This is a genomic window from Rhodococcus indonesiensis (genome assembly GCF_047782815.1).
GTDB lineage: Bacteria > Actinomycetota > Actinomycetes > Mycobacteriales > Mycobacteriaceae > Rhodococcus > Rhodococcus indonesiensis.
On record NZ_CP180630.1, the window covers coordinates 1,924,866 to 1,982,536 of the forward strand.

Genomic DNA, 57,671 nt, shown 5'->3' on the forward strand with positions numbered 1-57,671 from the left:
CGGCATCGACACCCCGCACCCCCGGATGCCGAGACCGCGGATCCCCGCCACGGCCGACGGCAGGTCGGTGGTGGTGAACGCCTTGTACACGTAGTCGAGACCGAGCTCGTCGTAGAGGTAGTTGTGGAAGCGGGTGCCGATGTTGCTCGGCCGTCCCGACAGCGAGATGCACAGGCGGGTGTCCTTGGTGATGCGCGAGACCATGCGTGCCACGCTAGTTCCCGTCGCGAGAAGGCGGGGCACGGCGCCCTCAGCACGTGGCGATCGTCGACGCCAGCGCCTCCCGGTCGGCCGCCGTGATCGGCAGCCCGTACCGCACCGCCACCGACAGGTACTTGCCCGCGAACCAGCACCGGTACGCCGCCGCCGGCGGCAGCCACTCGGACGGGGTGTGATCGCGCTTGTCCTGATTTGCCGGCCCGTCCACGGCGATCAGGTTGAAGGCGACGTCGTTGGCGAACTGCCGGCGCAACTCGGCCGGCCACGCCGCCGCGCCGAGGTCCCACGCCGCCGCCAGGGGATAGATGTGGTCGATCTGGACGGCCCGGCCCTCGGAGCGACGGAACTCGAGCCGCGCACCGGTGTACGGGTCGGACAGCGTGCCGGACAGCACGATGCAGTCGCCGGTGCCGGGCCGGAACGCCACGTCGCGCAGGTCCCGGGCGAGCACGTTGTTGCGGGTGTCGCACCCGTCGCGCCCGCCTGGGCCCGGATGATCGTCGGACCACGCCTGCCCGAACACGCAGCCCTCGCCCGGACCGCACCCCCGCTCGTACCCGGGCACCTGCGGCCGGTGCGGCACCACCGCCGCCCGCGCCAGCAGCTGCTCGAGCGCGCCGCGTCCGGGGCTGCCCGGCGCCGGCGGCGCGTGCGATTCGATCCGGTCCCACCCCCCACGACACGGCGATCGCGACCGCCACCACCAGCCCCCAGAAGACCGCGCCCCCTCGCACGCGGACATTCTCACCGATCGCCCCGACAGCAGAGGCGCCTGTGCCCTCTCAGCCGTCGGTCGTCAACGGAAACCGGGTCGCACGGATGGACTCGATAGTGCGGCCGTCGTGCCCGACGATCCACGACCCGCCGTGCTGCTTGCACTCGGCGACCCGGTCGAACACGGTCAGCAGGAAGAACACCGCCTGCTCCGCGGTCGTGGTGGCGGCGAGCCGATGGGACTCACCGTGTTTCGTTCCGTCGAGCCACACGCCGCACTGTCCGTCGAGCCGCATCGCGGTGACGTGCTGGGAATCGACGAACGCGTACTTGACCTGCTCCCAAGGGGTGTGGGCGCTGTAGGTCTGCTCGAGGACCTGGATCATGATCGACATCGCAGTCTCCTGGTGGGTGCACCTGCAGCCCAGTCTCCTCCGGGGGCCCGGTCCGATCCAGAGCCGATCGTCCCCGCGCACGCCCGCTACCCGGCCTGCGCCGGCCGTGTCGGGCGCGACTGGCACCATGGTGGGCATGCTGCACGGGTTGTGGTCACCGGGGGCGGGCCTGATGGTGTGGCGCGACGACGACGACCCGGCCGGCGACGCACCGGCTGTCCTGCGCCGATGGATCGACCGGCCGTTCCGGCACCGGGTCGAACTGCGACTGCCCGGCGACGACGCACCGCGTCCGCTCCCTGCGGTGGCGATCGCGCCGGCCGACGCCGCCGAGCTGCTGCTGGCGCTGCCCCGGCACGCCGAGACGGTGGCCGGGGACCTGCGGTATCTCGCGCACGTCGCCCGCGGGATCGAGCGCTGGGCGCAGGCCGGCCGGGTGGCCCCGGAACTGCACCGCGCCGACGGGCAGTGGTGGGCGCGGTGGCGCCTGCTCGGCGGCGACCGGATCCGAGCCTGGACGGCCGAGCTGTCCGCCGCGATGCCGCCCGTGCAGCGGCAGGCCGGGCGGCCCGCGGCGCTGCTCGACGACCTCGTCACCGAACTCACCGATCCGATCACCCGGTCGCTGATCGGCAACGTCGGTACCTCCCTGCACCCGTTGATCGCGGCTCTGGCCGAGGGGCAACCGCACCACAGCGGCACCCAGCGCATGGCCGACGCGCTGGACGAATGGCGGGCCTCGCTCGCCGGAAACGAACCCGACCTGGTGCTGCGGCTCGTCGAACCGGACGACGACGAGGACGAGGCCATCGGCGCCGACACTCTGTGGCGGCTCGAGGTGTGCCTGCGGTCGGAGGGGCAGGCACCGATTCCGGTGCCGGTGGACGGCTCCGACGCGCAGCTGCTGCAGATCGGGATTCGCAAGCTCGGCGCGGCCCTGAAGGCGTATCCGCGGTTGCAGGACGTGCCGCGCGACCCGGACAGCCTCGACCTGCTGCTGCCGACCGGGGTGGTGACCGACCTCGTCGAGCACGGCGGCCGTGCGCTGGCGGACGCCGGCATCGCGCTGTTGCTGCCGCGCGCGTGGGCGCGGCTCGAGCCGTCGCTGCGGCTGCAGGTGACCTCGCCGGTGGCGCCCGTCGCGGCCGAGGACGACACCGTCGGCATGAACGCGCTCGTCTCGTTCGAGTGGCAGCTCGCCGTGGGCGACATGCTGCTCACCCCCGCCGAGATGGAACGGCTGATCGCGGCCAACAGCGACCTGGTCAAACTGCGCGGCAAGTGGGTGCAGGCCGATCCGGCCGCCCTCGCCCGGGCCGCCCGCTACGTCGCCGGCCAGGGCGCCGCCGATGCGACGCTGGCGACGCTGTTCGGCCGGTTCACCGGCGACGAGCCGCCGCCGGTGGAGGTCACCGACGTCGCCGCGACCGGCTGGGTCGCGACGCTGCTCGACGGGCAGGCCCGCCCTGTCCCGGTGCCGCCCCCACCCGGCCTGCACGCGACCCTGCGCCCGTACCAGCAGCGCGGCCTCGAGTGGCTGGCCTTCATGAGCGGTGTCGGGCTCGGCGCGGTGCTGGCCGACGACATGGGTCTCGGCAAGACCGTGCAGGTGCTCGCGCTGCTCGCCCACGAACGGGCGGGCGACGTCGCCACCGATCCGACGCTGCTGGTGTGCCCGATGTCGGTGGTGGGCAACTGGCAGCGCGAGGCCCAGCGATTCGTGCCGGGCCTGCGCGTGCACGTCCACCACGGCCCGGCGCGGCTGCGCGACGCCGCCCTGGCCGCGACGGTCGCCGACAGCGACCTGGTGATCACGACGTACGCGCTCGTCGCGCGGGACGTGGCGCAGCTGCGGTCGCTGCGCTGGGGCCGGGTGGTGCTCGACGAGGCCCAGCATGTGAAGAACGCCGCGACCGCGCAGTCCCGCGCGACGCGCGCGGTCCCCGCGCGGCACCGCATCGCGCTCACCGGCACCCCCGTGGAGAACCGGCTCGAGGAACTGCGTGCGATCCTCGACTTCGCCAATCCCCGCCTGCTCGGTTCGCCGGCGACGTTCCGCGCCCGGTTCGCCGTCCCGATCGAACGGGAACGCGACGCGGCGGCCGCCGCGCGGTTGCGGGCGCTCACGTCGCCGTTCGTGCTGCGCCGCGTCAAGACCGACCCGTCCGTGATCTCGGATCTGCCGGAGAAGTTCGAGCAGACGGTGCGGGCCAATCTCACCGCCGAGCAGGCAGCGCTGTACCGGGCGGTGGTCGACGAGATGATGCGGAAGATCCGGGACAAGGAGGGAATGGCCCGCAAGGGCGCGGTGCTCGCCGCGTTGACCCGTCTGAAACAGGTGTGCAACCATCCGGCGCACTACCTGGGCGACGGCTCCGGGGTGCTGCGCCGGGGCCGGCACCGGTCGGGCAAGCTCGGGCTGGTGGAGGACATCGTCGAGTCGATCCTCGCCGACGGCGAGAAGGCCCTGCTGTTCACTCAGTTCCGGGAGTTCGGCGACCTGATCGCCCCGTATCTGGCCGAGCGGTTCGACACCACGGTGCCGTTCCTGCACGGCGGTGTGTCCAAGGGACGGCGCGACGCGATGGTCGCCGCGTTCCAGGGCGACGACGGTCCGCCGATGATGCTGCTCTCGCTCAAGGCCGGCGGCACCGGCCTGAATCTGACGGCCGCGAATCATGTGGTGCACCTGGATCGTTGGTGGAATCCGGCGGTGGAGAACCAGGCCACCGACCGGGCGTTCCGCATCGGCCAGCGCCGCGACGTGCAGGTCCGCAAGCTCGTGTGCGTCGGTACCCTGGAGGAACGGATCGACGAAATGATCTCGGGGAAGCAGGAATTGGCGGAGCTCGCTGTGGGAGCCGGCGAGAACTGGATCACCGAGCTGTCCACCGAGCAACTGCATTCGCTGCTGTCCCTGGGCGACGAGGCGGTGGGCGAATGAGCCCGGCGGGCGGGTTCGACCGCTACGGCAAGCGCAGGCAGGTCGTCGGCGGCATCGAGGCGCGGACCAAGCGCGGCTCGATCGGCCGCACCTGGTGGTCGAAGGAGCTGGTCGCGGCGATGGAGCAGGTCGCCGACAAGGGCCGGCTCGCGCGGGGCCGGACCTATGCCCGGTCGGGGCAAGTGGTCTCGATGCGGCTCGAGCCCGGCGCGGCGGTGGGGGAGGTGCAGGGCAGCCAGCTGCGCCCGTTCACCTCGACGGTCACCATCCGCACCCTCGACGAGGAGGCGGTCGCGGACCTGATCGACCGGGTGCGTTCCGCTCCGGGCATGCTGGTCCGGCTCGCAGGGGGCGCGCTGCCGGAGGAGCTGGGACCGCTGCTGCTCCCGCGGCGTGCCGGTGAGCTGGACTTCGACTGCACCTGCCCGGACGACGGGTGGCCGTGCAAGCACGCGGCGGCGGTGGCCTACCTGCTGGCCGAGCACGTCGACGAGCAGCCGCTGGCGGTGCTCACCCTGCGCGGGGTCGACCTGAGCACGGTGATCGGTGGGGTGGACGGGGCGGAGGCCGACGACGAGGACTTCTACGGGAACGAGATCCGGTTGCCGGATCTGCCGGCCGAGCCGTACCGGCCCGCGCCCGAGGATCTCGATCCGATGCTGCTGCGCCGGGCGCTGCGGGCGGGCGGCACGGACGAGTCGGTCGTCCTCCGCGGCACGTCGGACCTCGAGGAGATGTACCGGCGCCTCCGGTAGGCCGCTCCGCGGCCGGTGCGTCCTTTGGGCGGCGGGGACAGCCCAAAGGACGCACCGGCGGCGAAGCCGGCTATGGACATACATGGACTTCCAACTATAGGATGAGCACACATTGCTGGGGGTGCCGCCCGCTGCCCCCGATCATCCCACCGAAACACGAGAATTCGACCAGTTAGGACGGATCCGGACATGAGCGTTCGAGAACTCACCCACTTCGTCGGAGGCAAGCACATCCCCGGTGCCTCCGACCGGTTCGCCGACGTCTTCGACCCCAACACCGGTGCGGTGCAGGCCCGGGTTCCGCTCGCCGACGTCGCCGAGACCGAGGCCGTGATCGCGAACGCCGTCGAGGCGCAGAAGGAATGGGCGGCGTTCAACCCGCAGAAGCGCGCCCGCGTGCTGATGAAGTTCCTGCAGCTTGTGCAGGACGACATGGAGAACCTGGCCCGGCTGCTGTCCTCCGAGCACGGCAAGACCGTCGCCGACGCCAAGGGCGACATCCAGCGCGGCCTCGAGGTGATCGAGTTCGCCACCGGGATCCCGCACCTGCTCAAGGGCGAGTTCACCGACTCGGCCGGCACCGGCATCGACGTGTACTCGATGCGCCAGCCGCTCGGCGTCGTCGCCGGCATCACCCCGTTCAACTTCCCCGCGATGATCCCGCTGTGGAAGGCCGGCCCGGCCATCGCGTGCGGAAATGCGTTCGTGCTCAAGCCTTCCGAGCGCGACCCGTCGGTGCCGCTGCGCCTGGCCGAGCTGTTCATCGAGGCCGGGCTGCCCGCCGGCGTGTTCAACGTCGTCAACGGCGACAAGACCGTCGTCGACGTGCTGCTCACCGACGAGCGCATCAAGGCCGTCGGCTTCGTCGGCTCCACCCCGATCGCCCAGTACATCTACGAGACCGCCGCCGCCCACGGCAAGCGCGCCCAGTGCTTCGGCGGCGCCAAGAACCACGCGATCGTCATGCCCGACGCCGACATGGACCAGGTGGCCGACGCCCTCGTCGGCGCCGGCTACGGCTCCGCCGGTGAGCGCTGCATGGCGATCTCCGTCGCCGTGCCGGTCGGCGAGGAGGCCGCCGAGGCGCTCGTCGCCAAGCTGAAGGAGCGGGTCGCCGGCCTGAAGGTCGGCCGCAGCGACGACCCGAACGCCGACTTCGGTCCGCTGGTCACCGCCGAGGCCCGTCAGCGGGTGCACGACTACATCCAGAAGGGCATCGACGAGGGCGCCGAGCTCGCCGTCGACGGGCGCGACTTCGTGCTCGAGGGCCACGAGAACGGCTTCTTCTCCGGCCCCACCCTGTTCGACCGGGTCACCCCGGAGATGACGATCTACCGCGAGGAGATCTTCGGCCCCGTGGTGGTCGTCGTCCGCGCCCACGACTACGAGGAAGCGCTGCGGCTGCCGTCGGAGCACGAATACGGCAACGGCGTGGCGATCTTCACCCGCGACGGCGACACCGCCCGTGACTTCACCAACCGCGTCAACGTCGGCATGGTCGGCGTGAACGTGCCCATCCCGGTGCCGATCGCGTACCACACCTTCGGCGGCTGGAAGCGGTCCGGCTTCGGCGACCTCAACCAGCACGGCCCGGACTCGGTGCGCTTCTACACCAAGACCAAGACGGTCACCCAGCGCTGGTTCTCCGGCGTCAAGGAGCACGCGGAGGCAAACCACTTCGTCATCCCGACGATGGACTAGGGCGAGGTAGCAGATGTTCACCCTCACCGACGACGACCGGGCGATCCGCGACACCGCCCGCGACTTCGCCGCCGAGTTCCTCGCCCCGAACGCGGTCGAATGGGACCAGACCAAGCACTTCCCGGTCGACGTCCTGCGCAAGGCCGCGGCGCTCGGCATGGGCGGCATCTACGTCCGCGAGGACGTCGGCGGGTCGGGCCTGCGCCGTCTCGACTCCGTCCGGATCTTCGAGGAACTCGCCAAGGGCTGCCCGTCGATCGCCGCCTACATCTCCATCCACAACATGGTCACGTGGATGATCGACCGGTTCGGCAACGACGAGCAGCGCCGACGCTGGGTCCCCGGACTCTGCACGATGGACCAGCTCGCCAGCTACTGCCTGACCGAGCCCGGCGCCGGCTCCGACGCGGCGGCCCTGAGCACCAGGGCCGTCCGCGACGGCGACGAGTACGTCCTGACCGGCGGCAAGCAGTTCATCTCCGGCGCTGGCACGTCGGACGTGTACGTGGTGATGGCCCGCACCGGTGAACCCGGCCCGCGGGGCATCTCGGCGATCATCGTCCCGAAGGACACCCCCGGGCTGTCCTTCGGCGCCAACGAGAAGAAGATGGGCTGGAACGCCCAGCCCACCCGTCAGGTGATCTTCGACGGTGCCCGCGTGCCCGCCGAGAACCTCCTCGGCGAGGAGGGCAGCGGCTTCCGGATCGCCATGCACGGGCTCAACGGCGGCCGGCTCAACATCGCCGCGTGCTCGGTCGGCGGCGCCCAGGCCGCGCTCGACAAGACCGTCGGGTATCTCGCCGAGCGCAAGGCGTTCGGCGAGCGGCTGCTCGACTCGCAGGCCCTGCAGTTCCGGCTCGCCGACATGCGCACCGGCATCGAGGCCTCGCGCACCCTGCTCTGGCGCGCCGCCGACGCCCTCGACCGCGGTGCCGACGACGTTGTCGAGCTGTGCGCCATGGCGAAGCGGTTCGCCACCGACGCCTGCTTCGACGCCGCCAACGACGCGCTGCAACTGCACGGCGGTTACGGCTATCTTGCCGAGTACGGACTCGAGAAGATCGTGCGGGATCTGCGGGTACACCAGATCCTCGAAGGAACCAACGAGATCATGCGGGTGGTCGTCGCGCGCAGCGTGGTGGCCGCGGCGCAGAACGGAGCGAAATGACCGAGACGGAAGACGTCCTCGTCCGGGTCTCCGGCGGTATCGGCCGGATCACCCTCAATCGACCGAAGGCCATCAACGCCCTGAACTACGACATGGTGAAGGTGATGGCCGCCGCGCTCGACGAGTGGGCGAAGGACGACTCGGTCCGCGCGGTCGTCGTGGACGGGGCGGGGGAGCGCGGCCTGTGCGCCGGCGGCGACATCGTCTCGATCTACCACGACGTCCGCGACGGCGGCACCGGCTCGCAGGACTTCTGGCGCGACGAGTACATCCTCAACGCCGCCATCGGCCGCTACCCGAAGCCGTACGTGGCGATCATGGACGGCATCGTCATGGGCGGCGGCGTCGGAATTTCCGCCCACGGCAACGTCCGGATCGTGACCGAACGCTCCACGATCGCGATGCCCGAGGTCGGTATCGGCTTCGTTCCCGACGTGGGCGGCACCTGGCTGCTCTCGCGTGCACCGGGCGACCTCGGCACCCACCTCGCGCTGACGACCGGCCGGATGAAGGCCGGTGACGCGATCGCGCTCGGATTCGCCGACCACTTCGTCCCGTCCGAGGCGCTCGACAAGTTCGTCGCCGCCCTCGAATCCGGCACGGTCGACGAGGCCCTGGCCGAATTCGCCCAGCCGGCACCGGAAGCGCCGCTGCTCGCGCAGCGGGCGTGGATCGACGCCGCCTACTCGGCGCCGACCGTCGAAGAGATCGTCGCCCGCCTGCAGGCCGCAGAAGAGCCCGAGGCCCACGCGGCCGCCGAGCAGATCCTCGGCAAGTCGCCCGTCGCGCTGAAGGTGACCCTGCGCTCGGTGCGGCACGCCCGCGAACTCGGCAACCTCGAAGAGGTGCTGAACGAGGAGTACCGGGTCTCGCTGGCGTCGCTGCGCTCGCACGATCTCGTCGAGGGCATCCGCGCCCAGGTGGTCGACAAGGACCGCAACCCGGCATGGTCGCCGGCGACCCTCGCCGACGTCACCGACGCCGACGTCGACGCGTACTTCCAGCCCCTCGGCGAGCTCGAACTCGGGCTCGCCGCACCCGAGAAGGAAACCGCCTGACATGAGCACACTGCCGAACGTCGCCTTCCTCGGTCTCGGTCACATGGGCGGACCGATGGCCGCGAACCTGGTCAAGGCCGGTTACCCGGTCACCGGCTTCGATCCGGTGCCCGCGGCCCAGGAACAGGGCCGCGCCGACGGCCTGACGATTGCCGAGTCCGCGACCGACGCCGTCCGCGACGCCGACGTCGTGATCACCATGCTGCCCAACGGTGGCCTCGTGCTGAAGCTCTACGACGAGGTCCTGGCGGCCGCCCGGCCGAACACCCTGTTCGTCGACAGTTCCACCATCGACGTCGCCGACGCCCGCGCCGCCCACGAGAAGGCTGTGCAGGCCGGGCACCGCGCGATCGATGCGCCCGTCTCCGGCGGCGTCGCGGGCGCCGCTGCCGGCACGCTGGCCTTCATGGTCGGCGGGTCGGAAGAGGACTTCGAGGCTGCGAAGCCGCTGCTCGAGGTCATGGGCCGCAAGGTCGTGCACTGCGGCGGTTCCGGCGTCGGCCAGGCCGCCAAGATCTGCAACAACATGATCCTCGGTGTGTCGATGATCGCGATCAGCGAGGCCTTCGTCCTCGGTGAGAAGCTCGGCCTGACCAACCAGGCCCTGTTCGACGTCGCGTCCAACGCCTCCGGCCAGTGCTGGGCGCTGACCAGCAACTGCCCGGTGCCCGGCCCGGTGCCCACCACTCCCGCCAACAACGACTACCAGCCCGGATTCGCCGCCGCGCTCATGGACAAGGACCTCGGGCTGGCCGCGAACGCGTTGCGCGCCAACGGCGTCGACGCCGAGCTGGGGCTGCGGGCGGCGGAGATCTACCACCGGTTCAACACCTCGGGTGGCGGCGGACTGGACTTCTCGGCCATCATCACCGAGATCCGCAACCGCTCGACAGAACAGGAAAACCAGTGACGGACTTCGAGACGATCCTGCTCGACCGCAAGGACCGCGTCGGCATCATCACGCTCAACCGGCCCAAGGCGCTCAACGCCCTCAACAGCCAGCTGATGCGCGAGGTGGTGGCGGCCGTCGAGGAACTCGAGGCCGACACCGGCATCGGTGCCATCCTGCTCACCGGCTCCGAGAAGGCGTTCGCCGCGGGTGCCGACATCAAAGAGATGGCGCCCAAGACGTTCTCCGAGGTGTACGCGGAAGACCTGTTCTCCCAGTGGGATCGGCTCTCCGCGGCCCGCAAGCCGATCGTCGCCGCCGTCTCCGGGTACGCGCTCGGCGGCGGCTGCGAGCTGGCGATGCTGTGCGACTTCATCATCGCCTCGGACACCGCCAAGTTCGGCCAGCCCGAGATCAAGCTGGGTGTCATCCCCGGCATCGGCGGCTCGCAGCGGCTCACCCGCGCCGTGGGCAAGGCCAAGGCGATGGACATGTGCCTGACCGGGCGGAACATGGACGCCGAGGAGGCCGAGCGTGCGGGCCTGGTCTCGCGCGTCGTGCCGGCCGCGGACCTGTTCGACGTGGCGCTCGAGGCGGCGACCACGATCGCGTCGATGTCGCTGCCCGTCGCGATGATGGCCAAGGAAGCGGTGAACCGGTCCTTCGAGACCACCCTCGCCGAGGGCGTGAAGTTCGAGCGGCGGGTGTTCCACTCGACGTTCGCCACCGCCGACCAGAAGGAAGGCATGGCCGCGTTCGTCGAGAAGCGCGCGCCGAAGTTCGAGCACGCTTGATCGTGGTGAAACACTCCGGGCCGTTCCGCACGAGTGCGGAACGGCCCCGGAGTGTTTCACCAGCGGGTGGGCTCGCCTCCGGTGTCGAAGTCGCCGGCATCGTGGCGCAGGCCCGCCAGGATGCGCAGCAGCGTCTCGAGCTGATCATCGGGCACGCCGGGGCGGGCGAACACCTCGGCGTTGAGCTTCTCGGTGGTCGCGACGGCCAGCGCTCGTCCCTCGTCGGTCAGTTCCACCAACGTCGCGCGACGGTCGCTCGGGTGCGGGGTGCGGCGCACCAGACCGGCGGCCTCGAGCCGGTCCACGGCGTTCGTGACGCTGGTCGGGTGGACCTGCAGGCGGGCGCTGGCCTTCGCCATCGGCAGCGCCCCCGTCCGGGTGAAATGCAGCAGCGTCAGCAGTTCGTATCGGGCGAATGTGAGCCCGAACGGTTTGAGGACCTCCTCGACCCGCGCCATCATGATCTGCTGCGCGCGCATCACCGAGGTCACCGCGGCCATGCCGTCCGCGACCTCGCCCCAGCCGTGGGCCGTCCACTGGCGATGGGCCTCGGCGATCGGATCGAGCGGTAGGGGTGCGGGCATACGTCGATCATCCCACGTGGTGCCGCGTCGAGGTGACGCGGACACAGCTTCCGTCCCCTGCGGGACCGGGCGCCGGGGTGAACGACACGCAACGGCCGGGACAACGTCACGTGAACCCGCGACGACATCCAAATGTGTCTGCCCGCCGCTCGATTCGCGACGGCTACAGTGCGCGCGTGCACATCCTGTTCGTCTGCAGCGGCAACGTCTGCCGGTCCGTGATCGCGGAGCGGCTGACGCGGGCGTACGCGTGCGAGTCCGGGTGGGCCGACCTGACCGCCGAGAGCGCGGGTACCCGGGCGCTCGTCGGATATCCCGTCGAACCCCGGGCGGCCGCGGTCATCGCCGGACTCGGCGCGGATGCGAGCGATTTCCGCGCCCGCCGGGTGACCGCGGCGATGGTCGACGGCGCCGACCTGGTCCTGACCATGAGCGAGGAACAGCGCGACCGCGTATCCGGTCTGGTCGCCGGGGCCGCGGCGAAGTCGTTCACCCTCACCGAGGCGCACCGCATCGCGACTGTCACCGGCGCGGCGACGGTCGCCCGGCTCGATGCCTGCCGAGATCCGAGCGGCGCGGCCCGGACCCCGAACATCCCCGACCCGATCGGCCTGTCCGCGCAGGTGTTCGTCGAGACCGGGGATCTCGTGGCCGCCGCGCTGTTCCCGTTGCTCGACGTCCTCGCCGGCGCGGCGGTCGCCGCGGGTCAGCGGTGGGCGTAGTCCCCGAATCGCTCGTCCACCTCGGCGGCGCTCAGCCCGAAGTCCTCGAGCCGGTAGCGGTGCGCCGGCCGGCGATCCCCGCTGCGGCTCTCGGCGTGCAGCGCGGCCATCGCCTCTTCGGCGGCGGTCGTGAGCCGGATGCCGAACCGGTCGTAGACCGCGCCCACCGTGCCGAGGGGATCGGCGACGAAGTCGCGGTAGTCCACGTCGACGAACCGGTCCGGGTCGTGCCGGCGCCGGGCCGCCTCGAAGGTGTCGAACCCGCGCGCCCACAGCTCGAGCTGGCTGCGCCCGATGTTCTCGCCGCGGAAGGTGTGCGACCAGCCGTCGGTGGCGTGCGCGGCCAGGCTGCACACCGACGGGATCACGGTGCGCGGGTCGCGGTGGGTGACGACGATCAGCGCGTCCGGGTAGACCGTGAGCAGTTCGTCGAGGGCGAACAGGTGGCTCGGGTTCTTCAGGGCCCAGCGCTTGCCGGTGTCCGGCAGCCCGATCAGCTGCAGGTTCCTGCGGTGCCGGGCGTACGCGCCGGTCCAGTCCTGCTGTGCGAGCCACTGCGAGTAGGTAGGCAGATGCGCGAGGCATTCGTACGACACCGACCGGAAGGACTGCCGCAGCAGCTGCCAGCACTCCTCGACCTCGCCCGCGGACATGTAGTGCACGCCCATGAACTCGGGGTGCTCGATGTGGTGCCGGGCGAAGCCCGCCTCGAGCGCGGCGAACGCCGGGTTCTGCGGCCACGTCTCGCGCGGCGGCCGGGGCTGCGGCATCTCCGTCAGCCACATCTCGAGTCCCTGGTGGGCGGGGTCGGCGGTGAGCAGGCGGTGCAGTGCGGTGGTGCCGGTGCGGGGCAGTCCGGTCACGAAGATCGGGCGTTCGATCGTCACGTCGGCGTGCTCGGGGTGCTCACGCCAGGCCGCCTCGCTCAGCAGTCGGGCGACGAGGGCGCCGCGCAGGAACACCCGCGACATCTTGCTGCCCAGCGGGGTGAGCTGCTCGTCGCGCGCGTACGAGTCGAGCAGGACACCGAGGGCCTCGGTGTAGTCGTCGTCGCCGAAGTCGGTCAGGCCGGTCAGCCGGGACGCGGAGGCGTGCAGGTCCTCGACGGTGCCGACGCTGGTGCGTTCGGTCATGGATCTCCGATCCCCGTGCCTGGTTTCGGTAGCAGTGGCTACCGAAACCACGCACGGCTGTTCAGTGGTGGTATTCGCCGCAGTTGACGTCCAGGCACTGGCCGGTGACGGCCCGGGCCAGTGGGGAGGCGAGGAAGATCACGGTGTCGGCCACCTCCTCGGTGGTGGGCAGGCGCTTGAGATCGGTGCCGGCCGCGGTGTGCTGGTAGATCTGCTCGACGGTGGTGCCGTACTTGTCCGCCTGGTGCTCGAAGTACCCCTTCAGGGTCTCGCCCCAGATGTAGCCGGGGGCAACGGAATTGACGCGGATGCCCTGGGGGCCCAGTTCGGTGGCGAGGGACTGCGACACCGCCAGCAGGGCCGACTTGGCCAGCTTGTAGCTGCCGTAGCGTTCCTGCGAATGCCGCAGCACCATCGAATTGATGTTCACCACCGAGCCCTTCGTCGCGGTCAGGGCTTCGGTGAACAACTGCGTCAGGCGCAGTGCGCCGAGGACGGTCAATTCCACGCTGTCGCGGATCTGCTGGAAGTCGGTGCGCGCCAACGGTTTCATCGAGGGCACCGAGAACGCGTTGTTGACCAGGGTGTCGACCCGGCCGAACTCGCGGAGGGCCGCCTCGACGAGCCGGGATGCGGAGTCGGTATCGGTGATGTCGGTCGGGACCGGAACCGCGCGCCGGCCTCGGGCGGTGACCTCGGCCGCGACGTCCTCGAGGCGGGCGGCGGTGCGGGCGGCGAGCACGACGTCGGCGCCGTGCTCGGCACACCGCAGGGCGAGGGTGCGGCCGAGCCCTGGCCCGACACCGCTGACCACGACGACCTGTCCGGTGAGCAGGGGGCTCGGGGTGGTCACGGCGCTCACCCGAGCATCCGGTCGGCGATCGCGGTCTGACGGGCGGCGATCCGCGTGGCCCACTGCTCGGGCGTGACGCGGTTGCGGTCGAGGAACGGAAGTGCCGCGGGCACGTCGTCGAACGGGAGCACCTCGGCGGTCGGGCCGTCCGCGACCGTGAGTTCGCGGGCGAGCCGCTGCCAGCGGAACTGCAGGAAGCCGTGGCTGCGGCCCAGGGTCTCGACCCAGTTGGCGATGCCGGGATCGCGGGCAGAGACGACCATGCGGATCATCCCGTCCGGATCCACCTGGGCCTGTGCATTGTTCAGCGAGGTCTGGTGGTGGACGTAGTCGAGGGAGATATACCAGAGGCTGCCCAGCTGGAAGCCCTGGTAGGGCGCATCGGAGGCGGGCACGGTGAGGATCATCGCCTCGTCGTCGCCCAGTTCGAAGTGCCCGACGGACGAGTACTGCGTGGCCAGGCCGCCGGGCGTCGGCCGCGGAGCGGTGACCGTGTTGACCGGCAGGTCGAGGTAGAACCACTGCGGGAACTGCAGCCACGTCTGCACCCGCGACACCAGCGCTTTCCCGGCGCGCCGGTAGCGGGCGGCGGCATCGTCGTGGGTCGGTTCCGGGGGCGGGGTTCCGAGCGCATCGAGCCGGTCGATGCGCAGGGTGCCGCGCCGCTGGGACCAGTCGCTGTAGACCTCCCGGACGACGAGCTGCGACGAACCGGGGGTGAGGGTGAAGTAGTTGTTCCCGGGGTCTGCGGGTCCGGGGCCGAACCGGACCTCGAAGGTGCCGTCGTCGGCGACGTGCAGCTCGCGGTCGTCGAACGCGGTGACATTGCCGGGCACCTGGGCGTCGGTGTAGTTGCCGGCGAGCACCTGGAAGCTCAGGTCGCACGTCGTGCCGCGGCGACCGGTGACGACGTACTCGGCGTCGTCGCGGATACGCGCACCCCAGTAGAGGGTGTCGGGGTTGTCGAGCCCCATCTTCGTGTAGGGGCCGGTGCCGGTGACGAACGTGGGATGGGGCGCTTCGACCGCCCACGCGGCGTGCACGCAGGCGGCGATCCCGCCGGCGAGGTAGCGGTACCCCTCGATCAGGTCCTGCTCGGTGCGGATGTGCGGCGCCGTCGCGACGAGCTTCTCGGCCTCGGTGATGGCGGACGTGAGCGGATCGGTGAGCACACGATCTCCTTGCGGTTCAAATATGTACCGGTGCGGTAGGCTCCTGGTGCAGCGACGATAGAACGTGTTCCAAGGAGGCGTCAATGACCGAGGCCGCCGCGCCGTCGTCCGCTCGGCGTTCGCCACCGACCGAGCGGGTCGTGCAGGTCCTCGACCACCTGGTCGCACACCCGGAGGCCCGGTTCGGGCTCTCCGAGCTGGCGCGCCGGCTGGGCATGAGCAAACCGACGTGCCTGGGAATCTTGACCGCGCTGACCGACGCCGGCTACCTGATGCGTCATCCCGCCGACCGGTCGTACGGGCTCGGTCCCGCGCTGATCGTCGCGGGCCGGGCCGCGCAGCGCGGCTTCGCCGTCGGCCCTGTCACCCACCGGCACCTGGCCGCGCTCGGCGCCGAGTTCGGCGCCACCTGCGCCGCGTCGGCCGTCGTGGGCGACCGCATCGCGGTCCTCGACGTCGCCGGGCCCGATCCGGCCGGCGCCGGGGCGAGGGTGGGGGAGGTGTACCCGTTCGCGCCGCCGGTGGGGCTGATGTACGTGCTGTGGGACTCCGACGAGCGGCTCGAGCAGTGGCTGGCGCGCGAGCCGACGCTGCCGGTGCGGCTGGACCGGGAACGCCTGCGCGACGTGGTCGCCGAGTGCCGCGCCGCGGGGTACCTTGTCGAGTCGCTCACCGCCGGGGGGCGGCGGTTGCATGCGCTGATGGCGGGGGTGGCAGCGCACGACCTCCCGGCGGAGCTGCGCGAACTGCTGGGGGAGATGGTCTCCAGCCTGGGGGAGCGCGTGTTGCTCACCGGCGCGGAACCGGACGACGCCGAGCACCCGGTGAACCTGCTCGCCGCGCCCGTCCACGACGCGGACGGGCGCCAATCGGTCGTGCTCACGCTCCACGTGGGCGCGACGCTGGCCAATCGGGAGATCGCACGGCGCGGGGCCGCGCTCGTGGCCACCGCCGAAGCCGTCACGCGCGAGCTCGGCGGGCGTCGCCCGAGCCGATGACGGCCGAGCCCTGCGCCGCATAGCCGCCGGGCGGGGGCGTTGACCCGGAACTGAAACTCGTTCTATCGTTCGGGGCGAACCTTTCGACCGAGTCGGTACATATTTGGACCGACGCTCGTGAGCTGGAGCCGCGATGACCCTCACGCCGTCGTACGAACTGCCCCTGCAGCGCGCCCTCGAGGCCGAGTCCGTGCACATCTTCCGGGAGGTGGCGGCCACGTTCGAGCGTCCCGTGCTGCTCTTCTCCGGCGGCAAGGACTCCGCGGTCATGCTGCACCTGGCAGCCAAGGCATTCTGGCCGGCGCCGATCCCGTTCCCGGTGCTGCACATCGACACCGGCCACAACTTCCCCGAGGTCCTCGCCTACCGCGACGCCGAGGTGGCCCGCCGCAGGGTGCGGCTGCTGGTCGCGTCGGTGCAGGACGACATCGACGCCGGCCGGGTCGTCGAGGACGTCGGTCCGCATGCGAGCCGCAACCGGCTGCAGACCCGGACGCTGCTGCGTGCCCTCCGCGAAGGCGGTTTCGACGCGGTGTTCGGCGGTGCCCGGCGCGACGAGGAGAAGGCCCGCGCCAAGGAGCGCGTGTTCTCCTTCCGCGACGAGTTCGGTCAGTGGGACCCGAAGGCGCAGCGCCCCGAACTGTGGCAGCTGTACAACGGCCGGCACCGCCGCGGCGAGCACATCCGCGTGTTCCCGCTGTCCAACTGGACCGAGCTCGATATCTGGAACTACGTCCGCGACGAACACGTCGAGCTGCCGCCGCTCTACTACGCCCATCGACGGCCCGTCGTCGAGCGCGACGGAATGCTGCTGGCGCTCAACGAGTTCCTCACGCTCCTGCCGGGCGACGAGCCGCGCGAGGCGATGGTGCGGTTCCGCACGGTCGGCGACGCGACGTGCACGGGCTGCGTCGAATCCACCGCCGCCACCCCCGACGAGGTGGTCGCCGAGGTCGCGGTCAGCCGCGTCACCGAGCGCGGCGCCACCCGCGCCGACGACCGGATCTCCGAGGCCGGGATGGAAGACCGCAAGAAGGAGGGCTACTTCTGATGACCCGGTTGCTGCGCATCGCCACCGCCGGCAGCGTCGACGACGGCAAGTCCACACTGATCGGCCGGCTGCTCCACGACTGCAAGGCCGTGCCCGAGGATCAGCTCGACGCCGTCGCCCGCACCAGCCGCGAGCGCGGCATGGACACCCCCGACCTGGCGCTGCTCACCGACGGGCTGCGGGCGGAGCGGGAACAGGGCATCACCATCGACGTCGCCCACCGCTACTTCTGCACCCCGCACCGCGCCTTCGTCGTCGCCGACACTCCCGGCCACGAGCAGTACACCCGGAACATGGTCACCGGCGCCTCGACCGCCGACCTCGCCCTCATCCTCGTCGACGCCCGCAAGGGCGTCGTCGAGCAGACCCGCAGGCACGCGTTCCTCGCCAGCCTGCTCGGCGTCCCCCATCTCGTGCTGTGCGTCAACAAGATGGACCTGGTCGACTGGTCGCAGCAGCGCTTCGACGAGATCTGCGCCGAATTCTCCACGTTCGCAGCCAAACTCGACATCCACGACCTGACGTTCGTGCCGGTCTCGGCGCTGCTCGGCGACAACGTCGTCGACCGCACCACCGCCATGACCTGGTACGAGGGTGCCTCGCTGCTGCACCGTCTCGAGCAGGTGCACGTCGACTCCGACCGCAACCTCATCGACGCGCGCTTTCCCGTCCAGTACGTGATCCGTCCCGGGCACGGCGAGCACCGCGACTTCCGCGGTTACGCGGGCACCGTCGCGAGCGGGGTCTTCGCTCCTGGCGACGAGGTGCTGGTGCTGCCGTCGGGCTACGGCACGCGGGTGCGCGCCGTCCACGGCCCGGGCGGCGACCCGGTGCCGAGTGCCTTCGCGGGCAGCGCCGTGTGCCTCGAGCTCGAGGACGACCTCGACGTGGGACGCGGCGACATGCTGTGCCGCCCCGGGAACCGGCCGCTCGTCGGGCACGAGCTGGACGCGATGGTGTGCTGGCTCGCCGAGGGCCCGGGTCTCGCGCCCGACGCCACCTACACCCTGCTGCACACCACCAACGCCACCGCCGCGCAGGTGGTCCGGCTCGACTACCGGCTCGACGTGACCACCCTGCACCGCGACGGGGCGGCACGGTCGTTGACCCTCAACGAGATCGGGCGAGTGCAGCTGCGGACCCGCCGTCCCGTGCTGTTCGACCCCTACCGGCGCAACCGGACCACCGGCAGCTTCGTGCTCGTCGACGACGCGACCGGCAGCACCGTCGCCGCCGGGATGATCACCGGCCCCACCCTCGCCGCCGCCCCCGTCGTGTGGCACGCGGCGGAGGCGACCCGCGCCGAACGCCTCTCGAGGGGAGCGACGGTGTGGCTGACCGGCCTGTCGGCGTCGGGCAAGTCCAGCGTCGCCGCGGCGCTCGAGCGGCGTCTGCTCGCGGCCGGCGTGCCGGCCTACCGGCTCGACGGGGACAACCTGCGGCACGGCCTCAACTCCGACCTCGGTTTCGGGCCGCAGGACCGCGCGGAGAACGTCCGTCGTGTGGGTGCGGTGGCGCAGCTGATGGCCGACGCGGGGCTGGTGACGATCTGCGCGCTCATCAGCCCGTACCGGTCCGACCGGGACCGGATCCGCGAACAGCACCGGCAGGCCGGGCTGCCGTTCCTCGAGGTGTTCGTCGACACCCCGCTCGCCGACTGCGAGGCCCGCGATCCGAAGGGCATGTATGCGCGGGCCCGAGCCGGGGAGATCTCCGGATTCACCGGCATCGACGACCCCTACGAGCCACCCACCGGTCCCGAACTGGTGCTGCGGCCCCAGTACGGCGATCCGGTCGCGCAGGCCGGACTGATCATGGAATTGTTGGCCCCATGACCGATGACGCCGCCCTCGCCGCCGAGATCGCCACCGCTGCAGGAGAACTGTTGCTGACCGTCCGCGCGGCCGAGGCCGACGCGCTCACCGGTCGCGAACTCGGCCGCCACGGCGACCGCGCCGCCGACGCCTTCATCCTCGGGCGGCTCGCCGCCGAACGCCCTGCCGACGCGGTGCTCTCGGAGGAATCCGCCGACGACCCGGCGCGGGTGCACGCGAAGCGGGTGTGGATCGTCGACCCGCTCGACGGATCCAAGGAGTACGGCATGCCGGACCACGAGGACTGGGCCGTGCACATCGCCCTGTGGGAGGCCGGCCGCGGTATCACCGCCGCCGCGGTCGCGCAGCCGGCCGTGGGCGCCGTCTACGGCACCGCGGACGTCGGGCGTGCCGAACTGCGGCCACTGGCCGGCCGACGGCCCCGCATCGTCGTCAGCGGGAGCCGGCCGCCAGTGTTCGTCGCGGACGTCGCCCGCGCCCTCGGCGCCGACGTGGTGCGGATGGGTTCCGCCGGGGCCAAGGCCATGGCCGTGGTGCGCGGCGACGTCGACGCGTACGTGCACGCCGGCGGGCAGTGGGAGTGGGACTCCGCGGCGCCGGTGGGGGTCGCGCAGGCGGCGGGGCTGTACTGCGCCCGCATCGACGGCAGCGAACTCGAGTACAACCGCCCCCACCCCTACCTGCCGGATCTGGTGATCTGCCGACCGGACTGGGCCCCGGCCCTGATGGCCGCGATCGCCGAGCATGCCGGCGCCCCCACCGACAGCGCCCGCGTCGCGATGGCCCGCTCCTACATCCGTTCCCTCGTCAGTCACGACGCGTCGCATGTCCGGCTCGCGGCCGACGCGTGGCGGGTCGAGAACGGGGTGCGCACCGGGGACACCGGCGTCGAGATCCGGGACCGGCTCGAGCACGGCCCCGAGTACCGCCCGATCCGGCGGGTGCGGGAGCTGACATTCCGCGAATGGGACGAGAACGTCGTCGCGCGGTTCCTGCTCGACCTCGACGCCGGGGACACCGTCCTCACCGTGGCGGTCACCGAGCACTTCGCCATCCCCGCAGGCGAGATCTGCTCGATCGTGGCGATCATCGAGCCGCACGAGCCCAAATAGTTTACTGTTTGTGTTCATAGACGAGCTAACGATCTAGTGCCTGGAGGACCCATGGACCACGCCTGCGACATGGGCGACGGCATCTTCCGCATCCCTGTCCCGGTCGGCGACCTGCCGGTCGGCGACACCCAGGTGTACGCGATGGAGTCGCCGCGCGGACTGGTCCTCGTCGACGTCGGCTGGAACGACGACACATCCTGGACCGCGCTGCAGGACGGCCTCGCTTCCGTCGGTGCCTCAGTCGCGGACGTCGAGGGAGTGGTCGTCACGCACTTCCATCCCGACCACGTGGGCCTGACCGGCCGGATCCGGGAGGCGTCGGGCTGCTGGGTCGGCATGCACGAGGACGACTTCGGTCAGCTCGAGCTCATGACCTCCGGCGACGGCAACGCCGAGTGGGAGGCCGAGCAGTGGCGCCGCGCCGGGGCTCCCGACGACCAGATCGCCGTCTATCTCGAGCGGGCGAGTGGGGAACGCGCGACCGGCAAGCCGGACGTTCATCCCGACCGCAAGCTCGCCACCGACGAGCGGATCGCGCTCACCGGCCGCACCCTGCGCACGGTGTTCACCCCCGGGCACACGCCCGGCCACGCCTGCTTCTACCTGGAGGAACACGACATCCTCTTCAGCGGCGACCACGTCCTGGCCACCACGACCCCACACGTGGGCGACTTCGACTTCCCGCTCGCCGAACGCGACGCCCTCGGCGAGTTCATCGACTCGCTGCGTGCCGTCGGCACGCTCCCGGCCCGGCGCACCCTGCCCGCGCACCGGCAGCCGATCGACGACCTCGCGGCCCGCACCGGTGCCCTTGTCGAGCATCACGAACGACGCCTCGACGATCTGTACGCCGCATTCGGCGACGAGGAGCTGACCCTGTGGCAGGCTGCCGAGCGGATGACGTGGTACCGCCCCTGGGACCAGACTCCGCCCACGGGCAAGCAGATGGCGCTGTCCGAGGCCTCGGCGCATGTGCGGCACCTCATCGAGAGAGGCCGCGCGCGCCGGGTCCCGGGCACCGACCCGGCGCGCTTCGCCCGGGCCTGACGGAAGGAACCGCATGACCCCCGACGAGCTCGTTACCGAATTCTGCCGCCGCTGGGCCGATCCCGACCCGGCCGTGCTTGCGTCCTACTTCACCGACGACGCCGTCTACCACAACATTCCGATGGAACCGGTGCGTGGGCGCGCGGCGATCGAGGAGTTCATCGCCGGGTTCGTCGCCTCGTTCGGCGGCATCGATTTCCGCATCCGGCACCAGGCCGTTCACGGCGGCGTGGTGCTCAACGAGCGGGTCGACGTGTTCACGCTCGGGGGACGGACCGTCGAACTGCCGGTGATGGGGGCTTTCGAGGTCGTCGACGGCAGGATCGCCGGCTGGCGCGACTATTTCGACATGGCGCCGATCACCGCGGCCGCCCAGCAGGATCCGGCGGACTGACACCCGGTCTCGCGGTTGTCGGCCGCAGGTGACCGAGTTGATCCGGCCGTGGGAGGGTCGGTGCATGCACGCAGTGAGTGTCGATGCTCCCGAGAGTCGGGCCGAGGTCCGTGACGTAGCCGGGCCCACGGCATGAGGGGGAATTCATGACGCTCTCCCCAGGCGGGCGGATCGGCCTGGCCGGAGCTGCGGTGGTCGGAGTCGCCTTCGGCATGGCCCGCTACGCCTACGGCCTGACACTGCCCGACATCCGGGAAGACCTGCGGCTCTCCGAGCTGGTGCTCGGCCTCGTCGCCAGCGCAACGTTTGCGGGCTACCTGGCCGGCCTGTTGCTTGCCGGACGGCTCGCCGCTCGCCATGGGTCGCGCGCGCCGACGACAGTGGGCGGGGCCTGCGGCGCCGCGGGGGCGGTGATCGTTACTTTCGCGCAGTCCCCGGGGCTGCTCGCCGTCGGTGTCGTCCTGGCCGGCAGCGCCGGTGGCTGGGTCTGGGCGCCCTACTCCGACATCGTGACCCGATCGGTGCCCTCGCGGCAGCAGCCCCGAGCGTTGGCGATCATCACCACCGGCACCAGCGGCGGACTGGTACTGCTGGGCGCGCTGGCCGTCCTGGCCGCGGTGGGCTCGTGGCGCCTGGTCTGGGCCGGAATCGCCCTCGCCGCCGTGGCCGCCGCACTCGTGAACCTGCGCCTGGTGCCGCGGACCAGGCCGGCCCCGCACCCGGAGGCACGACCCGGAGCCTCCTCGCTGGTGGCAGCGCTGCGGGCCCCGGCAGCCTACTCAGTTGTCTACTTCGCGGTCGTGGTCGTCTACTTCACCTATGCCGCCGACGTCCTGGACAGCGGCACCCTCCCGGCGGCGGCCGTCCCGGCTCTCTACGCGGCCGTCGGTCTCACCGGCATGGTGGGGGTGGCGACCGGAACCCTCGCGCAGCGACTGGGAAGCGTCCGGGTCGCCGCGCTGTGCCTCGCAACGGTCGGTGCGGCGCTGGGGCTGCTCGGGCTGTCCAGTGGCTCCGTGGCCGCGACCGCAGCCTCGGCGTGCATCTTCGGCATGGGGTACATGACAGGATCCGCGGTGCTCGCGGTCTGGACCGCCGAGCTGGTACCCGAGCGCGCCGGTGCGGCGTTCACAGCCTGCCTGGTCGTGGGAGCCCTCAGCTCGGTCGCAGCACCGGCTCTCGCCGGTGCCGCGATACCCGCCCTCGGCCTGGGGTCGCTGCTCGTCGTCACCGCGGCGGTGTCACTGCTCGGCGCGGTGGCGCTGATGCTGTACGGGTTCTCACAAGGGGTGGCAGTCGGTGACATCGGACGATGAACACAGAATCCCTGGGCGTGGCCGATGCGCACATCCTGCTTCGTGACGAGTCCGCGTTTCACAACACCTGGTCTCAACGTCCTGCGCCAGGTTCGGGCCGCAGAACGGGAACGGCCCCGCGTCGCACTGCGACGCGGGGCCGTTCCCGTGGTGCCCTCGGCAGGATTCGAACCTGCGACTTCTTGCTCCGGAGGCAAGCGCTCTATCCCCTGAGCTACGAGGGCGTTCCGGACTCCACCGGTTGCTCGGTGGGGCGGGAGTTAGCGTAGCGCATTGTCGGCGATACGCCACATCGCCTGGTCGGAGGGGGTTTCTCCGGCGCTCCTGGGGTATCCGGCAGGCACGGATGCGCCGTCCGGGAGGAACTCTTCGGCGAGTGTTTCCCGGAACGGCCGGCGTGGGCCACCCGCGCGGGGCAGGCTCGAACACGAAACCGGACACACACCTGCAGGAGAGGACCGTACGTGGACGCAGGACCCGACACGGCAACCCGCACCGGACCGCTGAGCCGCGAGGAGCTCGCTGCGCTCGACACCTGGTGGCGAGCCGCGAACTACCTGTCGGTGGGGCAGATCTACCTGATGGGCAACCCGCTGCTGCGCGAGCCGTTGCGTCCCGAGCACATCAAGCCCCGGCTGCTCGGGCACTGGGGCACCACCCCGGGGCTGAACTTCGTCTATGCACACCTCAACCGCACGATCACCGCCCGCGAGCTGGACATGATGTACGTGATGGGTCCCGGGCACGGCGGTCCCGGGCCCGTCGCCGCGGCCTGGCTCGAGGGCACCTACAGCGAGATCTATCCGGACATCTCCCGGGACGCGGACGGCATGGCGCGCCTGTTCACCCAGTTCTCGTTCCCCGGGGGGATCCCCAGCCACGTCGCTCCCGAGACACCCGGATCCATCCACGAGGGCGGCGAGCTCGGGTACGCCCTGTCGCACGCCTACGGGGCCGCGTTCGACAACCCGGACCTGATCGTGGCTGCCGTGGTGGGCGACGGCGAGGCCGAGACCGGGCCGCTGGCCACCAGCTGGCACTCCACCAAGTTCGTCGACCCGCGCCGGGACGGCGCCGTGCTGCCGATCCTGCACCTGAACGGGTACAAGATCGCCAATCCGACCGTCCTCGCCCGCATCGAACACGAGGAACTCGAGCACCTGCTCCGCGGCTACGGCCACGATCCGGTATTCGTCGAGGGCTCCGATCCCGAGCGCATGCACCAGGCGTTCGCGGCGGCCCTGGACCACTGCCTCGATGCGATACTTGAGATCCGGCGCCGCGCCCGCCACGACGGGGTCACCGAGCGACCGCGCTGGCCGATGATCGTGCTGCGTTCCCCGAAGGGCTGGACCGGACCGAAGGAGGTCGACGGTCTCCCGGTCGAAGGGTACTGGCGCTCGCACCAGGTGCCCTTCGCCAATGCCCGCGACGACGACAGCCACCGCAAGATTCTCGAGGAGTGGCTGCGCAGTTACCGGCCCGAGGAACTGTTCGACGACCGTGGTGCCCCCGTGCCCGCGATCCGCGACCTGCACCCGGCGGGCGAGCGGCGGATGAGCGCCAACCCCCATGCCAACGGCGGACCGCTCGTACGAGACCTGGCGTTGCCGGACTTCCGCGACTACGCCGTGCCGGTCGAGGCGCCCGGCACCGGCAGCGTCGAATCGACCCGCGTGCTCGGCACCTTCCTGCGCGACGTCATGCGCGAGAACACGAGCACCTTCCGCGTGTTCTCCCCAGACGAGAACAACTCCAACCGGCTCGGTCCGGTCCTCGAGGCCACCGCACGCACCTGGAACGCCCGCATCCTGCCCGACGACGACCGTCTGGCCCCCGACGGACGGGTGATGGAGATTCTCTCCGAGCACACCTGCCAGGGCTGGCTCGAGGGCTATCTGCTGACCGGCCGGCACGGCTTCTTCTCCTGCTACGAGGCTTTCGTCCACATCGTCGACTCGATGTTCAACCAGCACGCCAAGTGGCTGCGCACCACCAACGGTATCGACTGGCGCCGGCCGATCCCGTCGCTGAACTACCTGCTCACCTCGCACGTGTGGCGGCAGGACCACAACGGCTTCTCGCACCAGGACCCTGGCTTCATCGACCATGTCGTCAACAAGAAGGCCGACGTGATCCGCGTGTACCTGCCGCCGGACGCGAACAGCCTGCTGTCGGTGGCCGATCACTGCCTGCGCACCCGGCAGTACGTCAACGTGATCGTCGCCGGCAAGCAACCGCAGCTGCAGTACCTCGACATGGACGCGGCAATCGTGCATTGCACCAAGGGAATCGGGATCTGGGACTGGGCCGGCACCGACCAGGGGGCCGAACCCGACGTGGTGCTCGGCTGCGCGGGCGACGTGCCCACCATGGAAACCCTCGCCGCCGTCGAGATCCTGCTCGAGTGGTTCCCCGATCTGAGGATCCGCGTCGTGAACGTCGTCGACCTGATGCGGCTGCAGGATCACACCGAACACCCGCACGGGCTGTCCGACCGCGAATTCGACTCGCTGTTCACCACCGACAAGCCGGTGATCTTCGCGTACCACGGCTACCCGTGGTTGATCCACCGCCTGACCTACCGGCGTACCAACCACGACAACATCCACGTCCGCGGGTACAAGGAGGAGGGCACCACCACCACACCGTTCGACATGTGCGTGCTCAACCAGATCGACCGGTTCGACCTCGCCATGGACGTCGTCGACCGGGTGCCGCGCCTGCATCCGATCTCCGCGTATGCGCGCGAGTACCTGAAGAACCGGCTCGTCGAGCATCACCAGTACATCCGCACCCACGGTGAGGACATGCCCGACATCCGCGACTGGGAGTGGGGCCGGTCCGGACGGTAGACGCGGACGGGGGACGACCCGGATGGGCCGTCCCCCGTCGTGCGGGTCCGCACTGTCAGTTCATGGGCAGCGGTTGCGCACCGCGCTCCGCGAGCATCGCCGTCATGAGCTCCGACTCGCTGGTCTGGGTGTCGACCATCGTCTGCGCCAGGGTTCGCACCGCCGGCTGGCCCGCGTACTGCGCGCCGTACTCCATCATCGGCAGCCCGCCCTCGTGGTGGCGCAGCATCAACTGCAGGAACAGCACGTCGAGTTCCGGGCCGGTGGCGCCGCGCAGGTTCGCCAGGTCCTCGGACGTCGCCATACCGGGCATCCGGGCGGTCCCTGCCCCGGCCGTGTGCCCATCGCCGCTCGCGTGGCTCGCGTCGCCGTGGCCGTGGCCGGAGTCCTCGGTCATCCACGTCATGTAGTCCCCGGCAGGCAGCAACGGCTGCCCCCACAGCGACAGCCAGCCCTGCATCTGGCCGACCTGGTTCTGCTGGGTGGTGAGGATGTCGTACGCCAGGTTGCGTACCCGCTGGTCGTCCGACTTCGTCAGCGCCACAGCGGACATCTCGATGGCCTGGTTGTGATGGACGGTCATGTCCTGCGCGAACCCGACGTCCACGGAGCCGGCGTCCGGTGCCACCGGCTGCGAGTCCTCCAGCGGGATATGTGCGAGGAATCCGAGCAGGAACCCGATCGCGACGGCCGCGACCAGGCCCAGGATCAGACCGGTCGTGCGCCGGCCCGTGCCGGCGGTGACGGTGCCGTCCGTCATGTCAGCTCCCCGCCGGGGCCTGCATGTCGGCCGGCACCTGCTCGGTGCCGTCCGCCGTGCCGCCGTCCATCGGCACCGCGTCCGGACCCGGCGCCGAGGGATCGAACGGCGGGGGGCTGCTCGGGTCGAACGAGCCGGGCAGGGTGGAGCAGCTCGCGCCGACCTCCGGGTAGGTGTAGCGGTTGAGCCGCAGCGACGCGATGAAGTGATCGATTCGCTCGTCGTCGGCGGAGTCCACCTTCAGCTGATGCCCCCACGACTGCAGGGCGATCGGGGAGTCGAGCCCCGGGTAGGGCGACATCATCAGGTAGGACTTGCCGTCCACCTTCGCCGCGAGCGCATCGACGCCGGCCTGATCGACCAGGTCGGGGTTGTAGGTGATCCACACCGCGCCGTGCTCGAGAGAGTGCACGGCGTTCTCGGTGCGGATCGCCTCGGGGTACACGGTGCCGGTGCACGTGGCCCAGATCGCGTCGTGCGGCCCACCGAACGGCGGGCTCTGGTCGTACGCCACGCGCTGCGTGGCCCCGATGTGCTGACCGGCGGGGTAGTCGACCGTCACGACTCCCTCGATCGCGGTCGACGGATCCTGATTCGACTCGGACGGCGTCCACGCCGCCAGCGCCTGGGAATCCTGGTACTTCGGGATGATGCTGGCGGCGATCACCGCGACCAGCGCGACCACCGCGACCACGCCACCGATCAGAAGCCACGGGATCTGCCGCTGCTTGGGCAGACCGCGACCGCCGCTCTTCTTCTGGGCGGCCTTGATCGCCTTCGCAGACTTGGCACCGGACTTCTTGCCGGAACCGCCACTTACCGAACCGCTGGGCATCGTTGGGTGCTCTTTCGACGGATGGACAACAGGGGGCGCACGACGCTCGGTCCGCGCGTGCTCTGTCAACTCTACGGGCGGACGGTGCACGGACGTCCCCGCGGCGGCCGGGCGGTGACCGCGGCAACAGGCCGGACCGGCGTCACGACAGGGAAGGCGGAGCCAATAGGATAGAGACCCGTGACTCCTGCCGACCTTGCCGAACTGCTCCACGGAACCGCTGCGAGGGTGCTCGCCGAGCGTGACCTCGACGTGTCCGTCCTGCCCGAGACCCTGACGGTCGAGCGGCCCCGCAACCCGGAGCACGGCGACTACGCGACCAACGTCGCGATGCAGGTCGCGAAGAAGGCCGGCGTCAACCCGCGCGAACTCGCGGGCTGGCTGGCCGAGGCCCTCACCGCCGCCGACGGCATCGAGTCGGCCGAGGTGGCCGGACCGGGCTTCCTGAACATCCGTCTCGCCGCCGATGCCCAGGGCGCGATCGTCGCCCAGGTGCTCACCCAGGCGGCCGCGTACGGTAACGCGGACACGCTGGCCGGAACCCGCATCAACCTCGAGTTCGTCTCCGCGAACCCCACGGGCCCGATCCACCTCGGCGGCACCCGCTGGGCCGCGGTCGGGGACGCGCTCGGCCGGATCCTCACCACCCAGGGCGGCGACGTCACCCGGGAGTACTACTTCAACGACCACGGCGCCCAGATCGACCGGTTCACCCGCTCGCTCGTCGCCGCGGCGCAGGGGCAGCCCGCGCCGGAGGACGGTTACGCCGGCGCGTACATCGTCGACATCGCGCAGGCCGTGCTGCAGCAGCGCCCGGACGCGCTCGCGCTGCCCGAGGCCGAACGGCACGAGGTGTTCCGCTCGATCGGCGTGGACCTGATGTTCGCCCACATCAAGCGCACCCTGCACGAGTTCGGTGTCGACTTCGACGTGTACTTCCACGAGAACTCCCTGTTCGAGTCGGGCGCCGTGGAGAAGGCCGTCGAGACGCTCAAGACCTCGGGGAGCCTCTACCACCAGGACGGCGCCTGGTGGCTCAAGAGCACCGACTTCGGTGACGACAAGGACCGCGTCGTCATCAAGAGCGACGGCAACGCCGCCTACATCGCCGGGGACATCGCCTACTTCCAGGACAAGCGGTCGCGCGGCTTCGACCTGTGCATCTACATGCTCGGCGCGGACCACCACGGCTACATCGGCCGCCTCAAGGCCGCCGCCGCCGCGTTCGGTGACGACCCGGACACCGTCGAGGTGATGATCGGGCAGATGGTCAACCTCGTGCGCGGCGGCGTCGCCGTGAAGATGAGCAAACGCGCCGGCACGGTCATCACCCTCGACGACCTCGTCGAGGCGATCGGCGTCGACGCGGCCCGCTACGCGCTGGTGCGGTCGTCGGTGGATCAGAGCATCGACATCGACCTCGAGCTGTGGGCCAGCACCACCAACGAGAACCCGGTCTACTACGTCCAGTACGCGCACGCCCGGCTCTCGTCCATCGGGCGCGGCGCCGCGGAGCTCGGTCTCGGCGCCGAGGGCGCCGACCTGTCGCTGCTCGACCACGAGCGCGAGGGTGAGCTGATCCGCACGATCGGCGAGTACCCGCGCATCCTCGCCAAGGCCGCCGAACTGCGGGAACCGCACCGCGTCGCGCGGTACCTCGAGGAACTCGCCGGCGCCTACCACCGCTTCTACGACTCGTGCCGCATCCTGCCGCAGGGCGACGAGGAGCCGGGACCGCTGCACACGGCGCGGCTCGCGCTGTGCGCGGCGACCCGCCAGGTCCTCGCCAACGGACTCGGACTGCTCGGCGTCAGCGCCCCGGAGCGGATGTGAACGCGCACCCCGCCGGTCCCCGGCACGCCGAGATCCCGCACGCACCGGGCCTGACCGAGCGGCCGGCGAACGCCGCCGAACTGAACTTCCTGCACCCGAACGTGTGGCCACGCAACGCCCGGCGCGGCGACGACGGCGTCGTGACGATCGCCGGTGTGCCCGTCACCGAACTCGCCGAGCGGTACGGCACCCCGCTCTTCGTCGTCGACGAGGACGACTTCCGCTCTCGATGCCGGGAGATCGCGGCCGCGTTCGGGCCGGGCGCGAAGGTCCACTACGCGTCGAAGGCGTTCCTGTGCACCGAGATTGCGCGCTGGGTCGACCAGGAGGGCCTGTCCCTCGACGTCTCGACCGGCGGTGAGCTCGCCGTCGCGCTGCGTTCCGGGTTCCCCGCCGGGAAGATCGCCATGCACGGCAACAACAAGTCCGTGGCCGAGCTGCGGACCGCCGTCGCCGCGGGCGTCGGGCACATCGTGCTGGACTCCATGTCGGAGATCGACCTGCTCGACGCGGTCGCCGGCGAACTCGACGTCGTGCAGGACGTGCTGATCCGCGTCACCGTCGGCGTCGAGGCGCACACCCACGAGTTCATCTCCACCGCGCACGAGGACCAGAAGTTCGGCCTGTCGCTGGCCGGCGGGGTGGCCATGGCCGCCGTCCGCAAGGTGTTCGCGAGCGATCACCTGCGCCTGGTCGGCCTGCACAGCCACATCGGCTCGCAGATCTTCGACGTCGACGGATTCGAGCTCGCGGCGCACCGGGTCATCGGCCTGCTGCGCGACGTCGTCGACGAATTCGGCGTCGACAAGACCGCGCAGATGAACATCGTCGACCTCGGCGGCGGCCTCGGCATCTCCTACGTGCCCAGTGACGACCCGCCGCCCGTGGAGGAACTCGCCGCCAAGCTGCGGCACATCGTGCAGACCGAGTCCACCCTCGCCGGTCTGCCCGAACCGACCCTCGCGGTCGAGCCCGGCCGCGCCATCGCCGGCCCCGGCACCGTGACCCTCTACGAGGTGGGCACCATCAAGGACGTCGCGGTGGGCGCACACCAGATGCGCCGATACATCAGCGTCGACGGCGGCATGAGCGACAACATCCGCACCTCGCTGTACCAGGCCGAGTACGAGACCCGCCTGGTGTCGCGGGCCGGCGACGCCGAACCGGTCGTGTCCCGCGTCGTCGGCAAGCACTGTGAGAGCGGCGACATAGTCATCCGCGATGCCTGGATGCCCGCCGACCTCGAAGCCGGCGACCTGTTGGCCGTCGCCGCGACCGGTGCATACTGCTACTCGATGTCCAGCAGGTACAACCTGCTGCCCCGTCCCGCCGTCGTGGCGGTCAAGGACGGCGCCGCCCGCGTCGTCCTGCGTCGGGAAACCGTGGAAGATCTGCTCAGCTTGGAGGTTACGGAGTGACGACCGAAGCGGTGACCAGCGAACCGGGGCAGCGCCCGATCGGTGTGGCTGTGCTCGGGCACGGCACCGTCGGAGCCGAGGTCGTGCGCATCATTCGCGACGATGCCACCGATCTCGAGGCGCGCATCGGTGCGCCGCTCGAGCTGCGCGGGGTGGCCGTGCGCACCGTCCGCGACGACCGCGGCATCCCACAGGACCTGCTCACCACGGACGCCGAGGGCCTGATCACCCGCGACGACGTGGACATCGTCGTGGAGGTCATCGGCGGCATCGAACTGCCGCGCAAGCTCGTGCGCGCGGCTCTCGACTCGGGCAAGTCCGTGGTCACCGCCAACAAGGCGCTGCTCGCGGAGTACACCGGCGAACTCGCCGAGGCCGCCGAGGCCAAGCGCGTGGACCTGTACTTCGAGGCGGCCGTCGCGGGCGCCATCCCCGTCATCCGGCCCCTCACCCAGTCGCTGGCCGGTGACAAGGTGAACCGGGTCCTCGGCATCGTCAACGGCACCACCAACTACATCCTCTCGGCCATGGACGAGACCGGCGCCGACTACGCCGAGACGCTCGCCGAGGCGGTCCGGCTCGGATACGCCGAGGCCGACCCCACCGCGGACGTGGAGGGCTTCGACGCCGCATCCAAGGCCGCGATCCTGGCCTCGATCGCGTTCCACACCCGCGTCACCGCCGGCGACGTCTACCGCGAGGGCATCTCGAAGATCACCGCCGCCGACCTGACCACCGCGCGGGCACTGAACTGCACCGTCAAGCTGCTGGCCATCTGCGAGCGGATCACCACCGACGGCCGGGACCGGGTCTCGGCGCGCGTCTACCCGGCGCTGGTGCCGCGTGAGCATCCCCTCGCCGCCGTCAACGGCGCCTTCAACGCGGTCGTCGTCGAGGCCGAGGCGTCGGGACGCCTGATGTTCTACGGCCAGGGAGCCGGCGGCTCGCCCACCGCGTCCGCCGTGATGGGCGACCTGGTGATGGCTGCCCGCAACCGGGTGCACGGGGGCCGTGGGCCGCGGGAATCACGGTACGCGGACCTCGAGATCGCCCCGATGAGCGACATCGTCACCCGCTACTACGTCAACCTGCAGGTCGCGGACCGGGCGGGTGTGCTCTCGGCGGTGGCCGCCGAGTTCGCCAAGCGGGACGTGAGCATTGCCGCCGTGCGCCAGGAGGGCGCCGGTGAGGGCGCCCGCCTCGTGGTGCTGACGCACTGCGCCACCGACAAGGCGCTGTCGGACACCGTCGCAGCGCTCGACCAACTCGAATCCGTGATCGCTGTGACCAGCGTCCTGAGACTGGAGGGATCCGCCGAATGAGCGCGCCCGAGAAGAACACCGCCACCCCCGTGCACACCCCGTGGCCGGGTCTGATCGAGGCGTACCGCGACCGGCTCCCGATCGGTGACAACTGGAAGACCGTCACCCTCCGCGAGGGCGGCACCCCGCTGCTGCCGGCCGCACACCTGTCGGAGCTGACCGGCTGCGAGGTCCACCTGAAGGTCGAGGGCCTGAACCCGACCGGCTCGTTCAAGGACCGCGGCATGACGATGGCCGTCACCGACGCCCTCGCCCGTGGCCAGCAGGCTGTGCTGTGTGCCTCCACCGGCAACACCTCCGCGTCCGCGGCCGCATACGCCGTCAAGGCCGGCATGGGCTGCGCGGTGCTGGTCCCGGACGGCAAGATCGCGATGGGCAAGCTGGCCCAGGCGGTCATGTACGGCGCGAAGATCATCCAGGTCCAGGGCAACTTCGACGACTGCCTCGAGCTCGCCCGCAAGACCACCGCCGAGTTCCCCACGATCGGCCTGGTGAACTCCGTCAACCCCGTGCGCATCGAGGGCCAGAAGACCGCGGCGTTCGAGATCGCCGACGCGCTCGGCGACGCGCCCGATGTGCACGTGCTGCCGGTCGGCAACGCCGGCAACATCACCGCCTACTGGCGCGGCTACACGGAATACTTCGCGGACGGTCTGACCACCCGCAAGCCCCGCATGCTCGGTGTCCAGGCCGCGGGCGCGGCGCCGCTGGTGCACGGTGCTCCCGTCAAGGACCCGGAGACGATCGCCACCGCCATCCGGATCGGCGCCCCGGCGTCGTGGCACGGCGCCGTGACCGCCAAGGAGGAGTCCGGGGGCGCGTTCCGGGCGGCCACCGACGAGGAGATCCTCGAGGCGTACCGGCTCGTCGCCGCCACCGAGGGTGTGTTCGTCGAACCGGCGTCCGCCGCCTCGATCGCCGGTCTGCTCGCCGCCCGCAAGGAGGGCTGGCTCGATTCCGGGTTGAAGGTCGTGTGCACCGTCACCGGCAACGGTCTGAAGGATCCCGACACGGCACTGCTCGGGATGCCCCAGGTGGAGCCGATCCCGGTCGACCCGGTCGCGGTGGCCGCAGCGCTCGAGCTGGCCTAGTGACGGCCGCGCCCTCCTCCGTTGGGAAAGACGACATGACGCAGACGCTGCCCGTCGGGATCTCCGTGACCGCCCGGGTCCCGGCCTCGAGTGCGAATCTGGGACCGGGTTTCGATTCGCTCGGGCTGGCCCTCGGGTTGTACGACGAGATCACGGTCACCACAACCGCATCGGGTCTCGAGGTGCGCGTCGAGGGCGAGGGCGCCGAAGAGGTGCCGTGGGGGCCGTCGCACCTGGTGGTGCGGGCGGTCGAACGCGGCCTCGAAGCCGCCGGCGTGTGGGCGGACGGCCTGGACGTGTTGTGCCGCAACGTTATTCCGCATTCGCGCGGACTGGGTTCGTCGGCGTCGGCGGTCGTCGGGGGTCTGGCGGCCGCCAACGGGCTCGTGCGCAAGGTGGCGCCCGAGCGTGTGCTCGGCGAGTCGCAACTCGTCCAGCTCGCCTCCGAATTCGAAGGCCACCCGGACAATGCCTCCGCCAGCATCCTGGGCGGGGCGGTCGTATCGTGGTGCGAATCGACCGTCGGCGACGAGCAGCGCACGTACCGCGCGGTGCCGCTCACGGTCCACCCGACGGTGCGGGTCGTCGTGCTGGTGCCGTCGTCGCGCTCGTCCACCGCCCACACCCGCGGACTGCTCCCGGATCTCGTACCGCACCGCGATGCAGCGTTCAACGTCAGCCGCGCGGCGCTCGCCGTCGTCGCCCTCACGGAGCGTCCGGACCTGCTGATGCCGGCGACCGAGGACCTCCTGCACCAGGCGCAGCGCGCGCCGGCGCTGCCGGCGACCACCAAGTGGATCGCGACCCTGCGCGCCGCGGGGATCCCCGCCGCGGTCTCCGGTGCCGGCCCCACGGTGCTCGCCCTGACGACCGAGCCGTTCCCCGCGGACCTGCGGGCGGCCGCGGAGGCGGACGACATGACCGTGCTCGAACTCGATGTCGCGGACGGCGTGCAGGTCGTGTGACCGAGCCCCAGGGCCTGTCGGGTCGGGTGCCGACCCACGGCGACACGTCCGGGGGTTCTCCTTGCTCAACGTACAGTTCGTCGCTATTCTGTGCTTAGTCCGCACGTCGTGCGTTTCCGTCGCTGGCTTTCCAGGGCATTCACTCCAGATCCATCGGGGCGATCGATCCTGGATCGATCCTCTCCTGACATCGTTTCGGGAAGACGGACCGACCGCATCTGCCGGAGGATGGCGTGATGGCGGACGTGCCGACCGTTCGATCCGTGAACACGTACGGCAATCCCAGATCGACGCCAGATCTGGAACGAACCCTCGACTCTGCGTGGCGCGAGTGAGGGAAGGAAAGGATCTCCGTGACAGATACGGACCTGATCGCTACGCCTGTTCTCGATACCACGGATTCGTCCGCGGGAGCGCAGGCCACCGATCCTGCACAGACTGCACCGCGCGCCGGCGGCCGGCGTGGCGCCGGTCTCTCCGGCATGGTGCTGGCCGAGCTGCGGACTCTCGCGGCCGAACTCGGCATCAAGGGAACCTCCGGGATGCGTAAGGGCGATCTGATCGCCGCCATCAAGGAGCGCCAGAGCGGCGGAGCCGCCGAGCCGGCCCCTGCGGCGGAGCAGCCGGCCCGGCCGGCGCGGACTCGTCGCGCCCGGGTCGCTGCCCAGGACACTGCTTCCACGACCGCCGTCGCCGAGCCGGCCGCGGCTGCGCCGGCCGCGACGACGGCGGCGCCGGAGAAGCCCGCCGAGGCGCCCGAGCAGCCCGCCGAGGGCGAGGCCGAGGGCGGTCGCCGTGGTCGCCAGCGTCGCGGTCGCCGCGGCGGTGACCAGACCGCCGAGACGGTCGAGGCCCCGAAGGAAGCCGCCCAGGTGCGGACCGACGAGAAGCCGCGCGCCGAGGAGAAGACCGAGGAGAAGGCCGAACCCTCCGAGGGGCGGCGGGAACGCGGCCAGCGCGACGGTCAGCGGGACCAGCGCGAGGCTCAGCGCGACGGTCAGCGGGACCAGCGCGAGGCTCAGCGGGACGGTCAGCGGGACCAGCGCGAGGCTCAGCGGGACCAGCGTGACCAGGGCGAACGCGGTCGTGAAGACCGGGGGCCCCGTCAGGACGGCCGTGGCGGCGACGAGGAGGACGGCCGCGGTCGCCGCGGTCGCCGCTTCCGTGAGCGTCGTCGCGGACGCGACCGCGGTGAGGTCGGCGGCGACACCCGCGAGCCCGAGATCCGCGAGGACGACGTCCTGCAGCCGGTCGCCGGCATCCTCGACGTCCTGGACAACTACGCGTTCGTCCGGACCTCCGGGTACCTGGCCGGTCCCAACGACGTGTACGTCTCGATGAACATGGTGCGCAAGAACGGCCTGCGCCGTGGCGACGCCATCACCGGCGCGGTCCGCGTGCCGCGTGAGGGGGAGCAGGGCAACCAGCGGCAGAAGTTCAACCCGCTGGTCCGGCTCGACACGGTCAACGGCGGCGACGTCGAGGCCGCCAAGCGCCGCCCGGAGTTCAACAAGCTCACCCCGCTGTACCCGAACCAGCGGCTGCGGCTCGAGACCACCCCGAACATCCTCACCACCCGAGTGATCGACCTGATCATGCCGATCGGCAAGGGCCAGCGTGCCCTGATCGTCTCGCCGCCGAAGGCGGGCAAGACGACGGTGATGCAGGACATCGCGAACGCGATCACGACCAACAACCCCGAGTGCTACCTGATGGTCGTGCTGGTGGACGAGCGGCCCGAAGAGGTCACCGACATGCAGCGTTCGGTCAAGGGCGAGGTCATCGCCTCGACCTTCGACCGCCCGCCGTCGGACCACACGTCGGTCGCCGAGCTGGCCATCGAGCGGGCCAAGCGGCTCGTCGAGCAGGGTCGCGACGTCGTCGTCCTGCTCGACTCGATCACCCGGCTCGGCCGCGCGTACAACAACTCGTCGCCGGCGTCGGGCCGCATCCTCTCCGGTGGTGTCGACTCGACCGCCCTGTACCCGCCGAAGCGGTTCCTGGGCGCGGCTCGCAACATCGAGAACGGCGGCTCGCTCACCATCATCGCCACGGCCATGGTGGAGACGGGTTCGACGGGCGACACCGTGATCTTCGAGGAGTTCAAGGGCACCGGCAACGCCGAGCTCAAGCTCGACCGCAAGATCGCCGAGCGGCGCGTGTTCCCGGCGGTGGACGTCAACCCCTCCGGCACGCGCAAGGACGAGCTGCTGATGAGCCCGGACGAGTTCGCGGTGGTGCACAAGCTGCGCCGCGTGCTCTCCGGCCTGGACTCGCACCAGGCCATCGATCTGCTCATCGACCGGCTCAAGAAGAGCAAGAGCAACATCGAGTTCCTCCTGCAGGTGTCGAAGACGGCGCCGGGAGCACTCGACGACTGATCGCCGCAGCCGCGGCGGGGCATGCCCCGGGACGGAATTTCTCGTCCCGGGCATGCGTTTGGCATAATCGAACAGCTCAGTCCGGTCCCGGTTCACGTCTTCGATCCGCGAAGGCGACCCGGCGGCCACGAAAGGGACACCATGAAGGCAGGAATCCACCCGAACTACGGGACGACCACCGTCGTCTGCGGTTGCGGGAACACGTTCGAGACGCGCAGCACCGCGGAGTCGGGACGGATCACCGTCGAGGTCTGCTCGCAGTGCCACCCGTTCTACACGGGCAAGCAGAAGATCCTCGACACCGGCGGACGCGTCGCCCGCTTCGAGGCTCGCTACGGCAAGCGCACCTCCAAGAAGGACGCTGCCGACCAGTAGCTGTCTCGCCGACGCCCGGTTCTGTCTCAGTCACAGGCCGGGCGTCGGCTTTTTTCTCCGGATCCGTGCGCGGCACGGACCGGCACGACGGACGAGTGGAGCGAATCACATGGCGGGGCAGACCAAGCCGTCGGCCATCGACGACATCCTGGCCGAACACGCCGGACTCGAGCAGCAGCTGTCCGACCCGGCGCTGCACAACGACCCGGCGGCAGCACGCAGGGTCGGCAAGCGGTTCGCCGAGCTCGCCCCCGTCATGGCCACCTACACCAAGCTGCGAGCCGCGCGCGACGATCTCGAAGCCGCGCGGGAACTCGCCGCGGACGACGCCGCGTTCGCCGCCGAGGTGCCGGCACTCGAAGAACGCGTCGGCGAGCTCGACAAGACCCTCACCGACCTGCTCGCCCCGCGTGACCCGCACGACGGCGACGACGTCGTGCTCGAGGTCAAGTCGGGGGAGGGCGGCGAGGAGTCCGCGCTGTTCGCCGCCGACCTCGCCCGCATGTACATCCGGTACGCCGAACGGGCCGGCTGGCGCGTCGAGGTCCTCGGCGCGACCATCTCCGACCTCGGCGGCTACAAGGACGCGACGCTGTCGATCAAGTCGAAGAGCGATGTGCGCGACGGCGTCTGGTCCCGCCTGAAGTTCGAGGGCGGCGTGCACCGCGTCCAGCGCGTCCCCGTCACCGAGTCCCAGGGCCGCGTGCACACCTCCGCGGCCGGCGTGTTCATCTACCCCGAGCCGGACGAGGTCGAGGAAGTCCAGATCGACGAGTCGGATCTGCGCATCGACGTGTACCGCTCATCCGGCAAGGGCGGCCAGGGCGTCAACACCACCGACTCGGCGGTGCGCATCACGCATCTGCCCACGGGCATCGTCGTCACCTGCCAGAACGAGCGGTCCCAGCTGCAGAACAAGGCACGGGCGATGCAGGTCCTCGCCGCGCGGCTGCAGGCGGCGGCGGAGGAGGCCGCCGAGGCGGAGGCGTCCGCGGGACGGGCCAGCCAGGTGCGCACGGTGGACCGCTCCGAACGCATCCGCACCTACAACTTCCCCGAGAACCGGATCACCGATCACCGCATCGGCTTCAAGGCCCACAACCTCGACGCGGTGCTCGACGGTGACATGGACGCCCTGCTCGATGCGCTGGGCACCGCCGACCGGGAGGCCCGGCTCACGGCGGAATGACGCGTGAGCCGGGTACCGGTCCGTTACGGAGCGGGCTCGCCGGGCTCGTCACCCGGGTCGTCGTCCCCGGGCACCTGCGAGATGTCGATGCCGGGAAGCAGGAAGCAGTTCTCGCCCTTCGCGTTCTGATGCGGTCCCCAGACGGCGGACACGACCGTGCCGGGCCCGGTGTCCAGCAGCGCGATCGGGACGTCGCTGCTCTGCGGCGACGCGGTCAACGAGGCGCCCCCGGTCTGCCAGGTGGCCGTGTTGACCCAGTTGAGCTGCCCGTTCTGCGCCTTCTGCTCGCCGACCGCGAAGAACAACCGACCCTCCTCGAGGGCGTCGCTGTCCGTCTCGGTCACGCTGTGGACCGGCGCGACGTAGCTGCAGAGCAGCGGGGTGGGCTGGACGTCGATCGGCGACGCGGACGCGAGTTCGGGCGCCGCGAGGGCGCCGGCGGCGGCGAATGCGACGACGGACGCTGCCCGAACCGTGGATTTCGACTTCGTCACTGGAAGATCCTCTCCGTGGTTCCGTAGTCCTGAGTTCCGTAGTCCAGGTCCGGATCGGACCTTCTCGATCATGCCGCAGACCGAGCCGATGCGTGACCTGTCCGTTTCCGTGGCGTGACCGGCATGGCAGTCTGTACGCCGTGACTCGTCAACCCCTGCGCCTGGCGATCCTCGAAGCGGTGTCGGTGCTCGAGGAAGCCGGTGTCCCCAGTCCGCGTGTGGACGCCGAACTGCTCGCCGCGCACCTGCTCGGCATCGAGCGCACCCGTCTCGGTCTCGTGCCACTCGTCGACCCGGCCATGATCGATGCGTACCGGGCGATGATCGCGCAGCGCGCCAAGCGGATCCCGTTGCAGTACATCACCGGCAGCACGGGGATGGGGGAGATCGACATCGAGGTGGGTCCCGGCGTCTTCGTCCCGCGGCCCGAAACCGAACTGCTGCTGGCCTGGGCGCTGGCGCACCTCGAGGGCCTCCAGGAACATCCGCCGGTCGTGCTCGACCTGTGCACCGGCTCGGGTGCCCTCGCGCTGGCGATCGCGCATGCCCGGCCCGACGCGATCGTGCACGCGGTGGAACTCGAGCCCCACGCCCTCGCCTGGGCACGGCGGAACGCGGAGCGGTGCGCGGCCGCCGGAGACACACCGATCCTCCTGCATCAGGGAGACGTGACGGACCGCAACCTGCTCACCGCCCTCGAGGGCCGGGTCGACGTCGTGGTGTCGAACCCGCCCTACATTCCCGAGGGAACCGACCTTCCGCCCGAGGTGATCGAGCACGATCCGCACACCGCGCTGTTCGGCGGACCGGACGGGATGTCGGTGATCAAGCCGATGGTCGCGAACATCGCCCGCTGGCTGCGCATCGGCGGTGCGGTCGGCATCGAGCACGACGACACCAACGGACCCCTGGTCGCGGAGCTGTTCGCGCAGCGCCGCGTGTTCGGTGAGGTGACCGAGCACCCGGATCTGGCGGGCCGGCCCCGGTTCGTCGTCGCCCGCCGGGTGCCGACCGACGTGGAGGCCCGACGTGCCCGAGCCCAGGGTGAGGCCGGTGTGTGATGCCGGACTCGTTCGCCGCAGTGGAAGGATGAACCCGTGAGCACCGTCTACGACTGCAACAGCCCCGATTCCCGGGCCGCCGGCCTGACGGCCGCCAAGGGCGCGCTGAAGGCAGGCAGGCTCGTCGTCGTCCCCACCGACACGGTGTACGGACTCGCGGCGGACGCCTTCGACAGCGATGCGGTGACCAGCCTGCTGCGTGCCAAGGGCCGGGGCCGGGACATGCCGGTGCCGGTGCTCGTCGGGTCGTGGAACACGATCGACGGCCTGGTGAGCACCGTCCGTCCGCAGGCGCGGGAACTGATCCGCGCATTCTGGCCCGGTGGCCTGAGTCTTGTTGTGCACCAAGCTCCCTCGCTCGCGTGGGACCTGGGGGATACCCGTGGCACCGTGATGCTGCGCATGCCGCTGCACCCCGTGGTGCTCGAGTTGCTGCGCGAGGTGGGCCCCCTGGCGGTGTCGAGCGCGAATGTCTCCGGCCGGCCGCCGGCCACCACGGTGGACGAGGCGCGCGCCCAGCTCGGCGGATCGGCCAGCGTGTACCTCGACGGCGGCCCGGCCGAACACGCCGTCGCCTCCACCATCGTCGACCTGACCGCCGATCGTCCGCGCGTGCTGCGCGAGGGGGCCGTGGCGGTCGAGGACATCGCGGAGGTGCTGGGCGAGGACCCGGCGCAGCTGCGTACCGGCGGGGAGTGACGGCGGGGACCGGACGAAGTGACTGTCGCCGACACGGCATCCCTGGTACTGGCCCAATCGGGCCGCGGCGCCGGCGTGCCCATCCGTGAGCTGCTGCTCGTGCTCCTCACCGCCGCGGTCGTCACCTTCCTCTCGACGGGGGCCGTGCGGATCGCCGCGATCCGGTTCGGCGCCGTCGCGGTACCCCGGGACCGGGACGTGCACGTGCAGCCGACACCGCGCCTGGGCGGCGTCGGAATGTACATCGGCCTGGTGGCGGGCCTGCTGTTCGCCCAGCAACTGCCCGCTCTGACCCGAGGTTTCGAGTACACCCCCGACATGGGGGCGGCGCTGGTGTCGGGCACCATCATCGTGATCGTCGGGATCATCGACGATCGTTGGGGACTCGACGCGCTGACCAAGTTCGTCGGGCAGGTCACGGCGGCGGGGGTGCTCGTCGTCATGGGCGTGAGCTGGATCGTCATCTACGAGCCCTTCGGTGGCAGCACCCTCATCCTCGACCAGTTGCAGGCGGGACTGTTCACCGTCCTGGTCGCGGTGGTGATGATCAACGCGATGAACTTCGTCGACGGCCTCGACGGGCTCGCGGCCGGTCTCGGGCTGATCGCGGCCGTCGCGATCTGTGTGTTCTCCGTCGGACTGCTGCACGATCAGGGCGGGGACGTCGGTGCGTATCCGCCCGCCCTGATCGCCGCGGCCCTCGCAGGGGCCTGCCTGGGTTTCCTGCCGCACAACTTCCAGCCGGCCCGGATCTTCATGGGCGACTCCGGGTCGATGCTGATCGGCCTGATGCTGGCGGCGATCTCGACGAGCGCGTCGGGGCGCATCCCCTTGGCCGCCTACGGCACCCGCGACCTGCTCGGTCTGCTCTCCCCGCTGATCCTCGTGGGTGCAGTCATGTTCATCCCCATCCTCGACCTGCTGCTGGCGATCGTCCGGCGCACCCGGGCCGGGGTCAGTCCGTTCAGTCCCGACAAGATGCACCTGCACCATCGGCTGCTGCAGATCGGGCACTCGCATCGCCGGGTGGTGCTGCTGATCTACCTGTGGGTCGGGGTGCTCGCCTTCGGCGCCGTCGGTTCCTCGCTGCTCGACCGCCGGGCCGTCGTGCTGCTCGTGGCGGGCGGGCTGGTGTTCGCGCTGGTCGTCACGGCGGTGCCGTCGCTGCGTCACGACGACGCCGGCCGTCCCCGGCGGCGGAGGCGCCGCGGACGGGTCCGTTAGGCTTGACTCCCGTGACCTCCCCGGATCAGCCTCTGCCCGCCCTGCCCGACTCCTCCGCGCCGATGCGCGCCGCCGTCCGGTACGGCGTGTTCGGGCTGATCGTGCTGACGGTCGTCGCCACCGTCATCGGTGGCCTCGTCGCCGGCCTGCCGGGGGTGTGGGGTGCGCTGATCGGCGCTGCCGTGGGCGGCGGCTTCATCCTCTTCACCGCGCTCGGCGTGCTGCTCACCGCCCGCCTTCCGGCGACGACGGCGGGTGCGGTGCTGCTGGGCACCTGGCTGCTCAAGCTGATCCTTGCGATCGTGGTGATGATGCTGCTCAGGCCGCTCGACTTCTACGACAAAGGTGCGCTCGTACTCACGATCGTCTTCGCGTTGCTCGTCGTCCTGGGCGCCGAGACCTACGGAGTCTTGTCGCAGCGCGCGCTCTACGTGGAGCCTGCCGGTAGCGCTGAGCAGGGGAACAACGACGAACGGTAGTACCGTCGTTGTCAATGACCTCGCGGTACGGGCACCCGCCTACACAACGTCGTAGAAGTGTTGATAAGGTCGTCCCAAGCGAGTGCGACTGCCTGCGATTCCCGAGGAGTCGAGTGCGGTTGTGTCCTCGCAGGCGGTCGTGTTCGAATGGCCGCCGAGTCGACGAGAGTCGCCGACACCGACAGACGCTGGCCCCGATCGGGAGCCGACAGCAGCTGGCGAATACGCGAGCCGACCTGGTCGACTTGTTGGATCGTCAATGTCCGATCGAACCGCAGACGGCAATGCCTGCGGCCGACTACGGGAGAGAGCGCTGAGCGTCACCACCTTGGCTGCCGGAGAATTCCACGCGCCGTCACTAGCCGATTTCTTCCCCCCAGCAGTTCTGTTCGAAGGCACCCCCTTCGAAATGGACCGCCTGATGCTCATCCGCGTCGTCGTGGCCGTGCTCGTGGCGCTGTTCTTCGCGCTCGCGATGCGCAGCCCGAAGATCGTGCCCCGCGGTGTGCAGAACGTCGCCGAGATCATGATCGACTTCGTGCGGATCAACATCGCCGAGGACATCCTCGGCAAGCAGCAGGGCCGCCGATTCCTTCCGGTTCTCGTGACCATCTTCTTCCTCGTGGTCGGACTCAACCTGACGTCGGTCATCCCGTTCCTGAACATCTCGTCGAACGCGCGTATCGGAATGCCGATCGTGCTGGCGGCCCTCGCCTACGTCGTCTTCAACTACGTGGGCATCAAGAAGTACGGGTTCTTCCGCTACGTCAAGAGCAGCATCGTCGTGCCGAACCTGCCGCCCGCGCTGCACGTGCTGGTCATCCCGATCGAGTTCATCTCGACGTTCCTGCTGCGCCCGTTCACGCTCACCATCCGTCTCATGGCGAACATGCTGGCCGGCCACATCATGCTGGTGCTGTTCTTCAGCGCAACCCAGTTCTTCTTCTTCAGCGCCGACGGCGCGATGAAGATCTTCGGTATCGGCTCGCTGATCGGTGGCATCGCGTTCACCTTCTTCGAGCTGCTGGTGATCGTCCTGCAGGCGTACATCTTCGCGCTGTTGACTGCGGTGTACATCGACCTGGCGCTGCACGCCGAAGAGCACTAGCACGCCGACCGGCACTACCCACACAACACACAGACTGACTCGGTTGCCGATCCCCGGGGCCGAGCCACAAGAAAGGGAATGGAACACCAATGAGCGTTGCGCTTCAGGCAGTTGACGTCCTCGCCCAGACGGAGAGCACCATCAGCGGTCTCGGTGCGGTCGGCTACGGCCTCGCGGCCATCGGCCCCGGCATCGGCATCGGCATCGTCGTCGGCAAGGCGATCGAGGGCATGGCCCGCCAGCCCGAGATGGCCGGCCAGCTGCGCACCACCATGTTCCTCGGTATCGCGTTCACCGAGGCCCTGGCGCTGATCGGTATCGTCGCCGGCTTCATCTTCTGATCTGACGACCATGGCTGACAGCATCCTGTTGCTCGCGGCGGAGGCGGAGGACCAGAATCCTCTGCTCCCTGCGACGTACGACATCGTCTGGTCGCTGGTCGCCCTGATCATCGTCGGGCTCGTCTTCTGGAAGTACGTGCTTCCGCTGTTCCAGAAGGTGCTCGACGAGCGTTCGGAGCTGATCGAAGGCGGCATCAAGAAGGCCGAGGAAGCTCAGGCCGAGGCAAAGGCCGCGCTCGAGCAGTACCGCGCGCAGCTCGCCGAGGCCCGCACCGAGGCGGCGCAGATCCGTGAGGAGGCCCGCGCCCAGGGCCAGCAGATCATCGCGGACATGAAGGCCCAGGCCCAGGAGGAGAGCGACCGCATCGTCGCTGCCGGTCACAACCAGCTGCAGGCCCAGCGCCAGCAGATCGTGACCGAGCTGCGCGGTGACCTCGGCCGCACCGCCGTGGATCTGGCCGAGAAGGTCATCGGGGAGTCCCTCTCCGACGACGTCAGGCGTGCCGGCTCGATCGACCGCTTCCTCAGCGAGCTCGACTCCCTCAGCGCTGACTCTGCATCCCGAAAGTGAGCACCATGTACGCAGCAAGCCGTGAGGCACTCGCTCAGACGCGTTCCGCGCTGCAGGGCGCGTTGGCGTCGAGCACCGCATCCGCTGCCGCGGGTGCCGCAACTGCAGCTGCGGCGCAGGCCGGCTCCGAGCTGTTCTCGGTGGTCGAGGTGCTCGACGATCAGCGCACCCTGCGGAGTGCGCTGGCCGACGCCTCGGCCCCGGCAGCCGGCCGGCAGGCGCTGGCCGAGCGGGTCTTCGGGAGCAAGGTCTCGCCCGTCACCCTCGCGACCCTGAAGGAGGCGGCAGGGCAGGACTGGTCGACCCAGTCCGACCTGACCAACTCCCTCGTTCAGCTGGGTCGCGAAGCCCTCCTGACGGCAGCGGCCGACCAGAATCAGCTCGACACCGTCGAGGACGAGCTGTTCCGGCTCGGTCGCATCGTGGCCGGCAACGCCGAACTCGAACAGGCCCTCTCCGATCGCACCAAGCCGCTGGCGGCCAAGCGCGAGTTCCTCTCGCGGCTGCTCTACGGCAAGTCCACCGCGATCACCGAGGCCCTGGCCGTGCAGGCCGTCGGACGGCTGAAGGACAAGGCCCCGGCCGATGCGTTCGACGAACTGTCGAACCTCGCCGCCACCCAGCGGGACCGCGCCGTCGCCCACGTGCGCAGTGCGGCACCCCTCAGCGCGGCGCAGACCGAACGGCTCACCGGTATCCTGACCAGAACGTACGGCAAGCCGGTCACGGTGCACGTCGAGGTGGTTCCCGAGCTTCTCAGTGGATTGGTCGTCCGGGTGGGCGACGAGGTCATCGACGGCACCGCCGCGGGTCGACTCGCCGCAGTGCGCAAGAGCCTCACGTAGTCCACTACCGAACACACACACATTGCGATCTTTTCGAAGACCAGATACCGAGAGCAGGAAGAACATGGCGGAGCTGACGATCTCCTCCGACGAGATCCGTAGCGCGATCGACAACTACACCGCGAGCTACTCCCCGGAGGCCTCCCGCGAGGAGGTCGGCGTGGTCGCCGACACCAGTGACGGCATCGCGCACATCAGCGGTCTGCCGTCGGCGATGGCCAACGAGCTGCTGGAGTTCCCCGGCGGTGTGCTGGGCGTGGCCCTGAACCTCGACGCCACCGAGATCGGTGCCGTCATCCTCGGCGACTACCAGGACCTCGAAGAGGGCCAGGAAGTCAAGCGGACCGGCGACGTTCTGTCGGTGCCGGTCGGCGACGGCTACCTCGGCCGCGTCGTGAACCCCCTGGGTCAGCCGATCGACGGCCTCGGCGACATCGAGGCGACCGAGAACCGGGCCCTGGAGCTGCAGGCCGCGACCGTGCTGCAGCGTCAGCCGGTCGAGGAGCCGCTGCAGACCGGCATCAAGGCCATCGACGCGATGACCCCGATCGGCCGCGGCCAGCGCCAGCTGGTCATCGGTGACCGCAAGACGGGCAAGACCGCCGTCTGCGTCGACGCGATCCTGAACCAGAAGGCCAACTGGGCCACCGGCGACCCGAAGCAGCAGGTCCGCTGCATCTACGTCGCGATCGGCCAGAAGGGCTCCACCATCGCGGGCGTCAAGGCTGCCCTCGAGGAGCACGGCGCGATGGAGTACACCACCATCGTCGCGGCCCCCGCGTCCGACTCCGCCGGCTTCAAGTGGCTCGCCCCCTACACCGGTTCGGCCATCGGCCAGCACTGGATGTACCAGGGCAAGCACGTGCTCATCGTGTTCGACGACCTCACCAAGCAGGCCGAGGCGTACCGCGCGATCTCCCTGCTGCTGCGCCGCCCGCCGGGACGTGAGGCCTACCCGGGCGACGTGTTCTACCTGCACTCGCGTCTGCTGGAGCGCTCGGCCAAGCTGTCCGACGAGCTCGGCGGTGGTTCGCTGACCGCCCTGCCGATCATCGAGACCAAGGCCAACGACGTCTCGGCCTACATTCCGACCAACGTCATCTCCATCACCGACGGCCAGGTCTTCCTCGAGTCCGACCTGTTCAACAAGGGCATCCGTCCCGCCATCAACGTCGGTATCTCGGTTTCCCGAGTCGGTGGCGCCGCGCAGACCAAGGGCATGAAGAAGGTCTCCGGTTCGCTGCGTCTGGAGCTTGCGCAGTTCCGCGAGCTCGAAGCGTTCGCCGCCTTCGCCTCCGACCTCGACGCGGCCTCGAAGGCGCAGCTCGAGCGCGGCCAGCGTCTGGTCGAGCTCCTCAAGCAGGACCAGTACGCCCCGGTCGCCGTCGAGGACCAGATCGTGTCGATCTACCTCGCCGGCCAGGGTGTCTACGACTCGGTGCCCGTCGGTGACGTGCGCCGCTTCGAGACCGAGCTGCTCGAGGACCTGCACCACAGCGCGTCGGGTGTCTACGAGCAGATCGCCGGCGGCAAGGCGCTGACCGACGACTCCGCCTCCGCGCTGCTCGCCGCGACCAACAAGTTCAAGGAGGGCTTCATCGCCTCCGACGGAACCCGCGTCGTGAACGAGGCCGAGGCCGAGGCCCTGGGCGCCGACGAGGTCGAGCAGGAGCAGGTTTCCGTCAAGCGCACCACTGTTCGCAAGTGAGCGTGGAGACCATGACCCAGCGTCCTGTGAAGGGAGTGTGATCGACGAATGGCAAGCCTGCGCGAGCTCCGTTCGCGGATCAAGTCGGTCAACTCGACCAAGAAGATCACCAAGGCGCAGGAGCTGATCGCGACGTCGCGGATCACGAAGGCTCAGGCCCGAGTGGCAGCATCCAAGCCGTACGCCGAGGAGATCACCAAGGTGCTCTCCGAGCTGGCGAGTGCGTCCGCGTCGCTGGATCACCCCCTGCTCAACGAGCGGCCCAACCCGAGGCGTGCTGCGGTCCTGGTCGTCACCAGCGACCGCGGCATGGCCGGTGGCTACAACGCCAACGTCCTCAAGGAGGCCGAGGAGCTGCGTCAGCTGCTGGTCAGCGAGGGCAAGGAACCGGTGCTCTACGTGCTCGGTGCCAAGGGCCTGAGCTACTACACCTTCCGCGGCCGGCAGGTCGCGGGGGCGTGGACCGGGTTCTCGCAGGAGCCGCGCTACACCGATGCGGCCAAGGCGAGCCGTCACCTGGTGGAACTGTTCATGGCCGGCTCCGGCAACGAGGTGCCCGCACCGAACGGTGAGGGCACGATCGAGGGCGTCGACGAACTGCACATCGTCTACACCCGCTTCGTCTCGATGCTGACCCAGTCCCCCGAGGTGCGCCGCATGGCGCCGCTCGAGGTGACCGTCACCGAGGACGAGATCGACCTCGGCGAGGACATGCTCACCGACGGCCGGCACGTCGGCAGCAACGGCGGTCCGCGGCCCGGCTACAACTTCGAGCCGGAGGCCTCGACGCTGCTCGCGGCCCTGCTGCCGAAGTACATCAGCACCCGGATCTTCGCGTCGCTGCTCGATGCCGCGGCGTCGGAGTCGGCCGCTCGGCGTACCGCCATGAAGGCGGCCACCGACAACGCCACGGAACTGGTGAACACCCTCAGCCGCCAGGCCAACCAGGCCCGCCAGGCCCAGATCACCCAGGAAATCAGCGAGATCGTCGGCGGTGCCAACGCGCTCGCCTCGAGTGCAGGAAGTGACTAAGCACATGACCGCAGCAGCAACCGATAACTACGGGGCGGGGGCGGCCTCGGCCACTGCCGGCCGCGTCGTTCGGGTCATCGGGCCCGTCGTGGACGTCGAGTTCCCGCGTGGTGCCGTTCCCGATCTGTTCAACGCCCTGCACGCAGAGGTCACTCTGCCGTCCGTGGCGAAGACCCTGACCTTCGAGGTCGCGCAGCACCTGGGTGACAACCTGGTGCGCACGATCTCCATGCAGCCCACCGACGGCCTGGTGCGTGGCACCTCGGTCGTCGACACGGGCCGCCCGATCTCGGTGCCGGTCGGCGACGTCGTCAAGGGCCACGTGTTCAACGCCCTCGGTGACTGCCTGGACGCCCCGGGCACCGGCCGCGACGGTGAGCAGTGGGGCATCCACCGCAAGCCGCCGGCCTTCGACCAGCTCGAGGGCAAGACCGAGATCCTCGAGACCGGCATCAAGGTCATCGACCTGCTGACCCCGTACGTCAAGGGCGGCAAGATCGGTCTGTTCGGTGGTGCCGGTGTCGGCAAGACCGTTCTGATCCAGGAGATGATCACCCGTATCGCGCGTGAGTTCTCCGGCACGTCGGTGTTCGCCGGCGTCGGCGAGCGCACCCGTGAGGGCACCGACCTCCACCTCGAGATGGAGGAGATGGGCGTCCTCCAGGACACCGCCCTCGTCTTCGGCCAGATGGACGAGCCGCCGGGAACGCGTATGCGCGTCGCCCTGTCCGCGCTGACCATGGCGGAGTACTTCCGCGATGTCCAGGGCCAGGACGTGCTGCTGTTCATCGACAACATCTTCCGCTTCACGCAGGCCGGCTCCGAGGTCTCGACCCTGCTCGGCCGCATGCCGTCGGCCGTGGGTTACCAGCCGACCCTCGCGGACGAGATGGGTGAGCTCCAGGAGCGCATCACCTCGACCCGTGGACGTTCGATCACCTCGCTGCAGGCGATCTACGTGCCCGCCGACGACTACACCGACCCGGCGCCGGCCACGACGTTCGCGCACCTCGATGCGACCACCGAGCTCTCGCGTCCGATCTCGCAGATGGGTATCTACCCCGCTGTGGACCCGCTGACGTCGACCTCGCGCATCCTCGAGCCCGGCATCGTCGGTGCCGAGCACTTCCGGGTCGCGAACGAGGTCAAGCGGATCCTGCAGAAGTACAAGGAACTGCAGGACATCATCGCCATCCTCGGTATGGACGAGCTCTCCGAGGAGGACAAGGTCCTCGTCGGCCGCGCCCGTCGCCTGCAGAAGTTCCTCGGCCAGAACTTCATCGTCGCCGAGAAGTTCACCGGTGAGCCCGGCTCCGTGGTGCCGCTGCGCGACACCATCGAGGCGTTCGACCGCGTCACCAAGGGTGAGTTCGACCACCTGCCCGAGCAGGCGTTCAACAGCTGCGGTGGACTCGACGACGTCGAGGCCGCTGCCAAGAAGATCGCCGGGAAGTAGTCCGCGATGGCTGAAATGACCGTGGACCTCGTTGCCGTCGAGGAGCGCCTCTGGTCGGGCACCGCCCGGCTGGTCAGCGCCCAGACGACCGAGGGCGAGATCGGTGTCATGCCGGGCCACGAGCCGGTCCTCGGCCAGCTCGTGGAAGGCGGTGTCGTCTCCATCACCACCGCCGACGGCGAGCGGGTCGTCGCGGCCGTGCACGGCGGTTTCCTCTCGGTGACCGCCACGACGGTGACGATCCTCGCGGAGGCTGCGGAGCTGACGGAGAACATCGACGTCGAGTCCGCGCGCGCCGTCCTGAGCGACAGCCAGGACGAGGCCGAGATCGCGGCGGCCCGGGGCCGACTCCGGGCCGTCGAGCGGGCCTGACGGATACGACAAGCCGCGACGGAGCCGACGAGCAGTGTCAGTTGGAATGATCGTTCTCATCGTTCTGGTGATACTGCTCGCGGTTGCCGTCGCGGCTTTTCTGTATCGGCTCCTCACCCTGCGGAGCGGGGGCACCGCAGCGATACTGCGTCGGCTGCCCAACGGCGCCGGCGCCGGATGGCGGCACGGCGTCATCCGTTACGGCGAGCGTTCGCTCGTCTTCTACAAGCTCTCGAGCCTGCGTCCGGGTCCGGACTCGCGGCTGGCCCGGCAGGGCGTCGAGGTACGCAACCGTCGTGCGCCCGAGGGCAGCGAGCACGACATCATGACCGAGGACATTGTGATCCTCGAAGTCCAGGACGGCGCAAGCAGTTTCGAGATTGCGCTCGACAGCGGCGCACTGACCGCCTTCCTGTCCTGGATCGAATCCCGTCCGTCGGACCGTTCCGTGCGCGGTCGGCCGAACTGACGTCCGGCCGACCGTCCTTCACGCGCCCGCGCCCGGCTTCCAGAGCACATCTCCGTCCGGGTTCGCGACCCGACCGAGGATGAAGAGCAGATCCGACAGCCGGTTGAGGTACTTCGCCGGCAGTACATTCGTATCGTCCGGATGAGCGGCCACCGCCGCCCAGGCCGAGCGCTCCGCCCGCCGTGCCACCGTCCGCGCCGTGTGCAGCTGGGCCGCCAACACGGTGCCGCCGGGAAGTATGAAGGAATCGAGCGGCGCCAGACCCTCGTTGAACTCGTCGCACCAGCGTTCGAGCCGATCGATGTACGCCTGGGTGATCCGCAGCGGCGGATACTTCGGCTCGTATACCACCGGGGTCGACAAGTCTGCTCCGGCGTCGAACAGGTCGTTCTGGATCTGGCGCAGGACAGGTGCGATCCGCTCCGGTACGTCGGCCGAGGCCAGCGCCACACCGAGCGCCGCGTTCGTCTCGTCGCAGTCCGCGTACGCGATCAGTCTCGGGTCGTTCTTCGATACCCGGGAGAAGTCGCTGAGGCCCGTCGTACCGTCGTCGCCGGTGCGGGTGTAGATCCGTGTGAGATGGACAGCCATGCAGGTCACGGTACCGCTCCCGTATTCCCGCAGTGTGGTCGATAGGCTGTGGCGTTGTGAGTGATCGCTTTCTTGTCTCCGGTGGTAACCGGCTTGTCGGTGAGGTCGTCGTCGGGGGCGCCAAGAACAGCGTGCTCAAGCTGATGGCAGCCGCCCTCTTGGCGGAGGGGACGAGCGTCATCACCAATTGCCCGGACATCCTCGACGTCCCGCTGATGGCCGAGGTCCTGCGCGGGCTCGGGTGCGAGGTCGAGCTCGAGGGCGACGAGGCGCGCATCACGACACCCGCACAGCCGAAGCACCAGGCCGATTTCGCCGCCGTCCGGCAGTTCCGGGCGTCGGTGTGTGTCCTCGGACCGTTGGTGGCCCGATGCCGCAAGGCCGTCGTCGCGCTGCCGGGTGGGGATGCGATCGGTTCACGCCCACTCGACATGCACCAGACGGGGCTCCGACTGCTGGGGGCGCACAGCACCATCGAGCACGGCTGCGTCGTGGCCGAGGCCGACGCCCTGCACGGCAATGCGATTCGGCTGGCGTTTCCGTCGGTCGGGGCCACCGAGAACATCCTGATGGCCGCCGTCCTGGCGAATGGCGAGACCACGATCGACAACGCGGCCCGGGAGCCGGAGATCGTGGACCTGTGCAACATGCTCGTTCAGATGGGTGCCCGCATCTCCGGCGCCGGCACCTCGACACTGACGATCACGGGCGTCTCGCGCCTCGAACCCACCACCCACCGTGTCATCGGAGATCGCATCGTCGCGGCGACATGGGGGATCGCGGCGGCGATGACGCGGGGTGACGTACGTGTGCGGGGCATCAACCCGAAGCACCTGAGCCTCGTGCTCGACAAGCTCCGCTCCGCCGGCGCGGAGGTGACGCCTGAAGTCGACGGTTTCCGGGTCGTCCAGCACGACCGTCCCCGAGCGGTCAACTTCGCGACCCTGCCGTATCCCGGATTCCCCACCGACCTCCAGCCCATGGCGATCGGTCTCGCGGCAGTCGCCGACGGAACGTCGATGATCACGGAGAACGTCTTCGAGGCACGGTTCCGGTTCGTCGAGGAGATGATCCGCCTCGGCGCCGATGCGCGTACCGACGGACATCACGCCGTGGTCCGCGGAGTCGAGGAGCTGTCGAGCGCGCCGGTGTGGTCCTCCGACATCCGAGCCGGCGCCGGACTGGTTCTGGCCGGACTGTGTGCCGACGGCGTGACCGAGGTGCACGACGTGTACCACATCGATCGCGGCTACCCGAGGTTCGTGGAGATCATCGAGGAACTCGGTGGCGTCATCGAACGGGTGAACTCCGAGTCCTGAGGCCGTTCCTTGAAAGCGCATGTGCGGCAGGGATTTTCGGGTACCGCGGCTGAGCGGACGCTGTTTCGGTCCCAAGTGTGCCGCGCATCACGAGGGACGGGTGACGCGACGACGGGGCCGGCGACGCCCGGCCACCTGGGAAAACAACCCGACATACGGGCTTGACCAGCGGATTTGGCGTCCTGTTGTTCCTCCCGTAACTTATTCCAGGTCAGAGCGACACGGACACCGACCCGGCCCGCAGGGGTTCGGGACAACGAGGTTGGACGCAGGCGCCTGATTGTTCGGTTCGGGATCTTCTGGTAGGGTTCTGGGCCGTTGCTGATCCCACCGAGTGCGTCGGGTTTGTGCCCGTCGGGTGGTGTGGGTAGGCTGGAACGGTTGCCCCGGAGCGCCGCGGACGTTGGTTCGCGGGGTGATGGTGTGTGCGTGTTCTTTGAGAACTCAACAGTGTGCCGATGAATGTCAGTGCCAAATTATTTTTGGTGCGGCCGCCCCGCGTTCGTGTGGGGTGGTTGTTGCTGGACATCGCATTCTTCCGTCTGTGATGGTCCAGTGTTTTTGCTAGTTTGAGTTTTTTGCTAGTGATTCGGCTCTACGCTTATGGCTGATCAGCCCTTCGGGGTTTGGTTGAGAGTCTTCAACGGAGAGTTTGATCCTGGCTCAGGACGAACGCTGGCGGCGTGCTTAACACATGCAAGTCGAACGATGAAGCCCAGCTTGCTGGGTGGATTAGTGGCGAACGGGTGAGTAACACGTGGGTGATCTGCCCTGCACTTCGGGATAAGCCTGGGAAACTGGGTCTAATACCGGATAGGACCTTCTGCCGCATGGTGGGGGGTGGAAAGGTTTTCCGGTGCAGGATGGGCCCGCGGCCTATCAGCTTGTTGGTGGGGTAACGGCCCACCAAGGCGACGACGGGTAGCCGGCCTGAGAGGGCGACCGGCCACACTGGGACTGAGACACGGCCCAGACTCCTACGGGAGGCAGCAGTGGGGAATATTGCACAATGGGCGCAAGCCTGATGCAGCGACGCCGCGTGAGGGATGACGGCCTTCGGGTTGTAAACCTCTTTCAGTACCGACGAAGCGCAAGTGACGGTAGGTACAGAAGAAGCACCGGCCAACTACGTGCCAGCAGCCGCGGTAATACGTAGGGTGCGAGCGTTGTCCGGAATTACTGGGCGTAAAGAGCTCGTAGGCGGTTTGTCGCGTCGTCTGTGAAAACCCGCAGCTCAACTGCGGGCTTGCAGGCGATACGGGCAGACTTGAGTACTGCAGGGGAGACTGGAATTCCTGGTGTAGCGGTGAAATGCGCAGATATCAGGAGGAACACCGGTGGCGAAGGCGGGTCTCTGGGCAGTAACTGACGCTGAGGAGCGAAAGCGTGGGTAGCGAACAGGATTAGATACCCTGGTAGTCCACGCCGTAAACGGTGGGCGCTAGGTGTGGGTTTCCTTCCACGGGATCCGTGCCGTAGCTAACGCATTAAGCGCCCCGCCTGGGGAGTACGGCCGCAAGGCTAAAACTCAAAGGAATTGACGGGGGCCCGCACAAGCGGCGGAGCATGTGGATTAATTCGATGCAACGCGAAGAACCTTACCTGGGTTTGACATACACCGGACCGCCCCAGAGATGGGGTTTCCCTTGTGGTCGGTGTACAGGTGGTGCATGGCTGTCGTCAGCTCGTGTCGTGAGATGTTGGGTTAAGTCCCGCAACGAGCGCAACCCTTGTCCTGTGTTGCCAGCAAGTCAAGTTGGGGACTCGCAGGAGACTGCCGGGGTCAACTCGGAGGAAGGTGGGGACGACGTCAAGTCATCATGCCCCTTATGTCCAGGGCTTCACACATGCTACAATGGCCGGTACAGAGGGCTGCGATACCGCGAGGTGGAGCGAATCCCTTAAAGCCGGTCTCAGTTCGGATCGGGGTCTGCAACTCGACCCCGTGAAGTCGGAGTCGCTAGTAATCGCAGATCAGCAACGCTGCGGTGAATACGTTCCCGGGCCTTGTACACACCGCCCGTCACGTCATGAAAGTCGGTAACACCCGAAGCCGGTGGCCTAACCCCTCGTGGGAGGGAGCCGTCGAAGGTGGGATCGGCGATTGGGACGAAGTCGTAACAAGGTAGCCGTACCGGAAGGTGCGGCTGGATCACCTCCTTTCTAAGGAGCACTTCTCCCGTCGAGGGTTCACACAGGTGAAGTCCTCTCGGGCAGAGACTGTTTCGTTCCCACATGTGGAACGGCAGGAGCTCATGGGTGGAACGCTGGCAACCATCACCGCGCCGGCGGGGATCACATGTTCCCGTCGCGGTGGTTATATCGGTGCACTGTTGGGTCCTGAGAGAACACGCAATGTGTTTTGTCAGCGACGATGACCTGCGAAACAAGGAACTGGTTTTCTTGCGGTAGGGGTTGTTGTGTGTTGTTTGAGAACTGCACAGTGGACGCGAGCATCTTTGTTGTAAGTGTTTATGAGCGTACGGTGGATGCCTTGGCACCAGGAGCCGATGAAGGACGTGGGAGGCTGCGATATGCCTCGGGGAGCTGTCAACCGAGCTGTGATCCGAGGATTTCCGAATGGGGAAACCCAGCACGAGTGATGTCGTGTTACCCGCGCCTGAATATATAGGGCGTGTGGAGGGAACGTGGGGAAGTGAAACATCTCAGTACCCACAGGAAGAGAAAACAACATGTGATTCCGTGAGTAGTGGCGAGCGAAAGCGGAAGAGGCTAAACCGCGGGTGTGTGAGAGCTGGCAGGCGTTGCATCCGTGGGGTCGTGGGGCCCTTCTTCCCATCACTGTCATGGTGGGCGAGAGTAAGAAACCGGTGTGTTAGTCGAAGTGGTCTGGAACGGCCTGTCGTAGAGGGTGAGAATCCCGTAGACGAAAACACGCCGGCTCTCGTGGAGGGTACCCGAGTAGCAGCGGGCCCGTGAAATCTGCTGTGAATCCGTCGGGACCACCCGATAAGCCTGAATACTCCCTGGTGACCGATAGCGGACTAGTACCGTGAGGGAAAGGTGAAAAGTACCCCGGGAGGGGAGTGAAATAGTACCTGAAACCGTGCGCTTACAATCCGTCGGAGCCTTCGAGCAGTTTGGTCTGCTGGGGGTGACGGCGTGCCTTTTGAAGAATGAGCCTGCGAGTTAGTGGCATGTCGCGAGGTTAACCCGTGTGGGGTAGTCGTAGCGAAAGCGAGTCCGAACAGGGCGCTCGAGTGGCATGTTCTAGACCCGAAGCGGAGTGATCTACCCATGGCCAGGGTGAAGCGACGGTAAGACGTCGTGGAGGCCCGAACCCACTTAGGTTGAAAACTGAGGGGATGAGCTGTGGGTAGGGGTGAAAGGCCAATCAAACTCCGTGATAGCTGGTTCTCCCCGAAATGCATTTAGGTGCAGCGTCGCGTGTTTCTCACCGGAGGTAGAGCTACTGGATGGTCTAGGGGGCCCACAAGCTTACCGAAATCAGCCAAACTCCGAATGCCGGTGAGTGAGAGCGCGGCAGTGAGACTGCGGGGGATAAGCTTCGTAGTCGAGAGGGAAACAGCCCAGATCGCCGGCTAAGGCCCCTAAGCGTGTACTAAGTGGAAAAGGATGTGGGATCGCTGAGACAACCAGGAGGTTGGCTTAGAAGCAGCCACCCTTGAAAGAGTGCGTAATAGCTCACTGGTCAAGTGGTTCTGCGCCGACAATGTAGCGGGGCTCAAGTACACCGCCGAAGCCGCGGCACTCACATGAGTCTGCTCGAATCCTGCGGGGTTCGAGCCAGATGTGTGGGTGGGTAGGGGAGCGTCGTGCCGCCGGGGAAGCGCCGGAGTGATCCAGGTGTGGAGGCGGCGCGAGTGAGAATGCAGGCATGAGTAGCGAAAGACGAGTGAGAAACTCGTCCGCCGAATGACCAAGGGTTCCTGGGCCAGGTTAATCCGCCCAGGGTGAGTCGGGACCTAAGGCGAGGCCGACAGGCGTAGTCGATGGACAACGGGTTGATATTCCCGTACCCGTGTGAACGCGCCCCTGGTGAATCAGTGATGCTAACCGTCCTGAAGCCGGCCGGTTCCTTCGGGAATCGGTTGTGTGGATGCACGGGACCCGATCTGGTAGTAGCCAAGCGATGGGGTGACGCAGGAAGGTAGTGGGGCCGGTCAGTGGTTGCACCGGTGTAAGCCTGTAGGGCGTGACATAGGCAAATCCGTGTCGCACACAGCCTGAGAGGTGATGCGTAGCCGAATGAGGCGAATTCCATGATCCTATGCTGCCGAGAAAAGCCTCTAGCGAGCTTTCACACGGCCCGTACCCCAAACCGACACAGGTGGTCAGGTAGAGAATACCGAGGCGATCGAGAGAACTGTGGTTAAGGAACTCGGCAAAATGCCCCCGTAACTTCGGGAGAAGGGGGACCACGCCCGGTGACCGGACTTGCTCCGTGAGCTGGGGGTGGTCGCAGAGACCAGAGAGAAGCGACTGTTTACTAAAAACACAGGTCCGTGCGAAGTCGTAAGACGAGGTATACGGACTGACGCCTGCCCGGTGCTGGAAGGTTAAGAGGACCGGTCAGCGGAGCGATCCGCGAAGCTGAGAATTTAAGCCCCAGTAAACGGCGGTGGTAACTATAACCATCCTAAGGTAGCGAAATTCCTTGTCGGGTAAGTTCCGACCTGCACGAATGGCGTAACGACTTCTCTGCTGTCTCAACCACAGACTCGGCGAAATTGCATTACGAGTAAAGATGCTCGTTACGCGCGGCAGGACGAAAAGACCCCGGGACCTTCACTACAGCTTGGTATTGGTGTTCGGTTCGGTTTGTGTAGGATAGGTGGGAGACTGGGAAGCCCGCACGCCAGTGTGGGTGGAGTCGTTGTTGAAATACCACTCTGATCGTATTGGACCTCTAACCTCGGACCCTGATCGGGTTCAGGGACAGTGCCTGGTGGGTAGTTTAACTGGGGCGGTTGCCTCCCAAAATGTAACGGAGGCGCCCAAAGGTTCCCTCAGCCTGGTTGGCAATCAGGTGGCGAGTGCAAGTGCACAAGGGAGCTTGACTGTGAGACCGACAGGTCGAGCAGGGACGAAAGTCGGGACTAGTGATCCGGCACCGGCATGTGGAAGCGGTGTCGCTCAACGGATAAAAGGTACCCCGGGGATAACAGGCTGATCTTCCCCAAGAGTCCATATCGACGGGATGGTTTGGCACCTCGATGTCGGCTCGTCGCATCCTGGGGCTGGAGTAGGTCCCAAGGGTTGGGCTGTTCGCCCATTAAAGCGGCACGCGAGCTGGGTTTAGAACGTCGTGAGACAGTTCGGTCTCTATCCGCCGCGCGCGTTAGAAACTTGAGGAAGGCTGTCCCTAGTACGAGAGGACCGGGACGGACGAACCTCTGGTGTGCCAGTTGTCCCGCCAGGGGCACGGCTGGTTGGCTACGTTCGGAAGGGATAACCGCTGAAAGCATCTAAGCGGGAAGCCTGTTCCAAGATGAGGTTTCTCACCCCCTCGAGGGGGTAAGGCCCCCGGCAGACCACCGGGTTGATAGGCCGGAACTGGAAGTGCGGCAACGCATGCAGGTGACCGGTACTAATAGGCCGAGGACTTACCACGAAGAAGCTACGCGTCCACTGTGCGGTATCTGAAACAACACACCCGAACTCACTCCGAGCACCGGGGTGTGACAGTTTCACAGAGTTACGGCGGCCATAGCGACAGGGAAACGCCCGGTCCCATTCCGAACCCGGAAGCTAAGCCTGTCTGCGCCGATGGTACTGCACCCGACAGGGTGTGGGAGAGTAGGACACCGCCGAACACCCGTTACCGGAAGCCCCCCGACACCGTCGGGGGGCTTCCGGCATTTCCGGGTCTGTCCGTTGTCTCGATGGACCCTGCTCGACCGACCCTGTCGGTGCCGGCGGTATCACTCCGCCGACGGCACCGCGAGGCGGGTGACTTCCGACCGTCCGCGCAAGGTCACTTCGCCTTGCGGCGACCACCTCGTGCGCTCGTGTTCGGCGGCCGCCCGAACCGCCCGGGAC

At 68.8% G+C, this 57,671-nt stretch carries 49 protein-coding genes, 1 tRNA gene, 3 rRNA genes and 1 pseudogene (2 of these 54 cut by a window edge); 41 read left to right on the plus strand and 13 right to left on the minus strand.

Features of this window, described 5'->3' with window-relative positions:
• The 3 genes and pseudogenes from ACM26Y_RS09045 to ACM26Y_RS09055 all read right to left on the minus strand — a co-directional run.
• Nucleotides 1-204 carry the 5' portion of a shikimate 5-dehydrogenase gene (locus ACM26Y_RS09045; protein WP_416063265.1) on the minus strand. 621 nt of this gene lie to the left of the window's left edge, so 204 of the gene's 825 nt are visible here — the first part of the coding sequence; it begins with the start codon at nt 202-204; its stop codon lies beyond the left edge, outside the window.
• A 46-nt stretch (nt 205-250) separates the two neighbouring features.
• A pseudogene (locus tag ACM26Y_RS09050) lies at nt 251-920 on the minus strand (HNH endonuclease family protein).
• An 81-nt stretch (nt 921-1,001) separates the two neighbouring features.
• Nucleotides 1,002-1,328, minus strand: a complete 327-nt coding sequence (locus tag ACM26Y_RS09055; protein ID WP_003935217.1) for a hypothetical protein — start codon at nt 1,326-1,328, stop codon at nt 1,002-1,004.
• Between the two features lie 136 nt (nt 1,329-1,464).
• Between ACM26Y_RS09055 and ACM26Y_RS09060 the strand changes: the two genes are divergently transcribed.
• The 7 genes from ACM26Y_RS09060 (at nt 1,465) to ACM26Y_RS09090 (ending at nt 10,637) form a co-directional block, all read left to right on the plus strand.
• A complete protein-coding gene (locus ACM26Y_RS09060; RefSeq protein ID WP_416063646.1) occupies nt 1,465-4,272 on the plus strand; it encodes a DEAD/DEAH box helicase in 2,808 nt (935 codons plus the stop codon).
• Complete coding sequence (locus ACM26Y_RS09065) at nt 4,269-5,027, plus strand: SWIM zinc finger family protein (protein ID WP_416063266.1); 759 nt, start codon at nt 4,269-4,271, stop codon at nt 5,025-5,027. Before ACM26Y_RS09060 ends, ACM26Y_RS09065 begins: the two co-directional genes overlap by 4 nt.
• A gap of 189 nt (nt 5,028-5,216) precedes the next feature.
• Nucleotides 5,217-6,728, plus strand: coding sequence for a CoA-acylating methylmalonate-semialdehyde dehydrogenase (locus tag ACM26Y_RS09070; RefSeq protein WP_003935220.1), 1,512 nt, complete (start codon nt 5,217-5,219; stop codon nt 6,726-6,728).
• Between the two features lie 13 nt (nt 6,729-6,741).
• On the plus strand, nt 6,742-7,896 hold the full coding sequence (locus tag ACM26Y_RS09075) for an isobutyryl-CoA dehydrogenase (RefSeq protein WP_003935221.1): 1,155 nt from the start codon (nt 6,742-6,744) through the stop codon (nt 7,894-7,896).
• Entirely contained in the window at nt 7,893-8,954 is a 1,062-nt protein-coding gene (locus ACM26Y_RS09080) for an enoyl-CoA hydratase/isomerase family protein (protein ID WP_416063267.1), read from the plus strand. The genes ACM26Y_RS09075 and ACM26Y_RS09080 overlap by 4 nt, the downstream gene beginning before the upstream one ends.
• 1 nt (nt 8,955) lies before the next feature.
• Nucleotides 8,956-9,864, plus strand: a complete 909-nt coding sequence (gene mmsB / locus ACM26Y_RS09085; protein WP_416063268.1) for a 3-hydroxyisobutyrate dehydrogenase — start codon at nt 8,956-8,958, stop codon at nt 9,862-9,864.
• Nucleotides 9,861-10,637, plus strand: a complete 777-nt coding sequence (locus ACM26Y_RS09090; protein ID WP_003935224.1) for an enoyl-CoA hydratase — start codon at nt 9,861-9,863, stop codon at nt 10,635-10,637. Before mmsB ends, ACM26Y_RS09090 begins: the two co-directional genes overlap by 4 nt.
• A 56-nt stretch (nt 10,638-10,693) precedes the next feature.
• Here the strand turns inward: ACM26Y_RS09090 and ACM26Y_RS09095 are convergent, their stop codons facing one another.
• Nucleotides 10,694-11,221 (minus strand): MarR family winged helix-turn-helix transcriptional regulator, encoded by a 528-nt coding sequence (locus tag ACM26Y_RS09095; protein ID WP_003935225.1) that lies wholly within the window; start codon nt 11,219-11,221, stop codon nt 10,694-10,696.
• A gap of 176 nt (nt 11,222-11,397) precedes the next feature.
• Here ACM26Y_RS09095 and ACM26Y_RS09100 point away from each other — a divergent pair, with 176 nt between their 5' ends.
• Nucleotides 11,398-11,943 (plus strand): protein-tyrosine-phosphatase, encoded by a 546-nt coding sequence (locus tag ACM26Y_RS09100; protein ID WP_040781461.1) that lies wholly within the window; start codon nt 11,398-11,400, stop codon nt 11,941-11,943.
• Here the strand turns inward: ACM26Y_RS09100 and ACM26Y_RS09105 are convergent.
• From ACM26Y_RS09105 to ACM26Y_RS09115, 3 genes are all read right to left on the minus strand, one after another.
• Nucleotides 11,928-13,076, minus strand: coding sequence for a sulfotransferase family protein (locus ACM26Y_RS09105; RefSeq protein ID WP_416063269.1), 1,149 nt, complete (start codon nt 13,074-13,076; stop codon nt 11,928-11,930). The genes ACM26Y_RS09100 and ACM26Y_RS09105 overlap by 16 nt on opposite strands.
• A 61-nt stretch (nt 13,077-13,137) precedes the next feature.
• Nucleotides 13,138-13,938, minus strand: coding sequence for an SDR family oxidoreductase (locus ACM26Y_RS09110; RefSeq protein ID WP_416063270.1), 801 nt, complete (start codon nt 13,936-13,938; stop codon nt 13,138-13,140).
• Entirely contained in the window at nt 13,935-15,101 is a 1,167-nt protein-coding gene (locus ACM26Y_RS09115) for a hypothetical protein (protein WP_416063271.1), read from the minus strand. The genes ACM26Y_RS09110 and ACM26Y_RS09115 overlap by 4 nt, the downstream gene beginning before the upstream one ends.
• A gap of 83 nt (nt 15,102-15,184) precedes the next feature.
• Here ACM26Y_RS09115 and ACM26Y_RS09120 point away from each other — a divergent pair, with 83 nt between their 5' ends.
• The 7 genes from ACM26Y_RS09120 (at nt 15,185) to ACM26Y_RS09150 (ending at nt 22,854) form a co-directional block, all read left to right on the plus strand.
• Complete coding sequence (locus ACM26Y_RS09120; RefSeq protein WP_416063272.1) at nt 15,185-16,099, plus strand: IclR family transcriptional regulator; 915 nt, start codon at nt 15,185-15,187, stop codon at nt 16,097-16,099.
• Nucleotides 16,100-16,232: 133 nt separating this feature from the next.
• Entirely contained in the window at nt 16,233-17,150 is a 918-nt protein-coding gene (cysD, locus tag ACM26Y_RS09125) for a sulfate adenylyltransferase subunit CysD (RefSeq protein ID WP_416063273.1), read from the plus strand.
• Nucleotides 17,150-18,985, plus strand: coding sequence for an adenylyl-sulfate kinase (gene cysC / locus ACM26Y_RS09130; protein WP_289379145.1), 1,836 nt, complete (start codon nt 17,150-17,152; stop codon nt 18,983-18,985). Before cysD ends, cysC begins: the two co-directional genes overlap by 1 nt.
• A complete protein-coding gene (locus ACM26Y_RS09135) occupies nt 18,982-20,097 on the plus strand; it encodes a 3'(2'),5'-bisphosphate nucleotidase CysQ (RefSeq protein WP_416063274.1) in 1,116 nt (371 codons plus the stop codon). The genes cysC and ACM26Y_RS09135 overlap by 4 nt, the downstream gene beginning before the upstream one ends.
• A gap of 51 nt (nt 20,098-20,148) precedes the next feature.
• Nucleotides 20,149-21,144: an MBL fold metallo-hydrolase gene (locus tag ACM26Y_RS09140; RefSeq protein WP_416063275.1), complete on the plus strand. Its 996-nt coding sequence runs from the start codon at nt 20,149-20,151 to the stop codon at nt 21,142-21,144.
• Nucleotides 21,145-21,157: 13 nt separating this feature from the next.
• Complete coding sequence (locus ACM26Y_RS09145) at nt 21,158-21,538, plus strand: limonene-1,2-epoxide hydrolase family protein (RefSeq protein WP_003935235.1); 381 nt, start codon at nt 21,158-21,160, stop codon at nt 21,536-21,538.
• A gap of 146 nt (nt 21,539-21,684) precedes the next feature.
• Entirely contained in the window at nt 21,685-22,854 is a 1,170-nt protein-coding gene (locus ACM26Y_RS09150) for an MFS transporter (RefSeq protein ID WP_416063276.1), read from the plus strand.
• Nucleotides 22,855-23,002: 148 nt separating this feature from the next.
• On the opposite strand, the gene ACM26Y_RS09155 is transcribed toward ACM26Y_RS09150, so the two are convergent.
• Nucleotides 23,003-23,078, minus strand: a tRNA-Arg gene (locus ACM26Y_RS09155).
• Between the two features lie 240 nt (nt 23,079-23,318).
• Between ACM26Y_RS09155 and ACM26Y_RS09160 the strand changes: the two genes are divergently transcribed.
• Nucleotides 23,319-25,709 (plus strand): phosphoketolase, encoded by a 2,391-nt coding sequence (locus ACM26Y_RS09160; RefSeq protein ID WP_416063277.1) that lies wholly within the window; start codon nt 23,319-23,321, stop codon nt 25,707-25,709.
• A gap of 55 nt (nt 25,710-25,764) precedes the next feature.
• Here the strand turns inward: ACM26Y_RS09160 and ACM26Y_RS09165 are convergent, their stop codons facing one another.
• Nucleotides 25,765-26,469, minus strand: coding sequence for a DUF305 domain-containing protein (locus tag ACM26Y_RS09165; protein WP_416063278.1), 705 nt, complete (start codon nt 26,467-26,469; stop codon nt 25,765-25,767).
• Nucleotide 26,470: 1 nt separating this feature from the next.
• A complete protein-coding gene (locus ACM26Y_RS09170; RefSeq protein ID WP_416063279.1) occupies nt 26,471-27,304 on the minus strand; it encodes a DUF3105 domain-containing protein in 834 nt (277 codons plus the stop codon).
• Between the two features lie 180 nt (nt 27,305-27,484).
• Here ACM26Y_RS09170 and argS point away from each other — a divergent pair, with 180 nt between their 5' ends.
• The 8 genes from argS to prfA all read left to right on the plus strand — a co-directional run bounded on the left by argS (nt 27,485) and on the right by prfA (nt 37,878).
• Nucleotides 27,485-29,137: an arginine--tRNA ligase gene (gene argS / locus ACM26Y_RS09175; protein WP_054373231.1), complete on the plus strand. Its 1,653-nt coding sequence runs from the start codon at nt 27,485-27,487 to the stop codon at nt 29,135-29,137.
• Nucleotides 29,134-30,555 (plus strand): diaminopimelate decarboxylase, encoded by a 1,422-nt coding sequence (gene lysA, locus ACM26Y_RS09180; protein WP_416063280.1) that lies wholly within the window; start codon nt 29,134-29,136, stop codon nt 30,553-30,555. Before argS ends, lysA begins: the two co-directional genes overlap by 4 nt.
• Nucleotides 30,556-30,566: 11 nt before the next feature.
• A complete protein-coding gene (locus ACM26Y_RS09185) occupies nt 30,567-31,877 on the plus strand; it encodes a homoserine dehydrogenase (RefSeq protein WP_054373249.1) in 1,311 nt (436 codons plus the stop codon).
• Nucleotides 31,874-32,968: a threonine synthase gene (gene thrC / locus ACM26Y_RS09190; protein ID WP_003935243.1), complete on the plus strand. Its 1,095-nt coding sequence runs from the start codon at nt 31,874-31,876 to the stop codon at nt 32,966-32,968. Before ACM26Y_RS09185 ends, thrC begins: the two co-directional genes overlap by 4 nt.
• 35 nt (nt 32,969-33,003) lie before the next feature.
• Entirely contained in the window at nt 33,004-33,933 is a 930-nt protein-coding gene (thrB, locus tag ACM26Y_RS09195) for a homoserine kinase (RefSeq protein WP_003935244.1), read from the plus strand.
• A gap of 353 nt (nt 33,934-34,286) precedes the next feature.
• A complete protein-coding gene (gene rho / locus ACM26Y_RS09200; RefSeq protein WP_416063281.1) occupies nt 34,287-36,314 on the plus strand; it encodes a transcription termination factor Rho in 2,028 nt (675 codons plus the stop codon).
• Between the two features lie 141 nt (nt 36,315-36,455).
• Nucleotides 36,456-36,689, plus strand: a complete 234-nt coding sequence (gene rpmE / locus ACM26Y_RS09205) for a 50S ribosomal protein L31 (protein ID WP_003935764.1) — start codon at nt 36,456-36,458, stop codon at nt 36,687-36,689.
• A 109-nt stretch (nt 36,690-36,798) separates the two neighbouring features.
• Nucleotides 36,799-37,878, plus strand: a complete 1,080-nt coding sequence (gene prfA / locus ACM26Y_RS09210) for a peptide chain release factor 1 (RefSeq protein ID WP_003935763.1) — start codon at nt 36,799-36,801, stop codon at nt 37,876-37,878.
• A 23-nt stretch (nt 37,879-37,901) separates the two neighbouring features.
• Here the strand turns inward: prfA and ACM26Y_RS09215 are convergent, their stop codons facing one another.
• Nucleotides 37,902-38,372, minus strand: coding sequence for a hypothetical protein (locus ACM26Y_RS09215; protein WP_416063282.1), 471 nt, complete (start codon nt 38,370-38,372; stop codon nt 37,902-37,904).
• 140 nt (nt 38,373-38,512) lie between these two features.
• Between ACM26Y_RS09215 and prmC the strand changes: the two genes are divergently transcribed.
• The 13 genes from prmC to ACM26Y_RS09280 all read left to right on the plus strand — a co-directional run bounded on the left by prmC (nt 38,513) and on the right by ACM26Y_RS09280 (nt 49,737).
• Nucleotides 38,513-39,433, plus strand: coding sequence for a peptide chain release factor N(5)-glutamine methyltransferase (prmC, locus tag ACM26Y_RS09220; RefSeq protein ID WP_040781832.1), 921 nt, complete (start codon nt 38,513-38,515; stop codon nt 39,431-39,433).
• 36 nt (nt 39,434-39,469) lie between these two features.
• Nucleotides 39,470-40,132 carry an L-threonylcarbamoyladenylate synthase gene (locus tag ACM26Y_RS09225; RefSeq protein WP_416063283.1) on the plus strand — a complete coding sequence of 221 codons (663 nt, stop codon included), beginning with the start codon at nt 39,470-39,472 and terminating at the stop codon, nt 40,130-40,132.
• A gap of 18 nt (nt 40,133-40,150) precedes the next feature.
• On the plus strand, nt 40,151-41,356 hold the full coding sequence (locus ACM26Y_RS09230; RefSeq protein ID WP_003935759.1) for an MraY family glycosyltransferase: 1,206 nt from the start codon (nt 40,151-40,153) through the stop codon (nt 41,354-41,356).
• A 62-nt stretch (nt 41,357-41,418) separates the two neighbouring features.
• The gene (locus ACM26Y_RS09235) at nt 41,419-41,835 is read left to right on the plus strand and encodes a hypothetical protein (RefSeq protein WP_416063647.1); all 417 of its coding nucleotides are present in this window, start codon (nt 41,419-41,421) and stop codon (nt 41,833-41,835) included.
• Nucleotides 41,836-42,094: 259 nt separating this feature from the next.
• Nucleotides 42,095-42,943, plus strand: coding sequence for a F0F1 ATP synthase subunit A (atpB, locus tag ACM26Y_RS09240; protein ID WP_172603547.1), 849 nt, complete (start codon nt 42,095-42,097; stop codon nt 42,941-42,943).
• Between the two features lie 89 nt (nt 42,944-43,032).
• Entirely contained in the window at nt 43,033-43,284 is a 252-nt protein-coding gene (locus ACM26Y_RS09245; RefSeq protein ID WP_003935756.1) for an ATP synthase F0 subunit C, read from the plus strand.
• Between the two features lie 10 nt (nt 43,285-43,294).
• Nucleotides 43,295-43,855 (plus strand): F0F1 ATP synthase subunit B, encoded by a 561-nt coding sequence (locus ACM26Y_RS09250; protein WP_003935755.1) that lies wholly within the window; start codon nt 43,295-43,297, stop codon nt 43,853-43,855.
• Nucleotides 43,856-43,860: 5 nt separating this feature from the next.
• Nucleotides 43,861-44,700, plus strand: coding sequence for a F0F1 ATP synthase subunit delta (locus tag ACM26Y_RS09255; RefSeq protein ID WP_040781830.1), 840 nt, complete (start codon nt 43,861-43,863; stop codon nt 44,698-44,700).
• 64 nt (nt 44,701-44,764) lie between these two features.
• A complete protein-coding gene (atpA, locus tag ACM26Y_RS09260; RefSeq protein WP_003935753.1) occupies nt 44,765-46,408 on the plus strand; it encodes a F0F1 ATP synthase subunit alpha in 1,644 nt (547 codons plus the stop codon).
• Nucleotides 46,409-46,456: 48 nt separating this feature from the next.
• The gene (locus ACM26Y_RS09265) at nt 46,457-47,440 is read left to right on the plus strand and encodes a F0F1 ATP synthase subunit gamma (RefSeq protein WP_003935752.1); all 984 of its coding nucleotides are present in this window, start codon (nt 46,457-46,459) and stop codon (nt 47,438-47,440) included.
• 4 nt (nt 47,441-47,444) lie between these two features.
• Nucleotides 47,445-48,896 carry a F0F1 ATP synthase subunit beta gene (atpD, locus tag ACM26Y_RS09270; protein ID WP_003935751.1) on the plus strand — a complete coding sequence of 484 codons (1,452 nt, stop codon included), beginning with the start codon at nt 47,445-47,447 and terminating at the stop codon, nt 48,894-48,896.
• A gap of 6 nt (nt 48,897-48,902) precedes the next feature.
• A complete protein-coding gene (locus ACM26Y_RS09275; RefSeq protein ID WP_040781827.1) occupies nt 48,903-49,268 on the plus strand; it encodes a F0F1 ATP synthase subunit epsilon in 366 nt (121 codons plus the stop codon).
• Between the two features lie 46 nt (nt 49,269-49,314).
• Nucleotides 49,315-49,737 carry a DUF2550 domain-containing protein gene (locus ACM26Y_RS09280; protein ID WP_003935749.1) on the plus strand — a complete coding sequence of 141 codons (423 nt, stop codon included), beginning with the start codon at nt 49,315-49,317 and terminating at the stop codon, nt 49,735-49,737.
• 18 nt (nt 49,738-49,755) lie between these two features.
• Here ACM26Y_RS09280 and ACM26Y_RS09285 read toward each other — a convergent pair whose 3' ends face one another.
• Entirely contained in the window at nt 49,756-50,328 is a 573-nt protein-coding gene (locus tag ACM26Y_RS09285; protein ID WP_416063284.1) for a cob(I)yrinic acid a,c-diamide adenosyltransferase, read from the minus strand.
• Between the two features lie 56 nt (nt 50,329-50,384).
• On the opposite strand from ACM26Y_RS09285, the gene murA reads away from it, so the two are divergent.
• The 4 genes from murA (at nt 50,385) to rrf (ending at nt 57,445) form a co-directional block, all read left to right on the plus strand.
• Nucleotides 50,385-51,647, plus strand: coding sequence for a UDP-N-acetylglucosamine 1-carboxyvinyltransferase (gene murA / locus ACM26Y_RS09290; protein ID WP_416063285.1), 1,263 nt, complete (start codon nt 50,385-50,387; stop codon nt 51,645-51,647).
• 640 nt (nt 51,648-52,287) lie between these two features.
• Nucleotides 52,288-53,810 (plus strand): 16S ribosomal RNA (locus ACM26Y_RS09295).
• Between the two features lie 299 nt (nt 53,811-54,109).
• Nucleotides 54,110-57,243: ribosomal RNA gene (locus ACM26Y_RS09300) — 23S ribosomal RNA — on the plus strand.
• A gap of 85 nt (nt 57,244-57,328) precedes the next feature.
• Nucleotides 57,329-57,445, plus strand: a 5S ribosomal RNA gene (rrf, locus tag ACM26Y_RS09305).
• The 16S, 23S and 5S rRNA genes sit together here, the layout of an rRNA operon.
• A gap of 108 nt (nt 57,446-57,553) precedes the next feature.
• On the opposite strand, the gene ACM26Y_RS09310 is transcribed toward rrf, so the two are convergent.
• A protein-coding gene (locus ACM26Y_RS09310) for an adenylate/guanylate cyclase domain-containing protein (protein WP_416063286.1) crosses the window boundary here: on the minus strand, nt 57,554-57,671 show its 3' portion. It continues 1,427 nt past the right edge of the window; only the last 118 of its 1,545 coding nucleotides appear in the window; the start codon falls outside the window, past its right edge; its stop codon occupies nt 57,554-57,556.

Coding starts and splice junctions, on each gene's coding strand:
- ACM26Y_RS09055 (WP_003935217.1), bottom strand. CDS start 1,328: ATGTCGATCATGATCCAGGTCCTCGAGCAGACCTACAGCGCCCACACC.
- ACM26Y_RS09060 (WP_416063646.1), top strand. CDS start 1,465: ATGCTGCACGGGTTGTGGTCACCGGGGGCGGGCCTGATGGTGTGGCGC.
- ACM26Y_RS09065 (WP_416063266.1), top strand. CDS start 4,269: ATGAGCCCGGCGGGCGGGTTCGACCGCTACGGCAAGCGCAGGCAGGTC.
- ACM26Y_RS09070 (WP_003935220.1), top strand. CDS start 5,217: ATGAGCGTTCGAGAACTCACCCACTTCGTCGGAGGCAAGCACATCCCC.
- ACM26Y_RS09075 (WP_003935221.1), top strand. CDS start 6,742: ATGTTCACCCTCACCGACGACGACCGGGCGATCCGCGACACCGCCCGC.
- ACM26Y_RS09080 (WP_416063267.1), top strand. CDS start 7,893: ATGACCGAGACGGAAGACGTCCTCGTCCGGGTCTCCGGCGGTATCGGC.
- mmsB (WP_416063268.1), top strand. CDS start 8,956: ATGAGCACACTGCCGAACGTCGCCTTCCTCGGTCTCGGTCACATGGGC.
- ACM26Y_RS09095 (WP_003935225.1), bottom strand. CDS start 11,221: ATGCCCGCACCCCTACCGCTCGATCCGATCGCCGAGGCCCATCGCCAG.
- ACM26Y_RS09105 (WP_416063269.1), bottom strand. CDS start 13,076: ATGACCGAACGCACCAGCGTCGGCACCGTCGAGGACCTGCACGCCTCC.
- ACM26Y_RS09120 (WP_416063272.1), top strand. CDS start 15,185: ATGACCGAGGCCGCCGCGCCGTCGTCCGCTCGGCGTTCGCCACCGACC.
- cysD (WP_416063273.1), top strand. CDS start 16,233: ATGACCCTCACGCCGTCGTACGAACTGCCCCTGCAGCGCGCCCTCGAG.
- cysC (WP_289379145.1), top strand. CDS start 17,150: ATGACCCGGTTGCTGCGCATCGCCACCGCCGGCAGCGTCGACGACGGC.
- ACM26Y_RS09135 (WP_416063274.1), top strand. CDS start 18,982: ATGACCGATGACGCCGCCCTCGCCGCCGAGATCGCCACCGCTGCAGGA.
- ACM26Y_RS09140 (WP_416063275.1), top strand. CDS start 20,149: ATGGACCACGCCTGCGACATGGGCGACGGCATCTTCCGCATCCCTGTC.
- ACM26Y_RS09145 (WP_003935235.1), top strand. CDS start 21,158: ATGACCCCCGACGAGCTCGTTACCGAATTCTGCCGCCGCTGGGCCGAT.
- ACM26Y_RS09150 (WP_416063276.1), top strand. CDS start 21,685: ATGACGCTCTCCCCAGGCGGGCGGATCGGCCTGGCCGGAGCTGCGGTG.
- ACM26Y_RS09165 (WP_416063278.1), bottom strand. CDS start 26,469: ATGACGGACGGCACCGTCACCGCCGGCACGGGCCGGCGCACGACCGGT.
- ACM26Y_RS09170 (WP_416063279.1), bottom strand. CDS start 27,304: ATGCCCAGCGGTTCGGTAAGTGGCGGTTCCGGCAAGAAGTCCGGTGCC.
- thrC (WP_003935243.1), top strand. CDS start 31,874: ATGAGCGCGCCCGAGAAGAACACCGCCACCCCCGTGCACACCCCGTGG.
- thrB (WP_003935244.1), top strand. CDS start 33,004: ATGACGCAGACGCTGCCCGTCGGGATCTCCGTGACCGCCCGGGTCCCG.
- rpmE (WP_003935764.1), top strand. CDS start 36,456: ATGAAGGCAGGAATCCACCCGAACTACGGGACGACCACCGTCGTCTGC.
- prfA (WP_003935763.1), top strand. CDS start 36,799: ATGGCGGGGCAGACCAAGCCGTCGGCCATCGACGACATCCTGGCCGAA.
- ACM26Y_RS09235 (WP_416063647.1), top strand. CDS start 41,419: ATGCGCGCCGCCGTCCGGTACGGCGTGTTCGGGCTGATCGTGCTGACG.
- atpB (WP_172603547.1), top strand. CDS start 42,095: ATGTCCGATCGAACCGCAGACGGCAATGCCTGCGGCCGACTACGGGAG.
- ACM26Y_RS09245 (WP_003935756.1), top strand. CDS start 43,033: ATGAGCGTTGCGCTTCAGGCAGTTGACGTCCTCGCCCAGACGGAGAGC.
- ACM26Y_RS09250 (WP_003935755.1), top strand. CDS start 43,295: ATGGCTGACAGCATCCTGTTGCTCGCGGCGGAGGCGGAGGACCAGAAT.
- ACM26Y_RS09255 (WP_040781830.1), top strand. CDS start 43,861: ATGTACGCAGCAAGCCGTGAGGCACTCGCTCAGACGCGTTCCGCGCTG.
- atpA (WP_003935753.1), top strand. CDS start 44,765: ATGGCGGAGCTGACGATCTCCTCCGACGAGATCCGTAGCGCGATCGAC.
- ACM26Y_RS09265 (WP_003935752.1), top strand. CDS start 46,457: ATGGCAAGCCTGCGCGAGCTCCGTTCGCGGATCAAGTCGGTCAACTCG.
- atpD (WP_003935751.1), top strand. CDS start 47,445: ATGACCGCAGCAGCAACCGATAACTACGGGGCGGGGGCGGCCTCGGCC.
- ACM26Y_RS09275 (WP_040781827.1), top strand. CDS start 48,903: ATGGCTGAAATGACCGTGGACCTCGTTGCCGTCGAGGAGCGCCTCTGG.
- ACM26Y_RS09280 (WP_003935749.1), top strand. CDS start 49,315: ATGATCGTTCTCATCGTTCTGGTGATACTGCTCGCGGTTGCCGTCGCG.
- ACM26Y_RS09285 (WP_416063284.1), bottom strand. CDS start 50,328: ATGGCTGTCCATCTCACACGGATCTACACCCGCACCGGCGACGACGGT.